The organism is Kitasatospora sp. NPDC058063 (assembly GCF_042885395.1).
Lineage (GTDB): Bacteria > Actinomycetota > Actinomycetes > Streptomycetales > Streptomycetaceae > Kitasatospora > Kitasatospora lactacystinica.
On record NZ_JBHVSD010000023.1, the window covers coordinates 8,659 to 66,329 of the forward strand.

51 protein-coding genes and 4 tRNA genes (1 of these 55 running past the window's edge) are annotated in these 57,671 nt (G+C 71.5%); 45 read left to right on the forward strand and 10 right to left on the reverse strand.

The genetic code is table 11. The annotated features are described in order from the left end of the window. Positions 1-138: 138 nt before the first annotated feature. A complete protein-coding gene (locus ACFVUY_RS32000; protein ID WP_359897554.1) occupies positions 139-1,407 on the reverse strand; it encodes a hydrolase in 1,269 nt (422 codons plus the stop codon). A 278-nt stretch (positions 1,408-1,685) separates the two neighbouring features. Here ACFVUY_RS32000 and ACFVUY_RS32005 point away from each other — a divergent pair. The 8 genes from ACFVUY_RS32005 (at position 1,686) to ACFVUY_RS32040 (ending at position 6,499) form a co-directional block, all read left to right on the forward strand. After that, a tRNA-Thr gene (locus ACFVUY_RS32005) sits at positions 1,686-1,758 on the forward strand. A gap of 42 nt (positions 1,759-1,800) precedes the next feature. Further along, positions 1,801-1,873, forward strand: a tRNA-Met gene (locus ACFVUY_RS32010). Positions 1,874-1,956: 83 nt separating this feature from the next. Next, a complete protein-coding gene (rpmG, locus tag ACFVUY_RS32015; protein WP_006604855.1) occupies positions 1,957-2,121 on the forward strand; it encodes a 50S ribosomal protein L33 in 165 nt (54 codons plus the stop codon). A gap of 116 nt (positions 2,122-2,237) precedes the next feature. Next, positions 2,238-2,696 (forward strand): MaoC family dehydratase N-terminal domain-containing protein, encoded by a 459-nt coding sequence (locus ACFVUY_RS32020; protein ID WP_387686222.1) that lies wholly within the window; start codon positions 2,238-2,240, stop codon positions 2,694-2,696. A 5-nt stretch (positions 2,697-2,701) separates the two neighbouring features. Then, the gene (locus ACFVUY_RS32025) at positions 2,702-3,124 is read left to right on the forward strand and encodes a MaoC family dehydratase (RefSeq protein ID WP_359897552.1); all 423 of its coding nucleotides are present in this window, start codon (positions 2,702-2,704) and stop codon (positions 3,122-3,124) included. 106 nt (positions 3,125-3,230) lie between these two features. Then, complete coding sequence (locus tag ACFVUY_RS32030; protein ID WP_387686225.1) at positions 3,231-3,812, forward strand: TetR/AcrR family transcriptional regulator; 582 nt, start codon at positions 3,231-3,233, stop codon at positions 3,810-3,812. 106 nt (positions 3,813-3,918) lie between these two features. Next, positions 3,919-5,349 carry an MFS transporter gene (locus ACFVUY_RS32035; RefSeq protein ID WP_387735787.1) on the forward strand — a complete coding sequence of 477 codons (1,431 nt, stop codon included), beginning with the start codon at positions 3,919-3,921 and terminating at the stop codon, positions 5,347-5,349. A gap of 106 nt (positions 5,350-5,455) precedes the next feature. Further along, entirely contained in the window at positions 5,456-6,499 is a 1,044-nt protein-coding gene (locus tag ACFVUY_RS32040; protein ID WP_387735789.1) for a UDP-N-acetylmuramate dehydrogenase, read from the forward strand. Between the two features lie 12 nt (positions 6,500-6,511). Here ACFVUY_RS32040 and ACFVUY_RS32045 read toward each other — a convergent pair whose 3' ends face one another. After that, positions 6,512-7,576 (reverse strand): adenosine deaminase, encoded by a 1,065-nt coding sequence (locus ACFVUY_RS32045; protein WP_359897549.1) that lies wholly within the window; start codon positions 7,574-7,576, stop codon positions 6,512-6,514. Between the two features lie 126 nt (positions 7,577-7,702). Beyond that, on the reverse strand, positions 7,703-8,950 hold the full coding sequence (locus tag ACFVUY_RS32050) for a pyridoxal phosphate-dependent aminotransferase (RefSeq protein WP_359897548.1): 1,248 nt from the start codon (positions 8,948-8,950) through the stop codon (positions 7,703-7,705). 284 nt (positions 8,951-9,234) lie between these two features. On the opposite strand from ACFVUY_RS32050, the gene ACFVUY_RS32055 reads away from it, so the two are divergent. The 22 genes from ACFVUY_RS32055 (at position 9,235) to ACFVUY_RS32160 (ending at position 34,335) form a co-directional block, all read left to right on the forward strand. Further along, positions 9,235-9,307, forward strand: a tRNA-Trp gene (locus ACFVUY_RS32055). A gap of 147 nt (positions 9,308-9,454) precedes the next feature. Further along, a complete protein-coding gene (secE, locus tag ACFVUY_RS32060) occupies positions 9,455-9,778 on the forward strand; it encodes a preprotein translocase subunit SecE (RefSeq protein WP_387686230.1) in 324 nt (107 codons plus the stop codon). A 209-nt stretch (positions 9,779-9,987) separates the two neighbouring features. Then, positions 9,988-10,869: a transcription termination/antitermination protein NusG gene (gene nusG, locus ACFVUY_RS32065; protein WP_387686232.1), complete on the forward strand. Its 882-nt coding sequence runs from the start codon at positions 9,988-9,990 to the stop codon at positions 10,867-10,869. Positions 10,870-11,034: 165 nt separating this feature from the next. Next, the gene (gene rplK / locus ACFVUY_RS32070) at positions 11,035-11,469 is read left to right on the forward strand and encodes a 50S ribosomal protein L11 (RefSeq protein ID WP_359897545.1); all 435 of its coding nucleotides are present in this window, start codon (positions 11,035-11,037) and stop codon (positions 11,467-11,469) included. 102 nt (positions 11,470-11,571) lie between these two features. Further along, positions 11,572-12,294, forward strand: coding sequence for a 50S ribosomal protein L1 (gene rplA / locus ACFVUY_RS32075; protein WP_387686236.1), 723 nt, complete (start codon positions 11,572-11,574; stop codon positions 12,292-12,294). Positions 12,295-12,518: 224 nt separating this feature from the next. Then, positions 12,519-13,298 carry a hypothetical protein gene (locus tag ACFVUY_RS32080; protein ID WP_387686238.1) on the forward strand — a complete coding sequence of 260 codons (780 nt, stop codon included), beginning with the start codon at positions 12,519-12,521 and terminating at the stop codon, positions 13,296-13,298. A gap of 123 nt (positions 13,299-13,421) precedes the next feature. Further along, entirely contained in the window at positions 13,422-14,300 is an 879-nt protein-coding gene (locus tag ACFVUY_RS32085) for a hypothetical protein (protein ID WP_387735792.1), read from the forward strand. An 89-nt stretch (positions 14,301-14,389) separates the two neighbouring features. Then, a complete protein-coding gene (locus ACFVUY_RS32090) occupies positions 14,390-15,304 on the forward strand; it encodes a hypothetical protein (RefSeq protein ID WP_387735795.1) in 915 nt (304 codons plus the stop codon). A 185-nt stretch (positions 15,305-15,489) separates the two neighbouring features. Next, entirely contained in the window at positions 15,490-16,368 is an 879-nt protein-coding gene (locus ACFVUY_RS32095) for a hypothetical protein (RefSeq protein WP_387686244.1), read from the forward strand. Positions 16,369-16,739: 371 nt separating this feature from the next. Next, positions 16,740-17,303: a 50S ribosomal protein L10 gene (gene rplJ, locus ACFVUY_RS32100; RefSeq protein ID WP_045693068.1), complete on the forward strand. Its 564-nt coding sequence runs from the start codon at positions 16,740-16,742 to the stop codon at positions 17,301-17,303. 91 nt (positions 17,304-17,394) lie between these two features. Beyond that, positions 17,395-17,778, forward strand: a complete 384-nt coding sequence (gene rplL / locus ACFVUY_RS32105) for a 50S ribosomal protein L7/L12 (RefSeq protein ID WP_350519878.1) — start codon at positions 17,395-17,397, stop codon at positions 17,776-17,778. A 710-nt stretch (positions 17,779-18,488) separates the two neighbouring features. Then, complete coding sequence (gene rpoB, locus ACFVUY_RS32110; RefSeq protein WP_387686247.1) at positions 18,489-21,965, forward strand: DNA-directed RNA polymerase subunit beta; 3,477 nt, start codon at positions 18,489-18,491, stop codon at positions 21,963-21,965. A 98-nt stretch (positions 21,966-22,063) separates the two neighbouring features. Beyond that, complete coding sequence (locus ACFVUY_RS32115) at positions 22,064-25,957, forward strand: DNA-directed RNA polymerase subunit beta' (protein ID WP_380538571.1); 3,894 nt, start codon at positions 22,064-22,066, stop codon at positions 25,955-25,957. A 208-nt stretch (positions 25,958-26,165) separates the two neighbouring features. Next, positions 26,166-26,239 (forward strand) — tRNA-Met (locus ACFVUY_RS32120). 172 nt (positions 26,240-26,411) lie between these two features. Beyond that, positions 26,412-27,086: a DUF4097 family beta strand repeat-containing protein gene (locus ACFVUY_RS32125; protein ID WP_387686250.1), complete on the forward strand. Its 675-nt coding sequence runs from the start codon at positions 26,412-26,414 to the stop codon at positions 27,084-27,086. Positions 27,087-27,168: 82 nt separating this feature from the next. Beyond that, positions 27,169-28,356, forward strand: a complete 1,188-nt coding sequence (locus ACFVUY_RS32130) for a sensor histidine kinase (RefSeq protein WP_387735798.1) — start codon at positions 27,169-27,171, stop codon at positions 28,354-28,356. Then, positions 28,353-29,033, forward strand: a complete 681-nt coding sequence (locus ACFVUY_RS32135; protein WP_380351773.1) for a response regulator — start codon at positions 28,353-28,355, stop codon at positions 29,031-29,033. The genes ACFVUY_RS32130 and ACFVUY_RS32135 overlap by 4 nt, the downstream gene beginning before the upstream one ends. Before the next feature lie 116 nt (positions 29,034-29,149). Next, complete coding sequence (locus ACFVUY_RS32140; protein WP_387735801.1) at positions 29,150-29,803, forward strand: hypothetical protein; 654 nt, start codon at positions 29,150-29,152, stop codon at positions 29,801-29,803. A gap of 91 nt (positions 29,804-29,894) precedes the next feature. After that, entirely contained in the window at positions 29,895-30,635 is a 741-nt protein-coding gene (locus ACFVUY_RS32145) for an NAD-dependent deacetylase (protein ID WP_380538563.1), read from the forward strand. Between the two features lie 91 nt (positions 30,636-30,726). Then, positions 30,727-31,941: a cytochrome P450 gene (locus ACFVUY_RS32150; RefSeq protein ID WP_387735804.1), complete on the forward strand. Its 1,215-nt coding sequence runs from the start codon at positions 30,727-30,729 to the stop codon at positions 31,939-31,941. 20 nt (positions 31,942-31,961) lie between these two features. Continuing rightward, a complete protein-coding gene (locus ACFVUY_RS32155) occupies positions 31,962-32,960 on the forward strand; it encodes an ADP-ribosylglycohydrolase family protein (protein WP_387735807.1) in 999 nt (332 codons plus the stop codon). A 55-nt stretch (positions 32,961-33,015) separates the two neighbouring features. Further along, entirely contained in the window at positions 33,016-34,335 is a 1,320-nt protein-coding gene (locus ACFVUY_RS32160; RefSeq protein WP_387735809.1) for a serpin family protein, read from the forward strand. A gap of 16 nt (positions 34,336-34,351) precedes the next feature. On the opposite strand, the gene ACFVUY_RS32165 is transcribed toward ACFVUY_RS32160, so the two are convergent. From ACFVUY_RS32165 to ACFVUY_RS32180, 4 genes are all read right to left on the reverse strand, one after another. Continuing rightward, positions 34,352-35,464 (reverse strand): ADP-ribosylglycohydrolase family protein, encoded by a 1,113-nt coding sequence (locus tag ACFVUY_RS32165; RefSeq protein ID WP_387735811.1) that lies wholly within the window; start codon positions 35,462-35,464, stop codon positions 34,352-34,354. A gap of 71 nt (positions 35,465-35,535) precedes the next feature. Beyond that, positions 35,536-36,807, reverse strand: a complete 1,272-nt coding sequence (locus ACFVUY_RS32170; protein WP_380538554.1) for a DUF2786 domain-containing protein — start codon at positions 36,805-36,807, stop codon at positions 35,536-35,538. Between the two features lie 97 nt (positions 36,808-36,904). Further along, positions 36,905-38,539: a transporter gene (locus tag ACFVUY_RS32175; RefSeq protein WP_387735813.1), complete on the reverse strand. Its 1,635-nt coding sequence runs from the start codon at positions 38,537-38,539 to the stop codon at positions 36,905-36,907. Further along, on the reverse strand, positions 38,536-39,357 hold the full coding sequence (locus ACFVUY_RS32180; protein WP_359897527.1) for an ABC transporter ATP-binding protein: 822 nt from the start codon (positions 39,355-39,357) through the stop codon (positions 38,536-38,538). Before ACFVUY_RS32180 ends, ACFVUY_RS32175 begins: the two co-directional genes overlap by 4 nt. Before the next feature lie 266 nt (positions 39,358-39,623). Here ACFVUY_RS32180 and ACFVUY_RS32185 point away from each other — a divergent pair, with 266 nt between their 5' ends. The 9 genes from ACFVUY_RS32185 (at position 39,624) to ACFVUY_RS32225 (ending at position 50,042) form a co-directional block, all read left to right on the forward strand. Next, a complete protein-coding gene (locus tag ACFVUY_RS32185; protein WP_387686269.1) occupies positions 39,624-40,178 on the forward strand; it encodes a DUF1707 and DUF4190 domain-containing protein in 555 nt (184 codons plus the stop codon). A 266-nt stretch (positions 40,179-40,444) separates the two neighbouring features. Next, a complete protein-coding gene (locus ACFVUY_RS32190) occupies positions 40,445-42,034 on the forward strand; it encodes a hypothetical protein (RefSeq protein WP_387735814.1) in 1,590 nt (529 codons plus the stop codon). Between the two features lie 47 nt (positions 42,035-42,081). Continuing rightward, positions 42,082-43,683 carry a DUF2142 domain-containing protein gene (locus ACFVUY_RS32195; protein ID WP_387686275.1) on the forward strand — a complete coding sequence of 534 codons (1,602 nt, stop codon included), beginning with the start codon at positions 42,082-42,084 and terminating at the stop codon, positions 43,681-43,683. 376 nt (positions 43,684-44,059) lie between these two features. Next, positions 44,060-44,431 carry a 30S ribosomal protein S12 gene (gene rpsL / locus ACFVUY_RS32200; protein ID WP_014144289.1) on the forward strand — a complete coding sequence of 124 codons (372 nt, stop codon included), beginning with the start codon at positions 44,060-44,062 and terminating at the stop codon, positions 44,429-44,431. A 2-nt stretch (positions 44,432-44,433) separates the two neighbouring features. Then, a complete protein-coding gene (gene rpsG / locus ACFVUY_RS32205) occupies positions 44,434-44,904 on the forward strand; it encodes a 30S ribosomal protein S7 (protein ID WP_030055803.1) in 471 nt (156 codons plus the stop codon). A gap of 39 nt (positions 44,905-44,943) precedes the next feature. Next, positions 44,944-47,049 (forward strand): elongation factor G, encoded by a 2,106-nt coding sequence (fusA, locus tag ACFVUY_RS32210; protein ID WP_359897523.1) that lies wholly within the window; start codon positions 44,944-44,946, stop codon positions 47,047-47,049. Positions 47,050-47,249: 200 nt separating this feature from the next. Next, positions 47,250-48,443: an elongation factor Tu gene (gene tuf / locus ACFVUY_RS32215; RefSeq protein WP_359897522.1), complete on the forward strand. Its 1,194-nt coding sequence runs from the start codon at positions 47,250-47,252 to the stop codon at positions 48,441-48,443. Between the two features lie 220 nt (positions 48,444-48,663). Further along, complete coding sequence (locus ACFVUY_RS32220; RefSeq protein ID WP_387686279.1) at positions 48,664-49,596, forward strand: glycosyltransferase family 2 protein; 933 nt, start codon at positions 48,664-48,666, stop codon at positions 49,594-49,596. Further along, a complete protein-coding gene (locus ACFVUY_RS32225; RefSeq protein ID WP_387735817.1) occupies positions 49,593-50,042 on the forward strand; it encodes a GtrA family protein in 450 nt (149 codons plus the stop codon). Before ACFVUY_RS32220 ends, ACFVUY_RS32225 begins: the two co-directional genes overlap by 4 nt. A gap of 74 nt (positions 50,043-50,116) precedes the next feature. On the opposite strand, the gene rfbC is transcribed toward ACFVUY_RS32225, so the two are convergent. Continuing rightward, the gene (gene rfbC, locus ACFVUY_RS32230; RefSeq protein WP_359897519.1) at positions 50,117-50,716 is read right to left on the reverse strand and encodes a dTDP-4-dehydrorhamnose 3,5-epimerase; all 600 of its coding nucleotides are present in this window, start codon (positions 50,714-50,716) and stop codon (positions 50,117-50,119) included. Further along, positions 50,713-51,588 carry a glucose-1-phosphate thymidylyltransferase RfbA gene (rfbA, locus tag ACFVUY_RS32235; protein ID WP_359897518.1) on the reverse strand — a complete coding sequence of 292 codons (876 nt, stop codon included), beginning with the start codon at positions 51,586-51,588 and terminating at the stop codon, positions 50,713-50,715. The genes rfbC and rfbA overlap by 4 nt, the downstream gene beginning before the upstream one ends. An 81-nt stretch (positions 51,589-51,669) precedes the next feature. Here rfbA and rfbB point away from each other — a divergent pair, with 81 nt between their 5' ends. The 6 genes from rfbB (at position 51,670) to ACFVUY_RS32265 (ending at position 56,976) form a co-directional block, all read left to right on the forward strand. Continuing rightward, positions 51,670-52,647 (forward strand): dTDP-glucose 4,6-dehydratase, encoded by a 978-nt coding sequence (gene rfbB / locus ACFVUY_RS32240; protein WP_359897517.1) that lies wholly within the window; start codon positions 51,670-51,672, stop codon positions 52,645-52,647. Further along, positions 52,644-53,579, forward strand: coding sequence for a dTDP-4-dehydrorhamnose reductase (gene rfbD, locus ACFVUY_RS32245; protein ID WP_380351760.1), 936 nt, complete (start codon positions 52,644-52,646; stop codon positions 53,577-53,579). Before rfbB ends, rfbD begins: the two co-directional genes overlap by 4 nt. A gap of 17 nt (positions 53,580-53,596) precedes the next feature. Beyond that, positions 53,597-54,913 carry a lipopolysaccharide biosynthesis protein gene (locus ACFVUY_RS32250; protein ID WP_387735821.1) on the forward strand — a complete coding sequence of 439 codons (1,317 nt, stop codon included), beginning with the start codon at positions 53,597-53,599 and terminating at the stop codon, positions 54,911-54,913. 68 nt (positions 54,914-54,981) lie between these two features. Next, positions 54,982-55,671, forward strand: a complete 690-nt coding sequence (locus tag ACFVUY_RS32255; protein WP_387686287.1) for a glycosyltransferase family 2 protein — start codon at positions 54,982-54,984, stop codon at positions 55,669-55,671. After that, entirely contained in the window at positions 55,668-56,066 is a 399-nt protein-coding gene (locus tag ACFVUY_RS32260; protein WP_359897514.1) for a DUF2304 domain-containing protein, read from the forward strand. Before ACFVUY_RS32255 ends, ACFVUY_RS32260 begins: the two co-directional genes overlap by 4 nt. 4 nt (positions 56,067-56,070) lie before the next feature. After that, positions 56,071-56,976: a glycosyltransferase family 2 protein gene (locus tag ACFVUY_RS32265; RefSeq protein ID WP_387735822.1), complete on the forward strand. Its 906-nt coding sequence runs from the start codon at positions 56,071-56,073 to the stop codon at positions 56,974-56,976. Between the two features lie 87 nt (positions 56,977-57,063). Here the strand turns inward: ACFVUY_RS32265 and ACFVUY_RS32270 are convergent, their stop codons facing one another. Beyond that, positions 57,064-57,671 carry the 3' portion of a hypothetical protein gene (locus tag ACFVUY_RS32270; protein WP_387735825.1) on the reverse strand. 1,153 nt of this gene lie beyond the right edge of the window, so the window shows 608 of its 1,761 coding nt (coding positions 1,154-1,761); its start codon lies beyond the right edge, outside the window; it ends in the stop codon at positions 57,064-57,066.

The window sequence follows — 57,671 nt, forward strand, 5'->3', positions numbered from 1 at the left end:
GCGCGGCCGGGGGGGGGGGGGGGGGGCCCCGGGGGCGGCCGCCGCCGGCGGCGCGCCCCCCCCCCGGGGGGGGGGGGGGGGCCCGCCACACCCGCCGCCCGCCCCCATCTGTCGTCGGAGCCGGGTCCGTCCCCCGGATCAGCCGTCCGCGGCCCCGGACTGCCGGGGCAGCGCCAGCGCCACCGTGTCCGCGAACTCCCGGACCGCGCTGGTCCGGCTGACCACCCGGCCGCTGTGCACCACCAGCCGGCTGTGCCCGCCCGCGAGCGCCCCGGCCAGGCTGTCCCCGCGCACCGCCAGCAGCTCCGCCGGGAACCCGGCGTCCACCCGGACCGGGGCCAGCCCGAGCGCCGCCCGGGCCTGGTTCGCCACCGCGTCGTACGCCGCCGCCGGGTCCAGCTCCCCACCGGCCGACAGCAGGTACGCCGACTCCAGCGGATCCGCCCGGCCGACCGGGTTGGACGGGTCGCGCAGCGCCCCGCTGCCCGCCGCCAGCGGCACCCGGGCGGCGGCCAACTCCCGTACCAGGCCCGGTCGCAGACCCGTCGTCCGGCCCTCCAGCCCGGTGCAGCCGCCGTTCTGCGGCAGGCAGACGACCCGGATCCCGCTGGTCGCCAGCACCGTCGACCCGCCCCGGGCCAGCGCCCCGCACGGGCCGAGCGTCACCCGCGGCCGTAGCGGCGCCAACGCGCCCGCCATCCGGGCGAGTTGGGCGGCGTCGGCGGCGCCGGTGTGCAGGTCCACCGGACAGTCCGCCTCCCGGGCGGCCTCCAGCAGCAGCTGCACGTACCCGGCCGGGTCCGGATCCAGGTCCGGGCAGCCGCCGGCCGCGGTGGCGCCCAGCTTGAGCGCCTCGCGCAGCTGCGCCCGGCCGTCCGCGCCGGCCCGCCCGGTGAGCAGCCGGGGCATCGCCACCGCCTGGAGCTCGGCCAGTCCGCGCAGCGCCTGCCGGGCGGTGAGCACCGCCTCCAGCCGGCGCAGTCCGTGCACGTCGCCGATCCGGACGTGGGTGCGCTGGGCGGTGGCGCCGTAGCCGAGCGAGGTCAGCGCGGCCTCGGTGACCCGGCGGGTGAGGTCGGCCGGGGTGTCCGGCGGCGGGGCGGCCAGCGCGGCGGAGAACGCGGTGTCGTAGTGGGCGTGCGCCTCGGCGGGGGCCGGGAGCAGCAGGTAGCCGCGCAGGTCGATCCGGGCGCCGGTGGTGACGGTGGGCGCGCCGGGCAGGGCGGGCAGTGGGCCGAGGCTGCCGACGGTGCCGACCGCCTGGATCCGGTCGCCGCTGATCCGGACGTCCACCACCCGCCCGTCGGCCAGCCGGGCGCCGGTGAGGAGCAGGACCGGGCCGTGCCCGAGCGGGTTGGCCGCCGGGCCGGGTCCGGAGTGCGGCCCGTCGGCGGCTGCGCTGTCCATCGCCGGCTCCTTCTCGCGTCGGCCCGTGCGGTCGGCCCCGGACCGCCGGCCCGTACCGCCGGGCGGTCCTCCCGATCAATGAGCGTCGAGCCTATGGGCCCGGGGGGCGGGGTGCCGGGAGGCGGGCAATAGTCGTATCGGGTCGGGCCGCGGCGCTCGCGGCCCGATCGAACGCCCGGCCTTGGATCGTCCGCCCGTACCCCTCACCCACCTGCGGTCTTCGCCGCGGGATACGGATTTCACCTCCGGGCGCGAAACGTGTAATCTCTTCCTCGTTCGCCCCTATAGCTCAGTCGGTAGAGCGTCTCCATGGTAAGGAGAAGGTCTGCGGTTCGATTCCGCATGGGGGCTCGGTGAGAAGCAGTCAGCCTCGGCTGTGCTGTGGATCACTGTGGCGGTGTAGCTCAGTTGGTAGAGCAAGCGGCTCATAATCGCTGTGTCACCGGTTCAAGTCCGGTCACCGCTACCCCGCGTAGTCGGTCGGGAGATCGCACTCCCGGTCGGCTACTCTTGTTGTGTTCTTATTCGTTGTCCAAGGAAGGCACTCCCGTGGCTGCCACCGACGTCCGCCCGAAGATCACGCTGGCCTGCGTGGAGTGCAAGGAGCGGAACTACATCACCAAGAAGAACCGGCGTAACGACCCGGACCGTCTTGAGATGAAGAAGCACTGCCCCCGCTGCAACTCGCACACCGCGCACCGCGAGACCCGCTGACCCTGAAGTAGGGCGACGGGCCTGTGTGAACTCAGGTCTTCTGCTCCGGGCCGCATCCCTCACAGGGGGTGCGGCCCGGAGTTTTTTCGTATCCACCCGCGTTCCGAGGAGCTGCCATGGCGCTCGACCCCTCCTTCATCGGGCGTAGTTACCCGCCCACCGAGCCGTACGAGGTCGGCCGGGAGAAGATCCGCGAGTTCGCGACCGCGGTCGGCGACGCCAATCCGGCGTACACCGACCCGGAGGCGGCGAAGGCGCTGGGCCACCCCGACGTGATCGCCCCGCCGACCTTCCCGTTCGTGATCACCTACCGCGCGGCCGGCCAGGTGGTCGAGGACCCGGAGCTGGGCCTGGACTTCAGCCGGGTGGTGCACGGCGACCAGAAGTTCGCCTACACCCGCCCGGTGCGGGCCGGTGACCGGCTGTCGGTCGTGGTGACCATCGACAACATCAAGTCGCTGGCGGGCAACGACGTGCTCACCGTGCGCGGCGAGGTGACGGACGCGACCGGCGAGCACGTTGTGACGTCGGTCATGACCCTGGTGGCCCGGGCCGCCGACGAGGCGGGGGAGTGAGCACGATGGCGATCAGCTACGACGAGGTCGAGGTCGGCACCGAGCTGCCGGCGCAGTCCTTTCCGGTGACCCGCGACACATTGGTGCGGTACGCGGGCGCCTCGGGCGATTTCAACCCGATCCACTGGAACGAGAGGTTCGCCCTGGAGGTCGGCCTGCCGGACGTCATCGCGCACGGCATGTTCACCATGGCCGAGGCGATCCGGGTGGTCACCGACTGGGTCGGCGACCCGGCCGCGGTGGTCGAGTACGGCGTGCGCTTCACCCGCCCGGTGCCGGTGCCGAACGACGGGGTCGGCGCGGTGGTCGAGGTCTCGGCCAAGGTCGCCAAGAAGCTGGACGACCGCAGGGTGCAGGTCGACCTGCTGGCCACCGCGGGCGGTCAGAAGGTGCTCGGGATGTCCCGGGCCGTGGTCCGGCTCGGCTGAGCCGCCCCTCGCGACGGCGGCCGCGGCCGGAGCCCCGTACTCACGGGATCTCCGGCCGCGGCCGCGGGCCTTGCCTTGATAGTGATTGGCCACTAACTTGGAAGTCATGGCGAAGTCGAGCATCCGGATGAGCGCGGAGGAGCGTCGCGAGAGCGTCGCCCGGGCCGCCCTGATCGAGTTCGCCCGGGGTGGGTACCACGGCACCTCCACCGAGGCGATCGCCCGCCGGGTGGGCGTCTCGCAGCCGTACCTGTTCCGGTTGTTCCCGGGCAAGCAGGCGATCTTCGCCGCGGCTGCCGAGCGCTGCGTCGAGGAGACCTGGCGGGTGTTCGACGAGGCCTCGGCCGGGCTGTCCGGCGAGGAGGCCGCCGACGCGATGTCCGCCGCGTACATGAGCCTGGTCGAGGACCGTGACCAGCTCATGATGCAGATGCAGCTCTACGTCTCGGTCTTCGCGGCCCGGGCGGCCGGCGAGGAGGAGGTCGGCGAGACCGCCCGACGGCTGTGGGAGGACCTGTTCGACCGGGTCAGGATCCGGATCGGCGGCGACATGAAGGGCGCCACGCAGTTCTTCGCGTACGGGATGCTGATCAACACCATGGTGGCGCTGGGCTATCCGCCGGACCACCGGATGTGGAGCGGCTTCGACGGGGGCGAGGAGCCCGAGGAGCCAGAGGGGCCTGAGTAGCCGGGCCGCGCGGCGGGGTCCGTGCGGCCTTTTTTCGGTCCACGAAAGTTATTGAGCAATAACTACCTAGAGGAAACTGGGGGACGTCATGACGGAGAAACCGACCATGGGCAGAACCGCGGTCTGGACGCTGGTGATCGTCAGCGCGGCCAGTTTCATGGCCGCCCTGGACAACCTGGTGGTCACCACCGCACTGCCGTCGATCCGCGAGGAACTCGGCGGCGGGCTGTCCGACCTCGAATGGACGGTCAGCGCCTACACCCTGAGCTTCGCCGTGCTGCTGATGTTCGGCGCCGCGCTCGGCGACCGCTTCGGCCGCCGACGGATCTTCCTGGTCGGCCTGACGGTCTTCACCGCCGGCTCCGCCGCGGCGGCGATGTCCCCGGGCATCGGCGACCTGATCGCCGCCCGGGCCGTCCAGGGCGTCGGGGCCGCGGTGATGATGCCGCTCACCCTGACCCTGCTCACCACCGCCGTGCCCGCGGCCAGGCGGGGGATGGCCTTCGGCATCTGGTCGGGCGTCAGCGGCCTCGCCGTCGCCGCCGGGCCGCTGATCGGCGGCTCGCTGACCGAGCACTTCTCCTGGCAGTGGATCTTCTGGGTGAACGTCCCGGTCGGCCTCGTCCTGCTGCCGCTGGCCTACCTGCGGCTCGGCGAGAGCCGGGGCGCGGGCCGGGCCCTGGACGTGCCCGGAACCCTGCTGGTCAGCCTGGGGATGTTCGGGGTCGTCCTCGGCCTGATCCGCGGCAACCCGGACGGCTGGACCAGCCCGCTGGTCCTCGGCGCCCTGGTCGCCGGCGTCCTGCTGCTGGCCGCCTTCGTCCGGTACGAGCAGCGGGTGGCCGCCCATCCGATGCTGCCGATGCGGCTGTTCCGCAACCGGGCCTTCTCCGCCGTCAACGCGGCCAGCCTGCTGATGTACCTGGGGATGTTCGGCTCGATCTTCCTGATCAGCCAGTACCTCCAGGGCGTCGGCGGCTTCAGCCCGCAGGAGTCGGGCATCCGGATGCTGCCGTGGACGGCGATGCCGCTGCTGGTCTCCCCGGTCGCGGGCATCGTCTCCGACCGGATCGGCGGCCGCCCGATCGTGGTCGCCGGGCTGGCCCTGCAGGCCGTGGGCCTGGTGCTGTTCGGCCTGGTCGCCGACGGGAGCACCGGGCTCGACTACCCCGCCCAGATCCCGGCCATCGTGATCTGCGGGATCGGCATGTCGCTGTACTTCGGCCCGACCGCCCAGCTGGTGATGGCCAGCGTCCGGCCGCAGGAGCAGGGGATCGCCTCCGGCGCCAACAACGCGCTGCGCGAGGTCGGCGGGGCGCTCGGGGTCGCCGTGCTCGCCGCGGTGTTCTCGGCGCGGGGCGGCTACCAGTCGGCGCAGGCCTTCACGGACGGGCTGGTGCCCGCGCTGTACGTCGGCGGGGCCGCCGTCGGGCTCGGCGCGCTCGCCGCGGTGTTCATCCCCCGGCGGCGCGCGGCGGTGGCCGCGGGGGCGCGGGAGGAGCGGGCCGGGGAGCCGGCCGTGCCCGCGGGGGTCTGAGGCGCCGGCCCGGGCGACCGGTGTGCGGGCGACCGGCGTACGGGCGGCGGGAGCACGGGTGGCGGGCGTGCCGGGGGGCACCCCCGCCACCCGTACGCTGGTGGGCGTGCTGGTAGAAAACGACGCCCCCCTCGCCCCGCTGACCACGCTCCGGCTCGGCGGCCCGGCCCGCCGCCTGGTGACCGCCCACACCGATGACGAGGTGATCGCCGCCGTCCGCGAGGCCGACGCGGCCGGCGAGCCGCTGCTGGTCCTCGGCGGCGGCTCCAACCTGGTGATCGGCGACGCCGGCTTCCCCGGCACCGTGCTGCGGATCGCCACCGAGGGCTTCGCCCTGGACGGCACCGCGCTGGAGGTCGCGGCCGGCGAGACCTGGTCCGAGGTGGTCCGCCGGACCGTCGCGGACCACGGGCTGGCGGGCATCGAGTTCCTGGCCGGCATCCCCGGTTCGGCGGGTGCCACCCCGGTACAGAACGTGGGCGCCTACGGCCAGGAGGTCGCGCAGTCGGTCACCGAGGTGGTCGCGTACGACCGCGCCGCCGACGAGGTGGTCGTGCTCTCGAACGCCGAGTGCGCGTTCTCCTACCGGCACAGCCGCTTCAAGGCCGAGCCGGAGCGCTACGTGGTGCTGCGGGTGCGGTTCCGCCTGAAGGACAACGGCGGCCTCTCCACCCCCGTCCGCTACGCCGAGACCGCCCGGCACCTGGGCGTCGAGCAGGGCGAGCGGGTGGCGGTCGGCACCGCCTGGAACGCGGTGCTGCTGCTGCGCGCCGGCAAGGGCATGGTGCTGGACCCGGCGGACCACGACACCTGGTCGGCCGGCTCCTTCTTCACCAACCCGGTGCTCACGGCCGCGCAGTACGACTCCTTCCGCACCCGCCCGGGTGCGGAGGACGCCCCCGCCTACCCGGCCCCGGAGGGCCGCACCAAGACTTCGGCGGCCTGGCTGATCGACCGGTCCGGCTTCGGCAAGGGCTACGGCAGCGGCCCGGCGACGCTCTCCACCAAGCACACCCTGGCGCTCACCAACCGCGGCTCGGCCACCGCCGAGGACCTGCTGGCGCTGGCCCGGGAGATCCGGGACGGGGTCCGCGAGGCCTTCGGGGTGGAACTGGTGAACGAGCCGGTGATGGTGGGCGTCGAGCTCTGAGGCGGCGCCTCGTCAGGCGGGTACGGCGGCCGGCTCCGCGGGGGCGCGGCCGCCCACCAGCCAGGCGTCGATGTCCGCCAGCAGCTCCTTGCGGACGGCCTCCGGCGCGACCGAACCGCGCACCGACTGCCGTGCCAGCTCGGCGAGTTCGGCGTCCGAGAAGCCCAGCACGTCCCGGACCAGCTCGTACTGGGCGGCCAGCCGGCTGCCGAACAGCAGCGGGTCGTCGGCGCCCAGCGCGAGCGGCACCCCGGCGTCGAAGAGCCGGCGCAGCGGGACCTCCTCGGGGTGCTCGTAGACGCCGAGCGAGACGTTGGAGGACGGGCAGACCTCGCAGGTGACCTGCCGGTCCGCCAGCCGCTCCATCAGCCTCGGGTCCTCGGCGGCGCGCACGCCGTGGCCGATCCGGCCGGCGCCCAGGTCGTCCAGGCAGTCCCGGACGGACTCCGGGCCGGAGAGCTCGCCGCCGTGCGGGGCCGCCAGCAGCCCGCCGTTGCGGGCGATCGCGAAGGCCCGGTCGAAGTCCCGGGCCAGGCCCCGGCGCTCGTCGTTGGAGAGGCCGAAGCCGACCACCCCGTGGTCGGCGTAGCGGACGGCCAGCCGGGCCAGCGTCCGGGCGTCCATCGGGGACTTCATCCGGTTGGCCGCGACCAGGACCCGGATGCCCACGCCGGTCGCCGCGGCGGCGTGCTCCACCGCGTCCAGGATCAGCTCCAGCGCGGGGATCAGACCGCCCAGCCGGGGCGCGTACGAGGTCGGGTCGACCTGGATCTCCAGCCAGCGGGAGCCGTCCCGCCGCTCGTCCTCGGCGGTCTCCAGGACCAGCCGGCGGATGTCCTCCTCGTCCCGCAGCACCGAGCGGGCGGTGTCGTACAGCCGCTGGAAGCGGAACCAGCCCCGCTCGTCGGTGGCCCGCAGCCGGGGCGGCTCGCCGGAGCTGAGCGCCTCCGGCAGCCGGACGCCGTGCTTGTCGGCCAGCTCCAGGAGGGTGGCGGGCCGCATCGAGCCGGTGAAGTGCAGGTGCAGGTGGGCCTTCGGGAGGCCCCTGACGTCTCGCGGGTTCAACAGGCGTTCCATTCACCGATACTGCCGTATGCGGCCCCCGAACGGGAACCGCCTCCTTTCCATCCCCCGAAGGGGTGAAAGGAGGCGGCGTGCCGGGTGAATCCCGTATGTCGGATTGACGTCAGTTCTCGAACCGGGTCAGTCGCGGGCCTCGCCGAGCAGCTTCTGCACCCGGCTGACGCCCTCGACCAGGTCGGCGTCGCCGAGCGCGTAGGAGAGCCGCAGGTAGCCGGGGGTGCCGAAGGCCTCGCCCGGGACGACCGCGACCTCGGCCTCGTCCAGGATCAGGGTGGCCAGCTCGCCGGAGGTCTGCGGGCGCTTGCCGCGGATCTCCTTGCCCAGCAGGCCCTTCACCGACGGGTAGGCGTAGAAGGCGCCCTCGGGCTCGGGGCAGAACACGCCGTCGATCTCGTTGAGCATCCGCACGATGGTCTTGCGGCGGCGGTCGAAGGCCTCGCGCATCTCGGAGACCGCGTCCAGGTCGCCGGCCACGGCGGCCAGGGCGGCGCGCTGGGCGACGTTGGAGACGTTCGAGGTGGCGTGCGACTGGAGGTTGGTCGCGGCCTTGATGACGTCCTTGGGGCCGATCACCCAGCCCACCCGCCAGCCGGTCATCGCGTAGGTCTTGGCGACACCGTTGACCACGACGCACTTGTCGGCCAGCTCGGGCAGCAGGGCCGGCAGCGAGGTGAAGGTGGCGTCGCCGTACACCAGGTGCTCGTAGATCTCGTCGGTGAGCACCCACAGGCCGTGCTCCAGCGCCCAGCGGCCGATCGCCTCGGCCTCGGCCTCGGTGTACACCGCGCCGGTCGGGTTGGACGGCGAGACGAACAGCACGACCTTGGTGTTCTCGGTGCGCGCGGCCTCCAGCTGCTCGACCGAGACCTTGTAGCCGGTGGTCTCGTCGGAGACGACCTCCACCGGGACACCGCCGGCCAGCTGCACCGACTCCGGGTAGGTGGTCCAGTACGGGGCCGGGATGATGACCTCGTCGCCCGGGTCCAGGATCGCCGCGAAGGCCTCGTAGATCGCCTGCTTGCCACCGTTGGTGACCAGCACCTGGGAGGCGTCCACCTGGTAGCCGGAGTCGCGCAGCGTCTTGGCGGCGATCGCGGTCTTCAGCTCGGGCAGGCCACCCGCCGGGGTGTACCGGTGGTTCTTCGGGTCGCGGCAGGCCTCGACGGCCGCCTCGACGATGTAGTCCGGGGTGGGGAAGTCGGGCTCACCGGCGCCGAAGCCGATGACCGGGCGGCCGGCGGCCTTGAGGGCCTTGGCCTTGGCGTCCACGGCGAGGGTCGCGGACTCGGCGATCGCACCGATCCGGGCGGAGACCCGGCGGTCGGCGGGGCGGATGGACTGGTCGGGCTGAGGGGTGGAAGCGCTCATGCCTGCATCGTCGCAGAACCCGGACCTACCGGGCATCGGGGTATCGGCATCCGTACGTTCCCGTCCGAATCGCGGCCCCGGCGATCCGTCGGCGGGCGCCCCGCCGGACCGGACATCCGCCGGGTGGCCGGCCGGTCCGGAAGAAGAGGTTCGACCAAACACCCCTCGACCACGTACACTCGCTGCTCGACGGCCCGCCGAGAAAAACCGGAGCTTTCACCGCCTGTACAGACAGCGGGGGGAGATGCGGTAGGTTGGTCGCCACCGGAGCCGCGAGGCACCGTAGGGCAATAGCTCAATTGGTAGAGCACCGGTCTCCAAAACCGGCGGTTGGGGGTTCGAGTCCCTCTTGCCCTGCTGCTAGATCCGTTTTCAGCCCGTTCGCTCCACAGGAGTGAGCGGGCTTGATGCGGAGATGGCACCGATCAGCACCGCTGGCCGACTGGCCGTGCCCCACCGGGAGCGCGGCGAAGCTCGGCAGGACCCGGATTCAGGTGAGGACGAGTGACGGAGACCACGGGCTCCACCGCAACGCCTGAGAGCGGCAACCCCGAGGGTGCCGATGGCGTTGCCGAGAACACGGCCGAGGGCGAGAGCAAGTCCGGCAAGCAGAAGAAGTCCGGCAAGCGGGGCAAGAAGGGCCTGTTCGCCAGGATGGGTCTGTTCTACCGCCAGATCATCGCCGAGCTGCGCAAGGTCGTCTGGCCCACCCGCGGCGAGCTCACCAGCTACACCGCCGTCGTGGTCACCTTCGTCGTGGTCGTGATGGCCTTCGTGGCCGGCCTGGACTACGGCTTCTCCAAGCTGAGCCTCCTGGTCTTCGGCTGACCGGCCGCCTCACCTTTCGAACAGCTTCCCGACCCGGGCCGAATCCTCGGCCCGGGTCGAGCTGTCGGTGCCGGACGTACGCGCGGTTACCGTGGACTCGGTACTGTTGAAGTCTCCGAGACCTCGCCTGGCGCCCGCGCGAGCGGCCGTACGCCGGACCGGTCGAGGAGCGCGCCACCTTCACCATCTCCAGGAAAGAAGCCGCCACCGTGTCTGAGTCCCCCCTGTACGACGCCGACGAGACCGTCCGCGAGGCGGATGCGGATGTCGCCGCCGCGCCGGACGCGACCGAGCTGGCTGACGACGTCGAGTCCGCCGAGCAGATCGTGGACGCCGCGGACAGCGACGAGGACGAGGTCGAGGCGTACGACGAGGCCGAGGCCGGCGAGCCCGCCGAGGAGGCCGCGCTGCACGTGGAGGGCGAGGCCGAACTCGACGCCGAGCTCGCCGACGGGGAGACCGTCGAGGAGGAGCCGGCCGAGGAGGTCGACCCGGTCGCCAAGTTCCGCGAGGACCTGCGCTTCATGCCGGGCGAGTGGTATGTGATCCACACCTACGCCGGCTACGAGAACCGGGTGAAGCAGAACCTGGAGCAGCGCGCCGTCTCGCTGAACGTCGAGGAGTACATCTTCCAGGCCGAGGTGCCGCAGGAGGAGGTCGTCCAGATCAAGAACGGCGACCGCAAGACCATCCGCCAGAACAAGCTCCCCGGCTACGTCCTGGTGCGCATGGACCTCACCCCGGAGTCCTGGGGCGTCGTGCGCAACACCCCGGGTGTCACCGGCTTCGTCGGCAACGCCTACGACCCGTACCCGCTGACCCTGGACGAGGTCGTCAAGATGCTCGCCCCCGACGTCGAGCGCCAGGCCGCCAAGGAGGCGGGCAAGCCGTCGCCGATCAAGCCGAGCGAGATCCAGGTGCTGGACTTCGAGGTCGGCGACTCGGTCACCGTCACCGACGGTCCGTTCGCGACCCTCCAGGCGACCATCAACGAGATCAACCCGGACTCGAAGAAGGTCAAGGGCCTGGTCGAGATCTTCGGCCGGGAGACCCCGGTCGAGCTCTCCTTCGACCAGATCCAGAAGAACTAGTCCCACGGTCTTCGGATCCGGGGCGGGGCCGAGGGCCCTGCCCCGGATCCGTTTTGGTCCAGCGGCGCCGACGCGTTAGCCTGGTCCGATGTGTGTGCTGGCGGCCGGGTGTCGCCCCGGTTCCGCACGCACCAGCAATCACCTCTCGGAAGGACCCGGAGAGACATGCCTCCCAAGAAGAAGAAGATCACGGGGCTTATCAAGCTCCAGATCAACGCCGGTGCGGCCAACCCGGCGCCGCCGGTCGGCCCCGCGCTGGGTCAGCACGGCGTCAACATCATGGAGTTCTGCAAGGCCTACAACGCCGCGACCGAGTCGCAGCGCGGCATGATCGTGCCGGTGGAGATCACGGTCTACGAGGACCGTTCCTTCACCTTCATCACGAAGACGCCGCCGGCCGCGCGCCTCATCCTGAAGGCCGCCGGTGTGGACAAGGGCTCCAGCGAGCCGCACAAGACCAAGGTCGCCAAGCTCACCAGCGCCCAGGTCCGCGAGATCGCCACCACCAAGATGCCCGACCTGAACGCCAACGACCTGGACGCCGCGGAGAAGATCATCGCCGGCACCGCCCGGTCGATGGGCATCACCGTCGAGGGCTGAGAATCTCCCTTCCCGCCAGGGAAAAGTTGATTCAGCCGTTCTTGTGGTAGGGCCCGCGCAGGCCCGTGACACCACACCTCCATTCACCATTCAGGAGCAGCCATGAAGCGCAGCAAGGCCCTGAAGGCCGCGGACGCCCAGGTCGACCGCGAGCGCCTTTACGCCCCCCTCGAGGCCGTCCGCCTCGCCAAGGCGACCAGCACCACCAAGTTCGACGGCACCGTCGAGATCGCCATGCGTCTGGGTGTCGACCCGCGCAAGGCCGACCAGATGGTCCGCAGCACCGTGATCCTCCCGCACGGCACCGGTAAGACCGCTCGGGTCCTGGTCTTCGCGACCGGCGAGCGTGCCGAGGCCGCGCGTGCTGCGGGTGCCGACATCGTCGGCTCCGACGAGCTCATCGACGAGGTCGCCAAGGGCCGCCTCGACTTCGACGCCGTCGTCGCCACCCCGGACCTCATGGGCAAGGTCGGCCGCCTCGGCCGCGTGCTCGGCCCCCGTGGCCTGATGCCGAACCCGAAGACCGGCACCGTGACTCCGGACGTCGCCAAGGCGGTCAACGAGATCAAGGGCGGCAAGATCGAGTTCCGCGTCGACAAGCACTCGAACCTGCACTTCATCATCGGTAAGGCCTCCTTCACCGACGAGCAGCTGGTCGAGAACTACGCCGCCGCGCTGGACGAGGTGCTCCGCGCCAAGCCGTCCGCCGCCAAGGGCCGCTACATCAAGAAGACCGCGATCTCGACCACCATGGGCCCCGGCATCCAGGTGGACCCGAACCGCACCCGTAACCTCCTCGTCGAGGAGGACCCGGCCGCGGTCTGAGCCTCAGCGCTCTAGAGCAGTCCGTACGGCGGGCCCGCACCCCCTTCACCGGGGGTGCGGGCCCGCCGTCGTTCCCGGGTGCGGGGCCGGTGCGGGGCCGGTGCGGGCCGGAAGGCCGGGCGGGCTGCCGGACCGGGACACCCGCGGATGGGAACGGCGGGCCGAACCGTCGTACGCTCTGCCGGTCAGACCACATGGAGCACCTGTGACCGCCGGAGTGTGCCGTGCCGCCCGCCCCTCGCCCCACCGTTCTCGCAGCGGCCCTGCTGCTCGCCACCACCACCGGGTGCAGCCTGCTGGCCGCTCCGACCACCGGCACCCCCGGGGGTCCCGCGCCGGTGCCGCCCAAGCAGGTGGTGCTCACCGCCGCGCAGGCGCTGGACGACGCCGGCAGCGCCCGGATCGACGTGGTGCGGGAGGGCCCGGGCGGCCGGCGCACCGCGAGCGGCTCCCTGGTCTGGGGCGCCTCGGACGAGGCCCGACTGACCGTCACCGACGAACGCGGCAGCGGCCGGCTGACCGTGAAGGACGGCGCCCTCGACCTCGTCTACCAGGACGGCGCGGCCAGGCACGCGGAGCGGAGCACCGCCGAGTCGGTCGACCCCGGGGCGGGCCCCGACCCGGAGGGCTTCGCGGGCGGCTGGACGACGGCGCTGATCTCCAGCCCGGGCGGCCGGGCGTACGAGGTCGCCCAGGGCGTCAAGCTCACCTCGCTCGGCGGCGAGCAGCTGGCCGGGGTGACCGTGGCGCACTACCAGGGCTCCGCGCCGGTGGCCGAACTGTTCGGCAAGGACGAAGAGTTGAGCCCGCAACGGCGCGCCGCCACGCTGGACTGGTACCGGCAGCACGGGGTGACGGCGATCGGCTACGACATCTGGGTCGGGCCCGGCATGCAGCTGCTGAGGCTGCGCGAGACGGTCCGGGGGGACGCGGGAACCACGGTGACGACGACCGATGTCTCTGCTCCCGGGGCGGCGGACGCGACGCCTGCCGCGGACGGGTGACGGGGAGGCGGATATCCGGTGCGTGGGGACATCGACGATCCGTTAGAGTCCGCATGAAAAGAACATGAGAAGAGCTGACGATCGGTTCTTCCATGGGGATCTGGATCTCACGGGGGTATCTCCATGCGCGCTCTGCGCCTCGCCTCGGCCGTCGCGACGGCGGCCGTCCTGCTCGGTGCCGCGACCGCCTGCGGCAGTGACGCCAAGACCGGCGACGCCAAGGGCGGCACCAAGACCGGTGAGGCCAAGCCCGGTGACACCAAGAGCGCCGACGCCAAGGGCGCCGACCCGCTCGCGGCGGCCCTGGCCGCGGACCCGAAGGCCGCGCTGGCCGCGTCCGCCGTGGTGATGCAGAAGGCCGGCAACGGCAAGGTCACCATGATCCCGGCCGATCCCGCCGACCCCGCCGGCACCGGCGACGCGGACTGGAAGGACCCGGCCAAGGCGGCCGTGGACCTGGCCAGCGACATCGAGGGCAAGAAGCTCCGGATCCGGGTGCTCGGAACGGACGCCTACCTCGGCGGCGGCGACGACGTCGCGCCGGCCCTGGGCGGCAAGCACTGGGTCAAGATGCCCGCCGACGCGACGGGCGACAGCTTCCGGGCGGTCGGCCAGATGACGAACCCGGTCGTCCTGCTCACCGTCGCGGCCCAGAGCGGCAAGCTCTCCAAGGTCGGCCAGGAGGCCGTGGACGGCGTCCAGACCACCCACCTGCGGGCGGAGCAGGACACCGCCGCGCTGGTGGCCGGGATGACGGCGCTCTCGGCGGGCCAGCGCACGGCCGTCCAGAAGACGCTGGAGGAGGACGGCAAGACCCTCACCATCGACTTCTGGCTGAACGGCAACCAGGAGCTCGTCCAGTACAAGGAGTACGGCGACACCAACGGCGAGAAGCAGGCCGTCACGATCAAGTACTCCGACCTCGGCAAGGCCGCCGCGATCGCGGCGCCGGCCGCCGCCGACCTCGGCAACGAGGCCGACGTGCTCAAGCTGCTCGGCTGATCCGGCCGGACCGGGCACCGGGCCCACCCGCAACAACCGGCTACCACCCCGGGCGCACGACGCGCCCGGGGGTCCTCAAGGGGGGAATCATGGCTGGAACCCGCAAGACCGCCGTCGCCGTCGTCCTCGCCGCCCTGGCGCTGACCGCGACCGCGTGCAACAACAACGACGACAAGAGCGCCGCCCCGGCCGCGCCGACCACGGCCGCCACCTCGGCCACCCCGTCGGCGGCCGCCCCGACCACCGCCGCGAAGCCGGAGAAGGTCAGCCCGGCGGTCTTCCTGGAGCAGGTCACCCAGAAGACCGGCGCCGCCAAGTCGGCGAAGGTCGACGAGGTGATCCAGGTCGGCCAGGTCGTCATGAAGGGCCAGGGGGCGGTGTCCTGGGCCGACGGTCTGGAGGCCGACCTCACGATGGACCTGTCGGGCTCCCCGATGGCCAAGCTCCTGGAGCCGCTGACCGGCGGGCCGAAGGTGCACTACCTGTACGCCAAGGACGCCATGTACATGGGCCTGGGCGGGCAGCTGCTGGAGAGCGGCAGCCCGAAGTGGGTGCGCTACAGCAAGGCCGACATGGCCAAGGCGTCCGGTGGCACGACCGACCAGCTGCAGAGCGCGGACCCGGTGCAGGGCGTCCGGACGCTGATCGCCAGCGGCAAGGTCACCGAGGTCGGCCAGGAGACGGTGAACGGCAAGGCCACCACCCACTACTCCGGTGTGCTCAGCGCGGCCGACGTGCTCAAGGCCACCAGCCAGGGCATGACCCAGGCGCAGGTCGACAAGATCAAGCAGAACCTGGACACGGCCGGCATCACCACCGACCAGATCGACGTCTGGGTCGACGCCGACAAGCTCGTGGTCAAGCGGAGCGAGGTGGCCGACACCAAGGCCGGCGCGCTGAACGTCACCGTCAGCTACTCGGACTACGGCACCCCGGTGATCGCCTCCACCCCGGCGGACTTCATCGACCTCGCCGACCTGCAGAAGGCCGCGGCCGGCAGCTGATCCGCGCGGCCGGGGAGGCGGGGCGCCGGAAGCCGGTCCCCGCCTCCCCGGCCCCGGGCCCGGCTGGGCCGACCCGGTGGATCCGCCCTGCGGAGGGGGCCGCCACCGGGCGGACCGGGGACGGGTGGCAAGGTGGCCGGGACGGGGCCGCCGCAGGACGGGGCCGGGCGAGAGGGGAACGGGCGATGGCGGCACGGCAGCGGTTGGCGGCAGTGGCCGCCGTCGCCCTGCTGGCGAGCGGGCTGAGCGGGTGCGGCGGGGACGGCGGCGCGCCCGCCGCGACGCCCGGCAGCCCGAGCCCGGTCGGCGCCCCGCTCTCCACCGCCTCCCCGAGCGCGCAGGCCAAGCCCACCGACCGCTCGCCGCACGGGGTGCTGCTCTCGGCCCAGCTGGCCATGCAGACCGCCCGCCGGGCCAAGGTCAGCTACCGGCTCGGTTCGGACGCCGGGTCCGGCCCGCTGTTCTGGCAGCCCAAGACCGCGCTCCAGATCAAGCGCTCCACCCCGGCCGAGGCCGAGCAGCTGATCGTCGTGGACACCGTCGCCTACCAGGGCGGGGACGCCGCCACCGCGGCCCGGCAGGGCGGCCGCCACTGGGAGCGCTTCACCGTCCCGCCGGACGCGGACGGCCACAAGGAGATCCCGTACGCCGGGCTGATCGACCTGCTGAACCCGGTCGAGGCGCTGACCGCGGCCAACGCCGAGGGGACGGACCCGGTCTTCGTCGGCGAGGAGAAGTTCGAGGACTCCACCGTCGAGCACTACCGGGTCACCACCACCGCCGAGAAGTACGCCGCCGCCCAGACCCAGCTGACCCAGTCCCGCCGGGACGGCCTGCGGGCCGCGCTCGCGCCCGGCGGCTCGATCTCCCTCACCCTGGACCTCTGGCTCAACGACAAGGACCAGCTGGTCCGGCTCCAGCGCACCGGCAGCGGGGACAGCGGGCGGGCGGACGACTCGGTCCTCTACACCGACCTCGCCGGCGCGCTGCTCTCGGCGCAGGCGCCGGCCGAGACGGACACCGCGGACACCGGTGTCCGGACGGTCTCCCCGCTGGCCCGCTGAGCGGGCACCCGGGATGCTCCGGGACGGCCCGGGCCCACCCCGTCCGGGGGCGATTTGCACCTCGCGGAGGGCTCCGGCTACGCTGGCCGAAGCCAAAGACCGCTGGTTGTCGCCGCGCCCGTCAGGGAGCAGGTGACCGAAGGATCTGCGCTTCGTCGCAGGCAGCCCGCGCAGGTGCGTCTGGAGCTTCGACTTCCGGGTCCCGCGTTCGCGTGGAGGTCCGTCGAGGTCGTTCCGAGCCCCGTGCCCCTGCGCACCGGGGCTCATTGCATTTCTGCAAGGGCTTTCCTTCCGTCCGGTCGGTCCACGGCGACCTAGGTCGACTTTCGCGGTCGGCCCGAATTCGACATCACGGAAGGAGGCGTAAGCCTATGGCCAGGCCCGACAAGGCTGCCGCCGTCGCCGAGATCACGGACAAGTTCCGTGGCTCCTCCGCGGCGCTGCTGACCGAGTACCGCGGTCTCTCGGTGAAGCAGGTCAAGACCCTGCGTCGCTCGCTCGGCGACAACGCCGAGTACGCCGTGGTGAAGAACACGCTGACCAAGATCGCGGCCAATGAGGTCGGGATCACGGAGCTCGACGACCTGTTCAACGGTCCGACGGCTGTCGCCTTCGTCACCGGTGACCCGGTGGAGTCGGCGAAGGCTCTGCGTGACTTCGCCAAGGAGAACCCCGCTCTCATCATCAAGGGCGGTGTCCTTGACGGTAAGGCGCTGTCCGCCGATGAGATCAAGAAGCTCGCGGACCTCGAGTCCCGCGAGGTGCTGCTCGCCAAGCTGGCGGGTGCCCTGAAGGCCAAGCAGTCCCAGGCTGCCGCGCTCTTCCAGGCCCTGCCGTCGAAGCTCGTCCGCACTGTGGACGCGCTGCGCGACAAGGTCGAGCAGGGCGGTGCCGGTACGCCGGCTCCCGCCGCCGAGGACGCCGCCGCCGAGTAATTCGGCAGGCTCACGCCTCGCTGCGGGCCCGTACGCCCGCCCCACCCGTACATCCGGCACCAACCTGCCGATTTAGTGGAAGGACGCCATCATGGCGAAGCTGTCCCAGGACGAGCTGCTCGCGCAGTTCGAGGAGCTCACCCTCATCGAGCTGGCCGCCTTCGTGAAGGCCTTCGAGGAGAAGTTCGACGTCACCGCCGCCGCCCCGGTCGCCGTTGCCGCCGCCGGCGTTGCCGGCCCGGCCGCCGAGGCCGCTGAGGAGCAGGACGAGTTCGACGTCATCCTCGATGGCGCCGGCGACAAGAAGATCCAGGTCATCAAGGAGGTGCGCACCCTGACCTCCCTCGGCCTGAAGGAGGCCAAGGACCTCGTTGACACCGCTGGTGCCAAGGTCCTGGAGAAGGTTGCCAAGGACGTTGCCGAGAAGGCCAAGGCTGCCCTCGAGGGCGCCGGCGCCAAGGTCACCGTCAAGTGATCTCGCGCCCCCTCTGAGGGGGCGTAGGGCCGGGCCGATCACCCTTGCGGGTGGTCGGCCCGGCTTTTTCGCGTTTCCGGGCCGGGTCCGGGCCCCGCCGGGGCCGCCCCCGGTCCCGTTCCCCCGACCGGCCGGTACGGCCCGCCGGCGTGGCCGACGGCCCACTCGGCACCGTCGGTGCCGGGGGGTATGGTGATCACCGTCGTCGAGGGCGGCGCCACCACGGCTTCTGTAACGCCGGGGGGCTCCGGATCGATAGACAGGTCGAGGCCCGCGCCGCCGGCGGGCCCTTGACGAACCTGGCGCGGCGCGCGATTCTCAAGGCGCGAGTCCGCCCGGTTGGTTCGCCACTGGATGCATAACCAGTGGCTCCGGCGGGAAATGACTCCACGTGAGTTAGAGCAGTACCCGGTGGGCGCCCGCGCCCGCCGGCTACCGGGAGGAGTCTCCGATTCGGTCTCCGAATCAGAGCTGGACAGCAGTGTCGCCATTGGCTACACTGTCCCTTTGCGCTGCCTGTTAGCTTCTCCGTGACTCGTCGCCCGGAGTTTGCGTTGCCCTGATGGGGTCTGGCACCGCCTCCGCAAAGCGGCTCTGACCTGGGGTTTCGACCCCGGCGGAGGCCAGTGGCGAGGGAGGCGGCACCAAGCCCAAGCAGGCCCGGCTGGTACGCGCGTAGTGAGCTCCGAGCCCTCGGAAGGACCCCCCTCTTGGCCGCGCCGCGCAACGCCTCGAACAATTCCGCCGCATCCACCGCCCCGCTCCGCGTCTCGTTCGCGAAGATCAAGGAGCCCCTCGAGGTCCCGAACCTCCTGGCCCTGCAGACCGAGAGCTTTGACTGGCTGCTCGGCAACGCGGCCTGGAAGTCCCGGGTCGAGGCGGCCCTGGAGAGTGGTCAGGACGTCCCCACGAAGTCCGGTCTGGAGGAGATCTTCGAGGAGATCTCCCCGATCGAGGACTTCAGCGGGTCGATGTCGCTGACCTTCCGCGACCACCGTTTCGAGCCGCCGAAGAACTCCATTGACGAGTGCAAGGACCGCGACTTCACGTTCGCGGCCCCGCTCTTCGTCACGGCCGAGTTCACCAACAACGAGACCGGTGAGATCAAGTCTCAGACGGTCTTCATGGGCGATTTCCCGCTCATGACCCACAAGGGCACGTTCGTGATCAACGGCACCGAGCGTGTCGTCGTGTCGCAGCTCGTCCGCTCCCCGGGTGTGTACTTCGACTCCACCCTGGACAAGGTGTCCGACAAGGACATCTACTCCTGCAAGGTCATCCCCTCGCGTGGTGCCTGGCTGGAGATGGAGATCGACAAGCGCGACATGGTCGGCGTCCGCATCGACCGCAAGCGCAAGCAGTCCGTCACCGTGCTGCTCAAGGCGCTCGGCTGGACCAACGAGATGATTCTCGAGGAGTTCGGCGAGTACGAGTCGATGCGCGCCACCCTGGAGAAGGACCACACCCAGGGCCAGGACGACGCGCTGCTGGACATCTACCGCAAGCTGCGTCCGGGCGAGCCGCCCACGCGCGAGGCCGCGCAGACGCTTCTGGAGAACCTGTACTTCAACCCGAAGCGCTACGACCTCGCGAAGGTCGGCCGTTACAAGGTCAACCGCAAGCTGGGCAACGCCGAGTCGCTGGACTCCGGCGTGCTCACCGAGCCCGACATCATCGGTGCGATCAAGTACCTGGTGAAGCTGCACGCGGGCGAGACCGAGTGGCGTGACGACGAAGGCCGCGACATCGTGGTCGAGGTCGACGACATCGACCACTTCGGCAACCGTCGCCTGCGCAACGTCGGCGAGCTCATCCAGAACCAGGTCCGTACGGGTCTCGCCCGTATGGAGCGCGTCGTGCGCGAGCGCATGACCACCCAGGACGTCGAGGCGATCACGCCGCAGACCCTGATCAACATCCGGCCGGTCGTCGCCTCCATCAAGGAGTTCTTCGGCACCAGCCAGCTGTCGCAGTTCATGGACCAGACGAACCCGCTGTCGGGCCTGACCCACAAGCGTCGTCTGTCCGCGCTGGGCCCCGGTGGTCTGTCCCGTGAGCGGGCCGGCTTCGAGGTCCGTGACGTGCACCCCTCGCACTACGGCCGCATGTGTCCGATCGAGACCCCCGAAGGCCCGAACATCGGTCTGATCGGCTCGCTCGCCTCCTACGGCCGGGTCAACGCGTTCGGCTTCATCGAGACCCCGTACCGCAAGGTCATCGAGGGTGTCGTCACGGAGAAGGTCGACTACCTGACCGCCGACGAGGAGGACCGCTACGTCATCGCCCAGGCGAACGCCCCGCTGACCGCGGACCTGCACTTCGCCGAGCCGCGTGTCCTGGTCCGCCGCCGTGGTGGCGAGATCGACTACATCCCGGGCACCGAGATCGACTACATGGACGTCTCGCCGCGCCAGATGGTGTCGGTCGCGACCGCCATGATCCCGTTCCTCGAGCACGACGACGCCAACCGCGCGCTCATGGGCTCGAACATGATGCGCCAGGCGGTGCCGCTGCTGAAGAGCGAGGCTCCGCTGGTCGGTACCGGCATGGAGTACCGCTGCGCCGTCGACGCCGCGGACGTCATCACCGCCGAGAAGGCCGGTGTCGTCCAGGAGGTCTCGGCCGACTACGTCACCGTGGCCAACGACGACGGCACGTACACCACGTACCGCGCCGCCAAGTTCACCCGCTCGAACCAGGGCACCGCCTTCAACCAGAAGGTGCTCGTGGACGAGGGCGCCCGGGTCGAGGTCAACCAGGTGCTGGCCGACGGCCCGTGCACCGACGAGGGCGAGATGGCCCTCGGCAAGAACCTGCTCGTGGCGTTCATGTCGTGGGAGGGTCACAACTACGAGGACGCGATCATCCTGTCGCAGCGCCTCGTGCAGGACGACGTCCTCTCCTCGATCCACATCGAGGAGCACGAGGTCGACGCCCGTGACACCAAGCTCGGCCCCGAGGAGATCACCCGGGACATCCCGAACGTCTCCGAGGAGGTCCTCGCGGACCTCGACGAGCGCGGCATCATCCGCATCGGCGCCGACGTCGTCACCGGCGACATCCTGGTCGGCAAGGTCACGCCCAAGGGCGAGACCGAGCTGACCCCGGAGGAGCGCCTGCTCCGCGCGATCTTCGGTGAGAAGGCCCGTGAGGTCCGCGACACCTCGCTGAAGGTTCCGCACGGTGAGTCCGGCAAGGTCATCGGCGTCCGCGTCTTCGACCGCGAAGAGGGCGACGAGCTGCCCCCGGGCGTCAACCAGCTGGTCCGCGTCTACGTGGCCCAGAAGCGCAAGATCACCAACGGTGACAAGCTCGCCGGCCGTCACGGCAACAAGGGCGTCATCTCGAAGATCCTGCCGGTCGAGGACATGCCGTTCCTGGAGGACGGCACCCCGGTCGACATCATCCTCAACCCGCTGGGTGTCCCGTCCCGAATGAACCCGGGACAGGTCCTGGAGATCCACCTCGGGTGGCTCGCCAAGCAGGGCTGGGACGTCTCCGGGCTGGCCGACGAGTGGGCCCAGCGCCTGCAGGCGATCGGCGCCGACACGGTCGAGGGCGGCACCAACCTCGCCACCCCGGTCTTCGACGGCGCCCGCGAGGACGAGATCACCGGCCTGCTGGACAACACCACCCTCACCCGTGACGGTGAGCGCCTGGTGAACTCCACCGGCAAGGCCCGACTGTTCGACGGCCGCTCCGGCGAGCCGTTCCCGATGCCGGTCTCGGTCGGCTACATGTACATCCTCAAGCTGCACCACCTGGTCGACGACAAGCTGCACGCCCGTTCGACCGGTCCGTACTCGATGATCACCCAGCAGCCGCTCGGTGGTAAGGCGCAGTTCGGTGGTCAGCGCTTCGGTGAGATGGAGGTGTGGGCCCTCGAGGCGTACGGCGCGGCCTACGCGCTCCAGGAGCTCCTCACCATCAAGTCCGACGACGTCCTCGGCCGAGTCAAGGTCTACGAGGCCATCGTCAAGGGCGAGAACATCCCCGAGCCCGGCATTCCCGAGTCCTTCAAGGTTCTCATCAAGGAAATGCAGTCGCTCTGCCTCAACGTGGAGGTGCTGTCCTCGGACGGCCAGTCCATCGAGATGCGGGACTCCGACGAGGACGTGTTCCGCGCCGCCGAGGAGCTCGGCATCGACCTGTCCCGGCGCGAGCCGAGCAGCGTCGAAGAGGTCTGACGGAGGCCGGGCCGGCCGCAGCAGCGGCCGGCCCGCCCCCAGGCCCCCCTCAGACCACATGAACGACTCTCGACTTACGAAAGAGGGCTTGACGACCAGTGCTTGACGTCAACTTCTTCGACGAGCTCCGCATCGGCCTGGCCACCGCCGACGACATCCGCCAGTGGTCGCACGGCGAGGTCAAGAAGCCGGAGACCATCAACTACCGCACCCTGAAGCCGGAAAAGGACGGGCTCTTCTGCGAGAAGATCTTCGGCCCCACCCGGGACTGGGAGTGCTACTGCGGTAAGTACAAGCGCGTCCGCTTCAAGGGCATCATCTGCGAGCGCTGCGGCGTCGAGGTGACCCGCGCCAAGGTGCGCCGCGAGCGGATGGGCCACATCGAGCTGGCCGCCCCGGTCACCCACATCTGGTACTTCAAGGGCGTGCCGTCCCGCCTGGGCTACCTGCTGGACCTGGCGCCGAAGGACCTCGAGAAGGTCATCTACTTCGCCGCCTACATGATCACCTGGGTCGACGACGAGCGCCGCCAGCGCGACCTGCCGTCCCTGGAGGCGCACGTCTCGGTCGAGCGTCAGCAGATCGAGAACCGCCGCGACTCGGACCTCGAGGCCCGCGCCAAGAAGGCCGAGACCGACCTGGCCGAGCTGGAGGCCGAGGGCGCCAAGGCCGACGTGCGCCGCAAGGTGCGCGAGGGCGCCGAGCGCGAGATGAAGCAGCTGCGCGACCGCGCGCAGCGCGAGCTCGACCGCCTCGACGAGGTGTGGGCCCGCTTCAAGAACCTCAAGGTCCAGGACCTCGAGGGCGACGAGCTGCTCTACCGCGAGCTGCGCGACCGCTTCGGCACCTACTTCTCCGGCTCGATGGGCGCGGCGGCCCTCAAGGACCGCCTGGAGACCTTCGACCTGGCGGAGGAGTCCGAGCGCCTGCGCGAGATCATCCGCACCGGCAAGGGCCAGAAGAAGACCCGCGCGCTCAAGCGCCTCAAGGTCGTCTCCGCGTTCCTGCAGACCACCAACAAGCCCAACGGCATGGTGCTGGACTGCGTCCCGGTCATCCCGCCGGACCTGCGTCCGATGGTGCAGCTGGACGGTGGCCGCTTCGCGACCTCCGACCTGAACGACCTGTACCGCCGCGTGATCAACCGCAACAACCGCCTGAAGCGCCTTCTCGACCTCGGTGCCCCCGAGATCATCGTGAACAACGAGAAGCGCATGCTCCAGGAGGCCGTCGACGCGCTGTTCGACAACGGCCGTCGTGGTCGCCCGGTCACGGGCCCCGGCAACCGCCCGCTGAAGTCCCTCAGCGACATGCTGAAGGGCAAGCAGGGTCGTTTCCGTCAGAACCTGCTCGGCAAGCGAGTCGACTACTCGGCCCGTTCGGTCATCGTCGTCGGCCCGCAGCTCAAGCTGCACCAGTGCGGTCTGCCCAAGGCCATGGCGCTGGAGCTCTTCAAGCCGTTCGTGATGAAGCGCCTGGTCGACCTGAACCACGCGCAGAACATCAAGTCGGCCAAGCGCATGGTCGAGCGTGCCCGTCCGGTCGTGTGGGACGTGCTCGAAGAGGTCATCGCCGAGCACCCGGTCCTGCTGAACCGTGCGCCCACCCTGCACCGCCTCGGCATCCAGGCCTTCGAGCCGCAGCTGGTCGAGGGCAAGGCCATCCAGATCCACCCGCTCGTCTGCACCGCGTTCAACGCGGACTTCGACGGTGACCAGATGGCCGTCCACCTGCCGCTCTCCGCGGAGGCGCAGGCCGAGGCCCGCATCCTGATGCTGTCCTCGAACAACATCCTGAAGCCGGCCGACGGTCGCCCCGTCACCATGCCGACCCAGGACATGGTGCTCGGTCTGTTCTTCCTGACCTCGGACCGCGACAACGTGAAGGGCGCCGGCCGCACCTTCTCGTCGACCGCCGAGGCGATCATGGCCTTCGACGCCCGCGACCTGGACGTCCAGGCCCCGATCGAGCTGCGCCTGCCGGCCGGCACCGTCCCGCCGCGCGGCTGGACCGCCCCGGTGGACGAGGACGGCCAGTCGAGCTGGTTCGACGGCGAGCCCTTCCGCCTGACCACCACCCTGGGCCGCGCGCTCTTCAACGAGCTGCTGCCCGAGGACTACCCGTTCGTCGACTACGAGGTGGGCAAGAAGCAGCTCTCCGCGATCGTCAACGACCTGGCGGAGCGCTACCCCAAGGTCGTCGTCGCGGCGACCCTGGACAACCTGAAGGCGTCCGGCTTCCACTGGTCGACCCGCTCGGGTGTCACCGTCTCGATCTCCGACGTCGTCGTCCCGCCGAACAAGCCCCAGATCCTCGAGGGCTACGAGGCGAAGGCGGAGAAGGTCCAGCGTCAGTACGAGCGCGGCCTGATCACCAACGACGAGCGCAAGCAGGAGCTCATCGGCATCTGGACCCAGGCGACCAACGAGGTCGCCGAGGCCATGAACGAGAACTTCCCGAAGACGAACCCCATCTTCATGATGGTCGACTCGGGTGCTCGTGGAAACATGATGCAGATGCGCCAGATCGCCGGTATGCGTGGTCTGGTGTCGAACGCCAAGAACGAGACCATCCCGCGACCCATCAAGGCGTCGTTCCGTGAGGGTCTGTCCGTGCTGGAGTACTTCATCTCCACCCACGGTGCCCGTAAGGGTCTGGCCGACACCGCCCTCCGTACCGCCGACTCCGGTTACCTCACCCGTCGTCTGGTCGACGTCTCCCAGGACGTCATCATTCGCGAGGAGGACTGCGGCACCGAGCGCGGCCTGAAGCTGGCGATCGGCTCCGTGGGTGCGGACGGCGTGCTGCGCAAGGCCGACGACGTCGAGACCAGCGTCTACGCCCGCATGCTCGCCGAGGACATCACGGTGGACGGCAAGCTCCTTGCCACCGCCAACACCGACCTCGGCGACGTCCTGATCGACGAGCTGATCCGCCACGGCATCGGCGAGGTCAAGACCCGCTCGATCCTGACCTGTGAGTCGGCCGTCGGCACCTGTGCCATGTGCTACGGGCGCTCGCTGGCCACCGGCAAGCTGGTCGACATCGGTGAGGCGGTCGGCATCATCGCCGCCCAGTCCATCGGTGAGCCCGGTACCCAGCTGACCATGCGTACCTTCCACACCGGTGGTGTGGCCGGTGACGACATCACCCAGGGTCTGCCGCGTGTCGTCGAGCTCTTCGAGGCCCGTACCCCCAAGGGTGTGGCCCCGATCTCGGAGGCGCAGGGCCGGGTCCGCATCGAGGACACCGAGAAGACCCGCAAGCTGGTCGTCACGCCGGACGACGGCACCGACGAGATCGCCTACCCGGTCTCGAAGCGTGTGAAGCTGCTCGTCAGCGAGGGCGAGGCGGTCGAGGTCGGCCAGAAGCTGACCATGGGTGCCACCAACCCGCACGACGTCCTGCGCATCATGGGCCAGCGTGCCGTCCAGGTCCACCTGGTCGCCGAGGTCCAGAAGGTCTACAACTCGCAGGGTGTGTCGATCCACGACAAGCACATCGAGATCATCATCCGGCAGATGCTCCGCCGCGTGACGATCATCGAGTCGGGCGACGCCGAGCTGCTGCCCGGCGAGCTGGTCGAGCGCGGCCGCTTCGAGCAGGAGAACCGCCGCGTCGTCGCCGAGGGCGGTCACCCCGCCTCCGGCCGTCCGCAGCTGATGGGTATCACCAAGGCCTCGCTGGCCACCGAGTCCTGGCTGTCGGCCGCCTCCTTCCAGGAGACGACCCGGGTCCTCACCGACGCGGCGATCCACGCCAAGTCGGACCCGCTGCTGGGCCTCAAGGAGAACGTCATCCTGGGTAAGCTCATCCCGGCCGGTACGGGCCTGCCCCGTTACCGCAACATCCGGGTCGAGCCGACCGAGGAGGCCAAGGCCGCGATGTACTCGGCCGTCGGCTACGACGACTACGACCTGTCGCCCTTCGGCGCCGGCTCCGGCCAGGCGGTTCCGCTGGACGACTACGACTACGGCCCGTACACCGGCTGAGTCGCGCAGCACCGATCGCAGGGCGGTCACCCCACGGGGTGGCCGCCCTGCGGCGTTCCCGGGGGCCGCCAGGGGGCGCCAGGGGCCGTCAGGGGCCGCCGGGGGCTGCCGGGGGCGTGGGGGAGGCCCGGCCGGCGGGGCCGCCCGGGGCGCGGACGGAAGCCGATTAGGTCATTCGGCCGAAGTCGCGTAGAGTCATGTTTACCGACGCGGGGTGGAGCAGCTCGGTAGCTCGCTGGGCTCATAACCCAGAGGTCGCAGGTTCAAATCCTGTCCCCGCTACAAAGAGAAGGGCCCGGAGGCATCAAGCCTCCGGGCCCTTCGGCGTTCCCGGGGCCGGACGGCTCCGTCGTACGGGGGAGGGGCGGGAACCGCTCCGGCGGGGGAGGCGGTCGGGGCGGCCGCCGAGGGAGGGTTCCCGGTGTCGGTCGACGGGCTTTCGAAGGAGCCGGGGATGAAGCGGGTGCTGGGCGCGGTGGCGATCACGGCGGGGGTACTGGTCGGGATGTCGGCCTGCCTGCCGTTCGGGGACGACGCGGAGCACCGGACGGTGAGCTACGGGGTGGCGGGGCCGGTCCGGGAGCTCGTCGTGGAGGGGGCCGACGGCGGGGTGGTGGTGAACGGGGGCGGTGACGCCGTGCACGTGGTCGAGAACCAGGACTACCGGGGGGACCCGCCGAAGAGCACCCACGAGGTGACGGACGGCGTGCTGAGGCTGACGTACGACTGCGGCTCCTGCGGGATCGGGTACACCGTGCAGGTGCCCGCCGGGACCAGGGTGCGGGTGAAGGAGGGCAACGGCGGCGTCAAGCTGTCCGGGCTGGCCGGCGAGGTGGACGCCGAGGTGACCAACGGCGGGGTCGAGGCCGACGGGCTGCGGGCCCCGCGGGTGCGGCTGACCACGGTGAACGGCGGGGTGCGGGCCGACTTCGCCGCGGCGCCGTCGAAGGTCGAGGCGAGCACCACCAACGGCGGGGTGCGGCTGCGGGTGCCGGCCGGGGAGGCGTACGCGGTGGACGCCAGGGCCTCGGCCGGCGCGGTGGACGTGGGCATTCCCTCGCAGCCGGGCGCGGCGCGCAGCATCAGCGCCCGGGCGGAGACCGGCGGTGTGACGGTCAGCGGTGTCTGACCTGGGCGTTCCGCAGGCGCTGCCGGTAGGGCATGATCTCCTGCGCGGGGGCGGCGTCCCCGGCTACGGGGGAGGGACCGGGGTGGAGCGTGCGGTGCGCCTGCGCGGCCGGCTGGACGGGTTCGGCCCGTACCTGCCGGACTCGCTGCTGGCGGTGGCGGCGGCCGGGGTCGCGCTCTGGGCGGTGTCCCAGGACACCACGGTGCGCCCGTGGTGGATCCACCTGCTCGCGGTGGCGACCGCGCTGCCGCTGCCCTGGCGGCGCCTGAGGCCGCTGACGGTGCTGGTGCTGGCGACGGCGCCGTCGCTGGTGATCTCGGTGGTGGCGCACTCGGCCAACCCCCAGGTGCCGCTGTCCGGGGTGGTCGCCCTCTACACGGTGGCGGAGCGGTCCTCGGAGCGGGTGCGGTGGAGCGTGCTGGCGGTGGTGGTGGTCGGCAACGTGCTGGGCACCCACTCGCCGAACGGCGCGCTGTTCAGCCTGGTCACCTCCGTCGGCACCTTCGTGTTCGGCTCGCTGGTGCGCGCCCAGCGGCAGCTGGCCCGGGTGCAGGCGGAGCGGGCCCGGGAGGCCGGCGAACGGGCGGCGAGCGACGCGGCCCGGGCGGTGGCGGAGGAGCGGGCCCGGATCGCCCGGGAGATGCACGACATCCTGGCCCACGCCGTCTCGCTGATGGTGATCCAGGCCGAGGCCGGGCCGGTGGTGGTGCGCAGCGATCCGGACCGGGCGGTCCGCGCGTTCGACACCATCGCCGACGCGGGCCGGGACGCGATGGTCCAGCTGCGGCGGGTGCTGGGGGTGCTGAAGGATCCGGAGGCGGGCCGGCAGCTGGCGCCGCAGCCCCGGCTGGCCGAGCTCGCCGCGGTGGCCGACCGGGTGCGCGCGGCGGGGCTGCGGGTGGATCTCGAACTTCCGGAGCAGGGGGGCCCGCTGCCGGCCGATGTGGAGACGGCGGCGCACCGGATCGTGCAGGAGGCGCTGACCAACACGGTCAAGCACGCCGGGGCGGACCGGGTCGCGGTCCGGGTGCGGCGGGCCGGGGAGGTGCTGGAGGTGGTGGTCTCGGACAACGGACGCGGGGTGCCGGCCCAGGCCGGCCGTGCGGTGGTCGGCTGGTCCGGCGGCCGCGGGCTGGTCGGCATCCGGGAGCGGGCGGTGGCCTGCGGCGGGCGGGCCGAGGCCGGGCCGGGGCCGGAGGGCAGGGGTTTCCTGGTGAGGGCCCGGCTGCCGCTGGGCACGGGCGGGGTGGTGGAGAGGGTGGACGAATGACGCCGATCCGGGTGGTCGTCGCGGACGACCAGGAGCTGGTGCGGGCCGGGTTCGGGATGATCCTGGACGCGCAGCCGGACATCGAGGTGGTGGCCGAGGCGTGCGACGGGGCCGAGGCGATCGAGGCGGTGCGCGCGCACGGCCCGGACGTGCTGCTGCTGGACGTCCGGATGCCGGTGATGGACGGGCTGGAGGCGGCCCGCCGGGTGTGCGCCGAGTTCCCGTCGACCAAGGTGATCATGCTGACCACCTTCGACATCGACGACTACGTCTTCGACGCGCTGTACGCGGGCGCCAGCGGCTTCCTGCTCAAGGACGTCCGGCGGGACGACCTGGCGCACGGGGTGCGGATGGTCGCCTCGGGGGAGGCGCTGCTCGCGCCGTCGGTGACCAGGCGGCTGATCGGCGAGTTCGCGGCTCGTCGGCCGGGGGCGCCGGAGCGGGCGGTGCGACCGCCGTCGCGGCTGCTGGAGCAGCTGACCCTGCGCGAGCGGGAGACGCTGCGGCTGATCGCGCGCGGGCTGTCCAACGCCGAGATCGCGGCCGAGCTGGTGGTCAGCGAGCACACGGTGAAGACGCACGTCAGCAATGTGCTGAGCAAGCTCGGGCTGCGGGACCGGGTGCACGCGGTGGTGTTCGCGTACGAGGCCGGGGCGGTGGTGGCGGGGGAGTCCTGACGGGCTCCCCCGTGCGGGGGAGGCGACCGGTTCGCCGGTGCGGGTGATCCGGGACGAGGGCCCCGGGCGGGAGGCTCTGCGGTGTCGGAACGGACCACACCGCTGGAGACCATCGGATGAACGCCGCCCTGGATGCCCGGAACACCCGCCCCACCCGCCTCAGCGGCCTCACTCGCCTCGGCGGCCTCACGCCGTACGCCGTCGTCGGCGCCCCGGCCCTGATGGCCCTCTACGGCGGCATCCGCCTGGTGCCGGGCTCCCGGGCGCCCGGCCCCGGCTGGACGGCGGGGCACACCGCGATGCTCGCCGGGCTGCTGCTCTTCGCCCCCGTCCTCCTCGCCCTGCACCGGCGGCTCGCCCCGCGCGGCACGGCCGGGCGGACCGCGGCCGGGGCGGCGCTGGGGACGGCCCTCGCGGGGCTGCTCTGCTCGCTGGCGCAGATCGGCATCGACCTGGTGGTGGGGCTGGCGGCGGCGGACAAGGCCGAGCAGTCGCGGCTGTTCGACCGGGTCCAGGACGTCCCGGGCGTGCTGCCGCTCGTCTACCAGGTCGGCCCGCTGCTCTTCTACGTCGGCCTGCTGGCGCTGCTGACCGCCGCCGCGGCCGGCCGCTCCCGGGCGCTGCGCTGGTGGAGCCCGGTGCTGGCGCTGCTCGGCACCCTGGCCTCGGGCGTCGACCTGGCCCTCGTCCCGCTCGCCGCCGCCTGCTACCTGCTCGCGCTCGCCCCGCTGGCCCGCCCGGCCGCCGCGCCGCGCGCCGCCCTGGCCTGAAACGCGCGTCCTGGCCCGAAGCGGGCCCCGGCCCGGCACCCCCCGGATTTTCGGTGGCCGGTCGTGGGCCGCGAGCCGTACGGTCCGGGGTATGAACGCGAAGCGCCCCCTGATCGCCGTGCTCACCGGCGCGGGCATCTCGACGGACTCCGGCATCCCCGACTACCGCGGCCCGCAGGGGCTGTGGCAGAAGGACCCGTCGGCGCAGGAGCTGGTCACCATCGGGCCGTACCTGGAGGACCCGGAGGTCCGGCGGCGGGCCTGGCGGATGCGGCTGGAGACGGGCGCGCTGGGCGCCGAGCCGAACGCCGGGCACCGGGCGCTGGTCGACCTGGAGCGCTCCGGGCTGCCGCTGCGGGTGCTCACCCAGAACATCGACGGGCTGCACCAGAGGTCCGGGCTGACCGCCCGCAAGGTGCTCGAACTGCACGGCAACGTGCGGGAGACGCAGTGCCTGCGCTGCCGGGTGGTCGGGTCGATGGCGGACGCGCTGGAGCGGGTCGGGGCGGGCGAGCCGGACCCGGCGTGCCGGGAGTGCGGGGGGATCCTCAAGCCGCGCATCGTGATGTTCGGCGAGAACCTGGACCCGGAGGTGCTCGGGCAGGCCGACGCGGTCGCCCGGGCCTGCGACGTCTTCATCGCGGTCGGCACCAGCCTCCAGGTGTTCCCGGTGGCGGGGCTGCCGTACAACGCGGTGCGGACCGGGGCGAAGCTGATCATCGTGAACGGCGAGCCGACGCCCTACGACGAGGCCGCGGCCGAGGTGATCCGGGAGCCGATCTCGCAGGCGCTGCCGAAGCTGGTGCGCCGACTTGTCCTGGAACGGGCCTGAGCGGGCGCCGGAAGGGTCATGTTCCCGGATGCACCGCGTGCGTACGATGATCTTTCCGGCTTCCCCCCTCCTGGCCTGGAGTGATCGACCGATGACGACGACGGCGAAGTTCGACCCCTGGTCGGCGGCCTTCGTGGCCCACCCGTACGACGCGTACGCCGAACTGCGCGAGCACGCGCCGGTGACGTACTTCGAGCCCACGAACCAGTGGCTCGTCTCGCGCCACGAGGACGTCAGCGCCCTGCTGCGCGACCGGCGGCTCGGCCGCACCTACACCCACCGCTTCAGCCACCAGGAGTTCGGCCGCCCCGAGCCCGACCCGGCGCACGAGCCCTTCCACACCCTCAACGACCACGGGCTGCTCGACCTGGAGGCGCCCGACCACACCCGGCTGCGCCGGCTGGTCTCCAAGGCCTTCACCCCGCGCATGGTCGAGGGCCTGCGCCCCACTGTGCAGCGGCTGGCCGGCGAACTGGTCGACGGGCTGCTCGCGGCCGGCGGCGGCGACCTGATCTCCGCCGTCGCCGAGCCGCTGCCGGTCGCCGTGATCGCCGAGATGCTCGGCGTGCCGGAGGTCGACCGCCACCTGCTGCGGCCCTGGTCCGCCGACATCACCGGGATGTTCGAGCTCAACCCCACCGAGGAGACCGCCCGCCGGGCCGTCACCGCGAGCATCGAGTTCTCCGACTACCTGCGCACCCTGATCCGCGAACGCCGGGGCAACCCCGGGACGGACCTGATCAGCGCGCTCATCCAGGCCCAGGAGGGCTCCGACGCGCTCAGCGAGCAGGAGATGATCTCCACCTGCGTGCTGCTGCTCAACGCCGGCCACGAGGCCACCGTCAACACCACCGGCAACGGCTGGTGGGCGCTGTTCCGCAACCCCGGGGAGCTCGCCCGGCTGCGCGGCTCGGTGGACGCACTGCTGCCCACCGCGATCGAGGAGCTGATGCGCTGGGACACCCCGCTGCAGATGTTCGAGCGCTGGGTGCTGGAGGACATCGAGGTCCGCGGCGTCACCATCCCGCGCGGCGCCGAGATCGCCCTGCTCTTCGGCTCCGCCAACCGCGACCCCGAGCGCTTCGCCGACCCGGACCGCCTCGACCTCGGCCGCACCGACAACCCGCACATCACCTTCGGCGCCGGAATCCACTTCTGTCTGGGCGCTCCGCTCGCCAGACTGGAGCTCACCGAGTCCTACGGCACGCTGCTGCGCCGGGCCCCGGGCCTGCGGCTGGTCCGCGAGCCCGAGTGGAACCCGGGCTACGTGATCCGCGGGCTCAAGGAGCTGTTGGTCGAGGTGTGACAGGAAGAGGGGGAGCTGCCGTGGGCAAGGCGACGGGGGCACTGCTGGGGCTGGCGATCGGCGACGCGATGGGCCGGCCGACCGAGTTCCAGGACATCGAGCGGATCGCCGCCGACCACCCTGACTGGCGGCGGCTCCCGCTGCCGAAGAAGGCGCTGGTCACCGACGACACCCAGATGACGCTCGCCCTCGCCCGCGGCCTGCGCACCGCCCTGGCGCGCGGGACCCTGACGCCCCTGCGGCTGGAACGGCCGGTCCGCGAGGAGTTCGTCGACTGGTGGCGCTCCCCGCAGAACAACCGCGCCCCCGGCATGACCTGCCTGCGCGCCTGCCAGCGGCTCAGCCACGACGAGTACCGCTGGCAGCAGGCCAGCGACGTCGGCTCCAAGGGCTGCGGCGCCAACATGCGGGTCGCCCCGGTCGGGCTGATCCGCGACCTGGACGCCCGGCAGCTCTCCGGCGCCGCCCAGCTGCAGTCCGCGCTCACCCACGGCCACCCGACCGCGCTCGCCGCCAGCGACCTCACCGCGTACGCCGTGCGCAGGCTCGCCGAGGGCGTTCCGCCCGCCGCACTGCCCGCGGTGCTGCGGGCGTACGCGCTGGCGAACCGCGAGCGGTACGACGCGTTCTGGCTCGGCGACCTCGCCGACCACTGGCACGGCGCCTCCCCGCAGGCCGTCATCGCCCGCGGCTGGGACGACTGCCTCCAGGTGCTCGACCGGCTGGACGCGGCGCTCGCCGCCCCCGACGTCGAGGCCGACCCGTGCCTGGCCACCGGAGAGGGCTGGGTCGCCGAGGAGGCCTTCGGCACCGGCCTGCTCTGCTTCCTGCTGCTGCCCGACGACCCGGTGGCGGCCGTCCGCCGGGCCGCCTGCTCCAGCGGCGACTCCGACTCGCTGGCCTGCCTGACCGGTGCCTTCGCCGGCGCCCACCACGGCGGGGCGGCCTGGCCGGCCGACTGGGTGGAGCGGATCGAGCACCGGGACGAACTGCTGGAGTTCGGAGCGCTCTGGGACTGATCCGGGGCGCGCCGGCCGGGCGGAACCGGTGGGCGGGGCGGCACGTCGAAGGGCCATGACGAACCGCAGCACCGCAACCCGTCGCACCCTCCGCCGCCCGGCGGCGCTGCTCCTCGCGGCCGCGCTCGCCACGCCGCTGCTCGCCGGCTGCGGCAGCACCGGGGCCGCCGCGCCCGTGGAGCTCCGGGCGTCCGCGGCCGCGAGCCGGCCGGCCGTCGACCCGGCCCAGGTGGCCGCCACCGCGACCGCCACCGACGCCTTCGGCCTGGACCTCCTGCACGCCCTGACCGGCGAGCCGGACGCCGCCGGGAGCAACCTCGTGGTCTCCCCGTCCGGCCTGGCCACCCTGCTCGCCATGCTGCTGCCCGGAGCCCGCGGCGCCACCGCCGGGGAACTGGCCGCGGCCCTGCACACCGGGCTCGACCCGCGGCAGTACGCGCTCGCCACCGGCGCGCTGAACCGGCCGGTCCCGGCCACCGACAGGCTGACCCTGCGCCGCAGCGACGACGTCTGGACCCAGCAGGGCCTGGCCGTCGAGCCGGACTACCTCGCCACCCTCGCCGCCGCCTTCGACGCCGGGGTCCACCAGGCCGACTTCGCCAAGGACCCGGACGGGGCCCGCAAGACCGTCAACGCGGCCGTGGAGAAGGCCACCGACGGCCGGATCAAGGACCTGTTCGGCTCGAACGGGATCACGTCGAGCACCCGGCTGGTGCTCACCGACGCGCTGTACCTCAAGGCGAAGTGGGCCTCCGCCTTCAAGCCCTCGCACACCGCCGACCGCCCGTTCCGCAAGCTCGACGGCTCCGCCCCGGCCGTCCCCACGATGGGGCAGACCGGGGAGTTCAAGTACGCCGACGGCTCCGGCGGGATCGTCGGCGAGCCCTGGCAGGCCGTCGAGCTGCCCTACGCGGAGGGCGGGCTGGTGATGGACGTGATCGTCCCCGCGCAGGGCGGCTTCGCCGCGTTCGCCAAGGGCCTGGACCAGCCCCAGCTCGACCGCATCCTCGGGGCCCTCGCCGAGCGGCCGGTCGACCTCCGGCTGCCGCGCTTCCACTTCGGCACCTCGAAGGAGCTCACCCCCGCGCTGCGCTCGCTCGGCGTGCGGGCGGCCTTCGACGCGGCCGACTTCGGCGGCATCGCCAAGGACCCGCTGGCCGTCGGCACGGTGGTGCAGAAGGCCACGATCGAGGTCGGCGAGGACGGCACGGTCGCGGCGGCCGGCAGCGGTGTCGGGATGGAGGTGATGGCGGTGCCGAACGCCGAACGGCCGGTCCAGCTGTACGTCGACCGGCCGTTCCTGTTCCTGATCCGGGACGCCCGGGGCGGCGCGCCGCTGTTCCTCGGCCAGGTCACCGACCCGCGGGCGGGGTAGTCACCGGGCCGGGTGGTCACCAGGCGGGGTAGCGCCCGCCGAGCCCGGGGTGCAGCGGGTCGCGGCTGCCGAACAGCACCAGCAGGTCGTCGGCGACCTGCCGCAGCTCGGACCGGCCCTCGACCGCCCCGGCCCACTCGGGGGGCAGCGCCGCGGCGCCGTACGCGGCCCCGACCAGGTTGCCGCAGACCGCGCCGGTCGAGTCGCTGTCCCCCGAGTGGTTCACCGACAGCAGCAGCGCGGTGCGCACCGGGTCGGGGTCCAGGGTGGCCGCCAGCAGCGAGTACACCGCGATGGCCAGGCACTCCTCGGCGATCCAGCCGAGCCCGACCCGCTCCACCGTCTCCGCGGCCGGCTCGGCCTCCTGGGCCAGCCGCACCGCCCGGGCCAGCGCCTGGACGGTCTCCTTGGAACTCGGCAGCTCGCGGATCTGCTCCACCGTCTCGCCGACCGCCGCCCACGGCTCGGTGCCGTCCGCGAGCCGCTCGACCAGGGACGCGAAGGCGCCGGCCGCGAGGTAGCCGGTCGGGTGTCCGTGGGTGAGCTGGGCGCACTGCACCGCCAGCCCGAAGGACTGCTCGACACCGAGCCGGGCCAGGCCGAACGGCGCCGAGCGCATCACCGTGCCGCAGCCCTTGGAACCCGGGTTGATCGGCCCCAGCAGCCCGATCGCGGACGGCGCCTCGAACACCGGATGCTCGGTCACCCCGCTCAGGCAGGCGTTGCCGGGCGCCCGCCGCGCGTACAGGAAGGGCCGGCTCAGCAGCCAGCCGTCGTACGGGCGGGGCTGCGGCTCGGTGTCCGGCGCGCCCTGGTACTGGGTCCGCAGCCAGCGCCGGTAGGCGCCGTGGACGGCCTCCGGCACCGAGCCGCCGCCGCCCGTCCAGCCGCGGACGAAGCCGCGGATCAGGCCCTCGGCGGTGAACAGCGTCATCTGGGTGTCGTCGGTGACCTCGACCGGCCCGGGCCCGGCCGGCAGCGTGGTCACGCCCTGCGGCCCGAACCGGTCCTGGATCTGGTGGAGTTGCTGGAACTCCACCGGCCAGCCCAGCGCATCGCCGATCGCTCCGCCGAGCAGCGCTCCGCGCACCCGGTCCCGGTACCCCGACTCCGCCGCCGGATCCGTCACGTCGCGTCCCCCTTCGTTCGTGGCGGACTACGTTCTATCAGGTCCCCGGGGAATGATCGGCGGGACGGGCCCTACCGGCGGATCGCACCGGCGCGCCCGTGCAGCGCGGCCCGGTCGGCGGCGGCGCGTCCGGCCGCCCAGCCCACGCCGTCGCTGACCCGCACCCGCTGCGAGACCAGCTTCGGGAACAGCCGGTCGACCTGCTCGTCCACCGCCTCGGAGCGGGCGGCGAGCGCGGGCAGCAGCCGCTCGTCCGGCAGCAGCTGCTCCTCGGTGCCGTCCTCGCGCAGGTGCCGGCCGGCCGCGGCGGCGCTGGTGGCGCGCTCGGTCGCGGCGGTCAGCCGCTCGCGGATCCGCGCCGCGTACGCGACCAGAAAGGACTGCCGGAACGCCTTGCTGCGCGAGTCCTTGCGGGAGCCGGCCTTGTTGAGCGCGTGGGTGGCCTGCACCAGCAGCGAGGTGTAGAGCAGCTCGACGCCGTCCAGGTCGCCGTCGAAGCCGACCACGGTGCAGAAGCCGAACTCCTTCGCCCACACCACCCGGCACCGGTTGGCCGCCGCGACCGCGTCCAGCAGCATCGTCTTGGGACCCTCGTACGGGTTGTCCACCCCGATCCGCAGCGCCGCCGGGGTGTCGCGGTCGGCGCCGGCCGCGGCCAGCAGCGCGTCGTCGATGCTGTGCTGGGCCATCAGCTGCTGGGCCTTGGCGGTCAGCGCCTCGGCCTCCTCCGGGTACTCGGTCGACTCGGCCTTGGCCAGCAGTGCCCGGATCCGCGCCAGCATCCGCGGCTCGCCGGTCACCGGCGCCGAGTGCCGCCCCCGGACGGCCTGCCCGGGGGCGGGCCCCACCGGGGCGATCGGCGGCAGCCGGCCCCAGGTGCGCAGCAGCTCCAGGACGGCGGTGGCGAGCGCGAAGCGGTCCAGCCGGTGCCGGTGGGCGAAGGCGCCGAGGTACTCCTCGTCCCCGGACCACCACACCTCGGCCTCCAGTTCGCGCAGCTGCTCCCGCCAGCGCCGGTCCAGGCCGGCCGCGGGGTGGCGGCGGTCCTCGGCGGCGATCAGGTCCACGGCGAGGGCCAGGTGGACGGGCTGCAGCTCGCGCCGCACCACCCGGGCCAGGTCGGCCGGCCGCCATCCGGCGGACCAGCAGCGGCCGACGGCGGTGTCCGCGTGGCCGAGCACCGCCCGGCTCACCTCGGGCCACTGCCCGGCCGAGGCGGCCAGCAGCGAGGCCCCGGTGTCCAGGGCGAGGTCCAGTGCGTCCTCCGGTGCCGTCAGCACCGACCGCACCGCCTGCTCCAGCAGCGGCCCGGCGGTCCCGGCCTGCTGTGCGCGCTCGCCCACGGTGTGTCCCTGCTCTCCTCGACGGTCCGGCCTCCTGCCCATGATGCCGGAGCCGCGGCGAAGACCGTCCGGCGCTCGGGCCGGCGGGGCCCGCGGCTCAGCGCTCGATGGCCTTGGCCAGGATCTCCGGCGTGCGCTCCAGCAGCCGGCCCGCGGCCATCCGCACACCGAGCGTCGCGACCAGAGCGCCGTACAGCGGGCCGATCAGCAGCACCGGCCAGCTCGGCCCGTCCGAGACCAGTGCCCAGGCGAGGTAGCCGCCGACCGGCAGTGCCAGCACCGTGACGCCGAGCATCGAGCCGAACTGGTTGAGCAGGATCAGCCCGCCCTGTCCGGGGGCGGCGTTGCGCATCGGGTTGCTGTCGGCCGGCATGGTGTAGGGCGCCAGCACGCTGAACATCGAGCCCAGCGCGATCCCGCAGCCGAGGAGGGTCAGCGCCAGGCCGAGCGCGGACGGCAGCTCGCCCCACCGGCCGGTGACGGCCGCCAGCACCAGCCCCAGCACCACCGTCACCGGGACGGCGTACGACAGCACCGCGTACGCCCGGCCGCGCAGCTCGGACCGGGCGTCGGCCGGGGTGCGCAGGGTGGCGGCGACCATCCAGAACGCCGAGCCGTCCATGCCGAACAGGTTGAGCATCTGCAGTCCGAGGAACACCCCGGTCATCGCCAGCAGGTAGACGCTCGCCCAGCCCTGGACCATCGACAGCACGCAGATCACCAGCGTCATCCCGATGCTGGTGAACAACGCGGCCTTGGCCCGCGGCTCGCGCCAGGCGTACCGCAGGTGGCGCTGCATCACCGCGCCGGTGCGGCCCTGGGGCAGGAAGCGCCAGCCGCGCGAGTTCTGCACTCCCCGGGCCACCTCCAGGGTGGAGGAGTCGGCGGTGACCATCAGCTCCTGCAGGCTCCGCCGCCACCAGCGCAGCAGCAGCGCCAGCAGCGCGGCGGCCGCGGCGAGCTGGAGCAGCGCGAGCCCGTACCGGCCCTCGCCGGCGGTGCGCGGCGCGTCCGCCGCGCTGATCGGCGGGATCCAGCGCAGCACCGAGGCGATCGGCTTCAGCGGGGTCAGGTCGATCGGTCCGCCCCGACGGCCGAGGATGCTCTGCGAGCCGACGTTGGCGACCTGCACCAGCAGCGCGAAGGCCAGCCCGCCGAAGATCGCGAAGTCCTTGCCGCGCCGGCTGGAGAGCATCCGGGCGTTGCCCGCCGCGACCGCCCGGGAGAGCGTGACCAGGCAGAGCACCGCGAGCGGTACGGCGGGCACCGCGACCGCGGCCGAGGCGCCGCCGGCCGCGCCGGCCAGCACCGCGCCGGTCACCAGCACCAGGCTGATCAGCGGCCCCGGTCCGATCAGCGCGGCCAGCAGCGAGCCGCGCAGCAGCGGGCCGGGCCGCAGCGGCAGCATGGTCAGCCGGGTCGGGTCGGCGCTCTCGTCGCTGGAGAAGAGGAACAGCGGCAGGGCGGCCCAGCCCAGGGCCAGCACGCCGAGCAGCATCACCCCGGCGTCCCCGGAGCCCGCGTAGCGCCCGTTCAGCGCGCTCATGGCGACGGCGACGCCGGCCGCGAGGGCCAGGCCCAGGACGCCGCCGATCACGTAGACGGTGGTCCGGCCGGGGCTGCGCCGCAGCCCGTTGCGCAGCAGCCGCAGCTTGAGTGCGACCAGGGCGCGCACCACCGTCCGCCCGTCGGGCACCGAGGCCGTGCGCGTGGCCCCGCTCGGCTCGGTCACAGGGCACCCCCGGGCTGCCCGCCGCCGAGCCAGCCGAGCGCCTGCCCGTCGTCCTCGCGCACGCCTATCAGGTCCAGGAAGGCCTCGTGCAGGCTGCGCCCGCCCCGTACGGTGTCCAGCGGCCCCTGGGCGATCACCTGGCCGGCGTTGACCACGGCGACCCAGTCGCAGAGCTGTTCGACCAGCTCCATCACGTGGCTGGAGAAGACCACCGTGGAGCCGGCCGCCGCGTACCGCTTGAGCACGCCGCGGATGGTCTGGGCGGAGACCGGGTCGACGCCCTCGAAGGGCTCGTCCAGGAACAGCACGTCCGGGTTGTGCAGCAGCGCCGCGGCCAGGCCGATCTTCTTGCGCATGCCGGTGGAGTAGTCGGCGACCAGCTTGTCGGAGTCCCGGCCGAGGTCCAGGACGGCCAGCAGCTCCTCGGCCCGCCGGTCCACCTCGGCGCCGGGCAGGCCGCGCAGCCGCCCGGTGTACTGAAGCAGCTCGCGCCCGCTGAGCCGCTCGAACATCCGCAGGCCCTCGGGCAGGATGCCGATCCGCGCCTTGACCGTGACCGGGTCCGCCCACACGTCGGTGCCGTGCACCAGGACGGTGCCCTGGTCGGGCCGGAGCAGCCCGGTGACCATCGACAGCGTGGTGGTCTTGCCGGCACCGTTCGGCCCGACCAGGCCGATGAACGCCCCGGCCGGCAGCTCCAGGCTCAGCCCGGCCACCGCGGCCTGGGTGCCGAAGTGCTTCCAGAGCCCCTGGATGCTGACGGCGGACGGGGTTCCCGGCCCGGGGAGGTCGGAGGACGGCGGCGCTGACGCCTGCATGGCGGCCTTCTCTGCTCGTGGAGGTGGAGTGGTGGGCATCGTGCTGGTGGAAGCTCTCGCGGCTCAGCCTGTCACTGCTCGAACAGGCTGTCGCCCGAGTTGAGCATCCCCTGAGCACATCCGCCGAACGGGTGAGGCACGCCGACCAATATCCTCTTCTCGGCGGCTACTGGGCCGATTTGGCAACTACTCAGTTCGGCTGTTCGTCCTGCACTATGAGGAAGCAGTGACGTGCGCGGGGGTGCCGCGCTACCGGGAGGTGGCGGATGTCCGTACAACCATGGGGCGAGCCCGGTTCCGGCTATCCGCCCGGCAAGCAGTCGGCGGGCGGCTGGCAGCCGGTGCCCGCGCCCGCGGTGTCGTCGCAGGCGGCGATGCGGGCGGGCCACGCGGACCGGGACCGGACGCTCGACGTGCTCAAGGCCGCGTTCGCCGAGGGACGGCTCTCCGTCCAGGAGTACGAGCAGCGCCACGAGGCCGTGGCCGCGGCGCAGACCTACGGTCAGCTGGCCGTGCTGGTGGCCGACCTGCCCTCCGGGCCGATGACGGCGCCGCCGGCCGCCGCCGGCCCGCCGGTTCCGGCCACCTTCATGGCCGTCCCGCCGCCGGTGCAGGCCCGCCCCACCAACGTGCTCGCCGTGGTCTCCCTGGTGGCCAGTCTGGTCGGCCTCTCCGCGCCCGCCGTGATCACCGGCCACATCGCCCGTTCGGAGATCCGCCGCCGCAACATGGACGGCGACTGGGCGGCCGTCCTCGGCCTGGTCATCGGCTACCTGGGGTGCGCGTTCTGGACCCTGATGATCCTCGTCGGCTTCGCCTGAGGCCCACCCGGTCGGGTGATCCCACGGCGGTCGGCCGTTCTTCCCGATGGGGCCTTCCTCAGGCGGAGGACCTATGATGCCCGGGGCTGCCGCCGCGCACCCGGACACAGTACGTTCTCCGTCACCGGCCGACGCCGAAGGGCCGGGCGGGCCGAGCGAGCGACCACGAGCTGAGGACCGTGCCAGTGACAGTCAGTGCCCAAGAGGCCTCCAGGATCCCGCCGATCGGAGGACGTTCGCTGATCCGGGGATCCGCGGGCCGCTCCGTGGCCCGGCTCCGGACGTCGGCTCCGGCACTGCTCGCGGGCGAGGCCGCGGTCTCCTTCCTGGCCGCCCTGGTGCTCCCGCTGATGGCGCGCGGCTTCCAGATGGACCCGCTGAACCGGATCGCCCAGGTGAGCGGTCTCGCCGCGGTGCAGCTGCGGTTCGCGGTCATCGGCTTCCTCCTGCTCGGCGCGGTCGTGCTCGCGATGCGCTTCCGCTCGGGCCGGCACTTCGGCCTGGCGTCCCGTTTCTCCTCGGCCGCCATCGCCGGTCTCGCCAGCGGCTTCGTGGCGGCCGGCGCGGTCATCGCGCTGCTCGGCACGCCCTGGCCGATGTTCGGCATGAACGGCGACAGCCAGCGCATCGTCGAGTGGGCCCACGCGGTGGTGAACGGTCAGCCCTCGGGCTCGCCGGTCTACCCGCCGGCGCCGCTCTACACCCTGGGCTTCTACGCGGAGCTGTTCCGCGGCGGCAACACCGCGTACGCCTTCAAGGACCTGCAGATCTTCGGCGCCGCCGCGTTCGGCCCGCTGGTCTACCTCTCGTGGCGCATGCTGCTCAGCCCGGTCCGCGCACTGGCCTTCGGCGTGCTGCCGGCCTTCGCCCTGATCGACGCCTACAAGCCGTACAGCCAGACCGTGCTGGTGGTCCTGGTGCCCGTGCTGGTCGCCGTGGTGGTGCACCTGCGCCGGAGCGGGACGGACGGCTGGCGGCTGCTGCTGCTGAAGGCGGGCGCCTTCGGGGCGTTGCTGGGCCTGATGTTCCTCACGTACTCCGGCTGGTTCCTGTGGAGCGCCCTCGGCGTGCTGGTCGCGGCGCTGATGTACTTCCCCTGGCACGAAGACCGGCGCAAGGGCCTGGCGTACCTCGGCACCACCGGGGTCGCCTTCCTGCTGGTCTGCGGCAGCTACCTGGTGACCATGCTGACGGAGGCCCCGGACACCAAGGACTCCAACTTCCGCTTCGACAACTTCACCGACCCGGCGTACTTCCTGATGTGGCGTACGGACATGCCGGGCAAGGTGGGGGACTGGCCGATCCCCGGCGAGTTCGGCGGCATGGACCTGTTCGCGGTGGTGATGTTCGTCGCACTGGGCGCCGCCCTCTGGCTGGGCATCCGCAAGCCGGTGATCGTCACCATCAGCTGCATGTTCGCGAGCGCCTGGGTGATGCGGATGTTCATCGCCTCGCACATGTACGAGACGCAGACGGTCCAGCTCTACACCCGGACCAACAACCAGCTGCTCTACTGCGGCCTGCTGCTCTGCGCCCTGCTCGCCCACCTGGTCTCGCTCCGGCTGGCCGAGCGCCGCCGGGCCGCGGAGGCCGCCGGGACGGCCGGAACCGCCGGAACGGCCCTGCCGGGTCCGCAGGCGGCCGTGATCGGTACGCTGTTCGCTCTTCTCTTCCTGTTCGGTACGGTCTCCTCGTCGATGGCGGACCGCTACATGCCGGCGAAGGAGGACACCTACCGCATCCTGCCGTGGGTGTCGCACACCATGCAGAACCTCGACGGCACCTGCCCGAAGTTCGCGCCGGGTGGGCAGTGCTCCAAGACCGGTGACCAGTCATGGCTCAGCATGATCAAGTAACCAGTTCCCGCCCATGAGCCCGAACTGACCCCGAAGGCCCAATCCTGATGATGATCACCGCCGTCAAGAGCCTCGCCGACCGGCTCGTCTCCTCACCGAGGCGTCTGTGGGTCGTGGCGTTCGCGATCCTGTTCGCACTGAGTGGGGCCTGGGCGTTCGCTTCGCCGACCGGCGCCTCGCCGGACGAGCACGCACACCTGATCCGGGCGGCGGCCGTCGCCCGGGGCCAGGTCGAGGGACGGGAGGTCATGGTCCCGCACCTGGTGGGCGGCATCGAGGGCCAGTTCGCCGAGACAGGGGTCGAGCTCCCGCGCATCTACCAGGACCTCAAGGACGTCAACAGCTGCTACGTCTTCAAGCCCGAGCAGCCGGCCTCCTGCGCGCCCCGGCTCGTGGACCGTCCGGGGGAGACCCTGGTGACCACCGCGGCGGGCCGCTACCACCCGGCGTACTACTTCGCGGTGGGCTGGCCCAGCCTCCTGGTCCACGGGGCCAAGGCCTTCTACCTGATGCGCCTGATGTCGGCGCTGATCTGCTCCGCCCTGGTGGCGAGCGCGGTGGTCTCGGCGGCGGAGTGGCGGCGGCGCTCCTTCACCCTGCTCGGCGTGATCACCGCGGCCACGCCGATGGCGCTGTTCCTGTTCGGCGTGGTCAACCCGAGCGGTCCGGAGATCGCGGCGGGCATCCTGGTCTGGAGCGCCGGGCTGCCGATGCTGATGAGCCCGGACCCGCTCCTGCTGAACCGCCGGCTGGCGCGGCTGGGCATCGGCGCGCTGGTGCTGATCAGCATCCGCCCGCTGGGCCTGATCTGGTTCGCCGGGGCCCTGTTCTTCGCGCTGCTGCTGGGCCAGAAGGGGGCGGTGCGCGAGGTGCTCCGCCGCAAGGTGACCTGGCTCTGGGGCGGCCTGGCGGCGGCGGGGGCCCTCGCGGCCCTGGCCTGGTCGTCGAGCCACCCGGACAACTCGATCATCAACACCCCGAGCGACCTCACCCCGCTCGCCGCGGCCCGGAAGACCTTCGACTTCGGCCTGCTCTACATGAAGCAGATGATCGGCTACTTCGGCTGGCTGGACGCCGAGGCGCCGGCCGCGACGCTGCTGGTCTGGTGCGGTGTGGCGCTCGCCCTGGCGATGTTCGCGCTCTGCTACGCCCGGTTCCGCGACGCCCTGGCGATCGTCGGCGTGATGGCCGGCATCGTGGTGATACCGATAGCGGCACAGGCCATGCAGGCGCGCCAGCTGGGCATGATCTGGCAGGGCCGCTACCTGCTGCCGTTCGCCGTCGGACTGCCGATCCTGTGCGCCGCGATCTGCCACGAGCGGCTGCCCTGGGGCGGCTTCGCCTGGCGCCGGCTGCTGGTGATCGCCGGCTTCTCGCTGTCCCTGGTCAACGCCGCGGCCTTCCTCTGGGCGCTGCGCCGCAACACCGTCGGCAGCACCGGCCCGCTGCTGATCAACCCGGCCCACTGGTCCCCGCCCGGCACCTGGATGCTCTGGCTGGCCGTGTACACGCTGGCCGCGCTCGCGCTGGGGCTGTTCACGGCGGTGTCGGACAACCGGGAGCGCCCACTGCCGCAGTCGGCCGGGGCGGCCGGCGGCAGCGCCAGCCAGGACCCGCCCCGGCTCGCCGGGGCCCACGCGGAGGCGTAGGGTCGCGGTGCGGGGGCTGCCCGGTTGTGGTAGGGAGCCCCGCCCCGGCCCGGTTCCCGGCCCGCTTTCGGTGCAAGCCCCGCGACCTGCGGCGTTGCATTTGTTTTGACCGAGCCCGATGCGCTAGGTACGCTCTGACCTTGTGCCTGGGGTGTCCCCGGGTCCTTGTGCGTGCATGCACACCGGTCGCCGCGCCGAGCCGGAGCGCTTCCCAGCGCGCCGCGCGTAGAGCGCCGTCGCTGTACAGCAGCCATGGGATTCCGTGTCGTAACAAGCCCAACACACCCGACCGCGTGGGTCGACCACGGGGCCGTGTGCGAGGGAGACATCGCAGGTTAGTTCCACCAAGCCTTGGCACACAGAAAACGGAGAAACGGTGCCTACGATCCAGCAGCTGGTCCGAAAGGGCCGGCAGGACAAGGTCGAGAAGAACAAGACTCCCGCGCTGAAGGGTTCCCCGCAGCGCCGTGGGGTCTGCACGCGTGTGTACACGACCACCCCGAAGAAGCCGAACTCGGCTCTCCGCAAGGTCGCCCGTGTGCGCCTCACCAGCGGGATCGAGGTCACCGCTTACATCCCGGGCGAGGGCCACAACCTGCAGGAGCACTCCATCGTGCTGGTGCGCGGTGGTCGTGTGAAGGACCTTCCTGGTGTCCGCTACAAGATCATCCGCGGTTCGCTCGACACCCAGGGTGTCAAGAACCGCAAGCAGGCCCGCAGCCGCTACGGCGCCAAGAAGGAGAAGTAAGAATGCCTCGTAAGGGCCCCGCCCCGAAGCGCCCGGTCATCATCGACCCGGTTTACGGCTCCCCGGTCGTCACCCAGCTGGTCAACAAGATCCTGCTGCACGGCAAGCGCTCCACCGCCGAGCGGATCGTCTACGGCGCCCTCGAGGGCGTCCGTGAGAAGACCGGCTCGGACCCGGTCGTCACGCTGAAGCGTGCGCTGGAGAACGTCAAGCCGGCCCTCGAGGTCAAGTCCCGCCGTGTCGGTGGCGCGACCTACCAGGTTCCGGTCGAGGTCCGTCCGGGCCGCGCCAGCACCCTGGCGCTGCGCTGGATGGTCGGTTACTCCCGCGCCCGTCGCGAGAAGACCATGACCGAGCGCCTGATGAACGAGATCCTCGACGCCAGCAACGGCCTGGGCGCTTCCGTGAAGCGTCGTGAGGACACCCACAAGATGGCCGAGTCCAACAAGGCCTTCGCGCACTACCGCTGGTAGTCCCTACCCCGTCACTAGACAGAGAGAGAACGAGCCACCATGGCTGCAACCTCCCTTGACCTCGCCAGGGTCCGCAACATCGGGATCATGGCGCACATCGACGCGGGCAAGACCACCACCACCGAGCGGATCCTGTTCTACACCGGTGTCTCGTACAAGATCGGTGAGGTCCACGATGGCGCTGCCACCATGGACTGGATGGAGCAGGAGCAGGAGCGCGGCATCACGATCACGTCGGCCGCGACGACCTGTCACTGGACCGTTGACGACGTCGACAACACCATCAACATCATCGACACCCCGGGCCACGTCGACTTCACCGTCGAGGTGGAGCGTTCGCTGCGCGTCCTCGACGGTGCCGTGACGGTGTTCGACGGTGTCGCCGGTGTCGAGCCCCAGTCCGAGACCGTGTGGCGGCAGGCTGACCGCTACGGCGTCCCGCGCATCTGCTTCATCAACAAGCTGGACCGCACGGGCGCGAACTTCTTCTTCTGCGTCAAGACCATCGTGGACCGCCTCGGCGCCACCCCGCTGGTCATGCAGCTGCCGATCGGTGCCGAGTCGGACTTCCAGGGCGTTGTCGACCTGGTCCGCATGAAGGCGCTGGTCTGGTCCGCCGAGGCCGCCAAGGGCGAGATGTACGACGTCGTCGACATCCCGGCCGACCTGCAGGAGCAGGCCGAGGAGTACCGCGAGGCGCTCATCGACACGGTCTCGAACGTCAGCGACGAGATCATGGAGCTCGCCCTGGAGGGCGAGGAGATCCCGGTCGAGCTGCTGCAGGACGCGATCCGCAAGGGCACCCTGAACTCGGACTTCACCCCGATCTTCTGTGGTACCGCCTTCAAGAACAAGGGCGTTCAGCCCCTGCTCGACGCGGTCGTCAAGTACCTGCCGTCGCCGCTGGACATCGAGTCCATCGAGGGCACCAAGCCCGGCGACGACACGGTCAAGATCTCCCGCAAGGCCTCGGACGACGAGCCGCTCGCCGCGCTCGCGTTCAAGATCATGTCGGACCCGCACCTCGGCAAGCTCACCTTCGTCCGGGTCTACTCGGGCCGCCTGGAGTCCGGCACCTCGGTGCTGAACGCCGTCAAGGGCAAGAAGGAGCGCATCGGCAAGATCTACCGCATGCACGCGAACAAGCGTGAGGAGATCGACTCGGTGGGCGCCGGCGACATCATCGCCGTCATGGGCCTGAAGCAGACCACCACCGGTGAGACGCTGTCCGACGAGAAGAACCCGGTCATCCTGGAGTCCATGGACTTCCCGGCCCCGGTCATCCGCGTCGCGATCGAGCCCAAGTCCAAGGGTGACCAGGAGAAGCTGGGTGTTGCCATCCAGCGTCTCGCCGAGGAGGACCCGTCCTTCCAGGTCAACACGGACGAGGAGACCGGCCAGACCATCATCGCGGGTATGGGCGAGCTGCACCTCGAGGTGCTGGTCGACCGTATGCGCCGTGAGTTCAAGGTCGAGGCCAACGTCGGCAAGCCGCAGGTCGCGTACCGCGAGACCATCCGCCAGGCGGTCGAGCGCATCGACTACACCCACAAGAAGCAGACCGGTGGTTCCGGTCAGTTCGCCAAGGTGCAGATCGCGATCGAGCCGCTCGAGCAGGCCGAGGGCTACGAGTTCGTCAACAAGGTCACCGGTGGCCGCGTTCCGCGCGAGTACATCCCGTCGGTCGACGCCGGCTGCCAGGAGGCCATGGAGTTCGGCATCCTCGCGGGCTACCCGCTGCAGGGTGTCCGCGTGAGCCTGCTCGACGGTCAGGCGCACGACGTCGACTCCTCCGAGCTCGCGTTCAAGATCGCCGGTTCGATGGCGTTCAAGGAAGGCGCGCGGAAGGCCAAGCCGGTCCTCCTCGAGCCGATGATGGCCGTCGAGGTCACCACGCCCGAGGACTACATGGGCGACGTGATCGGCGACATCAACTCTCGCCGTGGCCAGATCCGGTCCATGGACGAGCGTCACGGTGCCCGCGTCGTCACGGCGCTGGTGCCCCTCTCCGAGATGTTCGGCTACGTCGGTGACCTGCGCAGCAAGACCTCTGGTCGCGCGAGCTACTCGATGCAGTTCGACTCGTACGCCGAGGTTCCGAAGAACGTGGCGGACGACATCATCGCCAAGGCCAAGGGCGAGTGACGTCCCGATAATCGGGACGATAGCGAAGCCTTAGGCTATTCGGAGGCAACCCGGGAGGATCCGGTCGGATCCTCCCGGGAGCCTCCGGCCCCCCCACCAGCGGGACGGCACGGGATGTCCTCCGGACAACCCGCACCAAAACCGATCAAAGACCAACTGGCGTCAGCACGGCGTACAGGAACTGTCCTCAGGAGGACTCAGTGGCGAAGGCGAAGTTCGAGCGGACGAAGCCCCACGTCAACATCGGCACCATCGGTCACATCGACCACGGTAAGACCACGCTGACCGCGGCCATCACCAAGGTGCTGCACGACGCGTACCCGGAGATCAACCCCTTCACGCCGTTCGACCAGATCGACAAGGCGCCGGAGGAGCGGCAGCGCGGTATCACCATCTCCATCGCGCACGTCGAGTACCAGACCGAGGCGCGCCACTACGCCCACGTCGACTGCCCGGGTCACGCCGACTACATCAAGAACATGATCACCGGTGCTGCCCAGATGGACGGCGCCATCCTCGTGGTCGCCGCCACCGACGGCCCGATGCCGCAGACCAAGGAGCACGTCCTCCTGGCCCGCCAGGTCGGCGTTCCGTACATCGTCGTCGCCCTGAACAAGGCCGACATGGTGGACGACGAGGAGATCCTGGAGCTCGTCGAGCTCGAGGTCCGCGAGCTGCTCTCCGAGTACGAGTTCCCGGGCGACGACCTGCCGGTCGTCCGCGTCTCCGCGCTGAAGGCGCTGGAGGGCGACAAGGAGTGGGGCGAGAAGCTCCTCGGCCTGATGCACGCGGTCGACGAGGCCATCCCGACCCCGGCCCGCGCCGTGGACCAGCCGTTCCTGATGCCGATCGAGGACGTCTTCACGATCACCGGTCGTGGCACCGTCGTCACCGGTCGTATCGAGCGTGGCATCCTCAAGGTCAACGAGACTGTCGACATCATCGGCATCAAGGAGACCAAGACCACCACCACGGTCACCGGCATCGAGATGTTCCGCAAGCTGCTCGACGAGGGCCAGGCCGGTGAGAACGTCGGTCTGCTGCTCCGTGGCATCAAGCGCGAGGACGTCGAGCGCGGCCAGGTCATCATCAAGCCGGGTTCGGTTACCCCGCACACCGACTTCGAGGCCCAGTCCTACATCCTGTCGAAGGACGAGGGTGGCCGCCACACCCCGTTCTTCAACAACTACCGCCCGCAGTTCTACTTCCGTACCACGGACGTGACCGGCGTCGTGACCCTCCCCGAGGGCACCGAGATGGTCATGCCGGGCGACAACACCGCCATGACCGTCGCGCTGATCCAGCCGATCGCCATGGAGGAGGGCCTGAAGTTCGCCATCCGTGAGGGTGGCCGCACCGTCGGCGCCGGCCAGGTCACCAAGATCATCAAGTAGTCTGACGGTCTGACCTGCCTGCCTCGTACAGGCTCAGTCCGAAGGGCCCCGCGCACCGCACGGTGCGCGGGGCCCTTCGGCGTCTCATCGGCGGTTCACCGGAGCGCGCCTCCTTTCAGCGGCCGCTCATCGCAGACTGTTATGGTCGGGCGACATCCAGCCCGGCCGTCGTGGAAAGTGGGACCAACGCATGTCAACGGCACCGCTGTTGTCGGTCGTGATGCCTATCTACAACGAGCAGGAGGCGCTCCCGCTGACCGTCGAACGGCTGCGGCCGATCCTCGACGGGCTCGACGTGAGCTACGAGGTGGTCGGCGTCGACGACGGCAGCACCGATGTCACCCCGGTGCTGATGCAGAAGATCCGCCAGGACTGGCCGGAGTTCCGCATCGTCCGCTTCGCCCGCAACTCCGGGCACCAGGCCGCCCTCACCGCCGGCCTCCACCGCGCCTTCGGCGACTACGTGGTCTCCATCGACGCCGACCTCCAGGACCCGCCGGAGAAGATCCCCGAGATGCTGGCGCTCGCCCGCGAGCAGAACCTGGACATCGTCTACGGGGTGCGCGGCGACCGCGGCACCGACACCTTCTTCAAGCGGCACACCGCCGGCGGGTACTACCGGCTGATGCGCCGACTGGTCGGCAAGCGGATGCCCAGCCAGGCCGGCGACTTCCGGCTGCTGAGCCGGGCGGCCGTGGACGCGCTCAAGGCGATGCCCGAGCACCAGCCGGTCTACCGGCTGCTGGTGCCCTGGCTGGGCTTCCCCAGCGGCGAGGTGGTCTACGTGCGCGAGGAGCGGATCGCGGGGACCAGTCACTACCCGCTGTCCAAGATGGTCCGGCTCGCGTTCGACAGCGTCACCAACTTCTCCGCCGCCCCGCTGCGGCTGGCCACCTGGCTCGGGCTGTTCAGCTTCCTGGTCTGCATCCTGCTGGCGCTCTACACCACGGTCGCGTACGCCGTCGGCTCCACCGTGCCCGGCTGGTCCTCGCTGTTCATAGGGATGCTCTTCATCGGCGCCGTGCAGCTGGTCTGCGTCGGCCTGCTGGGCGAGTACGTCGGCCGGATCTACTCGGCGGTCCAGGCGCGGCCCGCGTACTTCGTCGGCTACGACTCGGCCGAGGAGCCGGACCGGTACGGTGCGGGCGCGTGAACGAGAGCCTCCCCACGGCCCGGGACGAGCGCGAGGAGCCCGCCGAGGCACCCCGGCCGGTCCGCCGGCTGCTGCCGTCCTTCCTGGTGATCGGGGTGCTGAGCACCGTCTTCTGCCTGGCGCTGTTCGTGCTGCTGCGGCTGGTGACCTCGCCGCAGGTGGCCAACCTGATCGCGCTGGCGGTCAGCACGGTGGCCAACACCGCGGCCAACCGCCGCTTCACCTTCGGCATCACCGGCTCGGACGGCGCGGTGCGCCACCAACTGCAGGGCGCGGTCGCGTTCCTGATCGGGCTGGGCCTGTCCAGCGGCGCCCTGGCGCTGCTGGACGTGGCGGTGCCGCACGCCTCCCGGACGGTCGAGGTGGCCGGGCTGGTGGTGGCGAACGGCCTCGCCACGGTGGTCCGGTTCGTGCTGGCCAAGGTGTGGGTCTTCCGGACGCCCTGAGCCGGCGCGGGGGAGACGACGACGGAGGGGGCGCGTGCCGTGGCACGCGCCCCCTCCGTGTGGGCCGGGCTGCGCTACTGCTGCTTCAGCGAGTCCGTGTACGCCTTGCAGGCCTGGTAGTCCGGCAGCAGGCCGTCGGCGAGCGCCTCCGCGAGGGAGGGCGCCACCGCGTCGCGGGCCGAGAGCTGCGGGGCGTCGGTCGGCCACTCGATGCCGAGATCCGGGTCCAGCGGGTGCACGCCGTGCTCGCCGGTCGGGTTGTACGTCGCCGAGCAGAGGTAGGTCAGCGTGGCGTCGTCGGTGAGGGCGCAGAAGCCGTGGCCGAGGCCCTCCGGGATGTAGACGGCCTTGCGCTCGGTGTCGTCCAGCCGGACGAACTCCCACTTGCCGAAGTTCGGCGAGCCGACCCGCAGGTCGACGATGACGTCCAGCACCGCGCCGCGGGTGCAGGCCACGTACTTGGCCTGGCCGGGCGGGACGTCGGCGAAGTGGATGCCGCGGACGACGTCCTTGGCGGAGAGCGACAGGTTGGCCTGGGCCAGGTTCAGCGGGTGGCCGACGACCTCGGCGAGGCGGTCGAAGCGGTACCACTCGGTGAAGTGGCCGCGGGCGTCGCCGTGCACCTGAGGGGTGATCTCGAAGGCGCCCTCGATGGAGAGCTCACGGAACTTCACTTGGCGGCCGCCTCTTCGAGCAGGCCCACCAGGTACTGGCCGTAGCCGCTCTTCAGCAGCGGCTCGGCGAGCTCGCGCAGCTGGGCGTCGTCGATCAGCCCGGCCCGCCAGACGGCCTCCTCGATGCAGCCGATCTTGAAGCCCTGGCGCTCCTCGATGACCCGGACGAACTCCGAGGCCTGGACCATCGACACGAACGTGCCGGTGTCCAGCCAGGCGGTGCCGCGGTCGAGGATCGTCACGTGCAGGTCGCCGGTGCGCAGGTAGGCGTCGTTGACGGCGGTGATCTCCAGCTCGCCGCGGGCGCTCGGCTCCAGCGTGCGGGCGATCTCGACGACCCGGTTGTCGTAGAAGTACAGGCCGGGGACGGCGTAACGGGACTTGGGCTCGGTCGGCTTCTCCTCGATGGAGATGACCTGGCCGGTCCCGTCGAACTCGACCACGCCGTACGCGGTCGGGTCGGCCACGGGGTACGCGAAGACCCGGCCGCCCTTGATGTCGGAGTGCTCGGTGAGCGCGGTGCCCAGGCCGGTGCCGTGGAAGATGTTGTCGCCGAGGATCAGGGCCACCGGCTCGTCGCCGATGAAGTCCGCGCCGAGCACGAAGGCCTGGGCGATGCCCTCGGGCTTCTCCTGGACGGCGTACTGGAGCTTCAGGCCGAACTGGGAACCGTCGCCCAGCAGTCGTTCGAACTGGTCCCGGTCGTTCGGGGTGGTGATGATCAGGATTTCGCTTATCCCGGCCATCACCAGGGTCGAGAGGGGGTAGTAGATCATCGGCTTGTCGAAGACCGGGAGGAGCTGCTTCGACACCGCACGGGTCAGGGGCCACAGCCGCGAGCCGGTGCCGCCGGCCAGGAGGATTCCACGCATGGGTGCACCCTATTCGAGATCGGTGAACGCGGGAGGGGCCGGGTCGGGAGGGCGTTCGGGCGGCGGTAGACTACGCGCATTATGCGCATCCTCGTGACCGGCGGCGCCGGATTCATCGGTTCGGAGTTCGTCCGTCAGCTCCTCGGGGCTGACGAGAATGCCCGGATCACGGTCTTTGACAAGCTCACCTACTCGGGCGTCCTGGAGAACCTCGCTCCGGTGGCCGACCACAAGGGCTACACCTTCGTCCAGGGCGACATCTGCGACGCGGACGCCGTCGACCAGGTCATGCCCGGACACGACGTGGTGGTGCACTTCGCCGCCGAGTCCCACGTGGACCGTTCGATCGCCGGCGCGGGCCCGTTCGTGCTGACCAACGTCGTCGGCACCCAGGTGCTGCTCGACGCGGCCCGCAAGCACGGCGTCGGCCGCTTCGTCCACATCTCCACCGACGAGGTGTACGGCTCGATCAACGAGGGCTCCTGGACCGAGACCTGGCCGCTCGAGCCGAACTCCCCGTACTCGGCCTCCAAGGCCTCCTCCGACCTGCTGGCGCTGGCCTACCACCGCACCCACGGCATGGACGTCGTGGTGACCCGCTGCTCCAACAACTACGGGCACTACCAGTTCCCGGAGAAGGTCATCCCGCTGTTCACCACCAACCTGATCGACGGCAAGAAGGTGCCGCTGTACGGCGACGGTGGCAACGTCCGCGACTGGCTGCACGTCTCGGACCACTGCCGGGGCATCGAGCTGGTCATGCGCGGTGGCCGCGCGGGCGAGGTCTACAACATCGGCGGCGGCACCGAGGCGACCAACAAGGAGCTGACCGGCCTGCTGCTGGAGGCCGCCGGCGCCGGCTGGGACATGGTCGAGCACGTCGCGGACCGCAAGGGCCACGACCTCCGCTACTCGATCGACATCAGCAAGATCCGCGAGGAGCTCGGCTACGAGCCGCAGGTCCGCTTCGAGGACGGCCTCGCCGCGACCATCGCCTGGTACCGCGAGAACCGCGCCTGGTGGGAGCCGCTGAAGCAGAAGGCGGCCCTGGCCAAGTGACCGCGAACGCCGCCGCGCCCGTGCGCTGGCTGGTCACCGGCGCGGCCGGGATGCTCGGGCAGGACCTGCTGTCGGTGCTGGGCGCCGACGGGACCGCCGAGATCACCGCGCTGCGCCGGGCGGACCTCGACATCACCGACGCGGCGGCCGTCCTGGCCGCCGTCGAGGGCCACGACATCGTGGTCAACTGCGCCGCGTGGACGAACGTCGACGGTGCGGAGACCGAGGAGGCAGCTGCCACCGCCGTCAACGGCACCGGCGTGCGCCACCTGGCCGCGGCCTGCGCCAGCACCGGCGCGCGGCTGCTGCACGTCTCCACCGACTACGTCCTGCCGGGCGACGCCACCGAGCCCTGCCCGGAGGATGCCCCGACCGCTCCGGTGAACGCGTACGGCCGCAGCAAGCTGGTGGGGGAGCAGGCGGTCGCCGAACTCCTCCCCGAGCACGGCTACATCGTGCGCACCGCCTGGCTGTACGGCGAGCACGGCCCGAACTTCGTGGCCACCATGCTCAAGCTCGCCGCCCAGCGGGACACCCTGGACGTGGTGGACGACCAGCACGGCCAGCCGACCTGGTCGTACGCGCTGGCCGGCCGCCTGGTCGAGCTCGGCCGGGCCGCGCTCGCCGGGCAGGCCCCGGCCGGGGTCTACCACGGCACCGCGAGCGGCCGCACCACCTGGTGCGGACTGGCCGGCGAGACCTACGCGCTGAGCGGGCTGGACCGGGAGCGGATCCGCCCGACCACGTCGGAGGCCTTCGTCCGCCCGGCCGCCCGCCCCGCCTTCAGCGTGCTGGCCCACGACCGCTGGGCCGCCGCCGGACTGGCGCCGCTGCCCGAGTGGCGGGCCATGCTGGCCGAGGCGCTGTCCCGGCCCGTCTTCGCCGAACTGGCCGCAACGGCCCGGACCACCGAGAGCGACAGACCTCAGTGAAGAACGCGCTGACGAAGGTGGCTGCCGCGCTACCGCCGGGAACCCTGGCGGTGGCCGGCGGCACCGTCGTCCTGGGTGCCGCCAACTACATCCACCTCGGGGTGGCGGGCCACAGCCTGTCCGTCGACGACATGGCGAACGTCTCGCTGCTGTGGACGATCGTGATGTCCGTCGGCATCGGCGTCTTCTTCCCGATCGAGCAGGAGCTCACCCGGATCGTCGCGGCGCGCGCGGCGCTCGGCCACGGTGCCGCGCCGGTCCTGCGCCGGGCGGCCCTGCTCACCGGCGGGATCCTCGGGGCGACCCTGATCGTCCTCGGCGCCGCCTCCGGCCCGATCGCCCGGTCGATGTTCCACGGCGACCGCTCGCTGGTGCTGGCGCTCGGCGGGGCCTTCACCGGCATGGCCGTCTGCTACCTCACCCGTGGCGTGCTGGCCGGCCTCGGCCGCTTCGGCGCGTACGGCACCCAGCTCGGCCTGGACGGCGGCCTGCGGATCGGCCTGGCCTTCGCCTGCGGCGTGGCCGGGGTGCACTCGGCGCTCGCGTTCAGCCTGATCCTGGCCGTCGCGCCGATCCTCGCCACGATCGCCACGCTGCCGCCGCTGCTGCGCGCGGTGAAGCCCGGCGAGCAGGTCGGCTGGTCCGAACTCTGCTCCGGGCTGGGCCTGCTGATCTGCTCGACGCTGCTCTCGCAGGTCGTGGTGAACGCGGCCGTGGTGAGCACCAAGCTGCTCGCGCCCTCGGACTCCGCGCTGATCGCCGCCCTGCTCAACGCGCTGGTGCTGGCCCGGGTGCCGCTGTTCGTCTTCGGTTCGCTCCAGGCCTCGCTGCTGAACGGCCTCTCCGCCGCGATCGCGGTCGGGGACCGGGCGGCCTTCACCGGGATGCTCAAGAAGATCGGCGTCGTGGTGGGCGCGCTGGGCGTGCTCGGCGGGATCCCGGCGGTCGCCCTCGGCCCGTGGCTGATCCAGGTGCTGTTCGGCGCCAAGCCGGTGCTCGGCTGCCTCGACTTCTTCTGGTTGTCCGCCGGAACCGTGGCGTACATGTTCGCGATGGTGCTGGGCCAGGCGCTGATGGTATTCAAGCGGCACAACCTTCAGCTGCTCTGCTGGGCGCTCGGCACCGCGGTCCTCGCCGGGGTGACCTTCCTGCCGGGCGAGGTGTCCACCCGCGTGATCCTTGCGTACACGGCGGGTTCCGTGGCCACCGTCCTCGGTATGCTGGCGGTGCTGAGGCAGAGTTTCGCCCGTTCGGCGACGAATTCCGCCGGCCTCGTCCAGCAGCCGGGGGACCAGAACGCCGCGGTGCTGAGCAGCCGGACGGCCGGTGAATGACCGTGTCCGCCCCTCATCTTCAGATCGCCGCGCAGCAGCGCGGGCCAGACCCCATTCATGGAGCCTCCGTGTCCCAGTACGACGATGTTTGGCTGGTGATCCCGGCCTACAACGAGGGCCAGGTGATCGCCGACGTTGTGGAGGGGGCGCGAAAGACGTTCCCGAACATCGTGGTGGTCGATGACGGCAGCGGCGACGACTCGGCCAAGCACATCATGGCGACGGGCGCGCACCTGGTGCGCCACCCGGTCAACCTCGGTCAGGGCGCCGCCCTCCAGACCGGCCTGGCCTACGCCCTGGCCCAGCCGGGCGCCAAGTACTTCGCCACCTTCGACGCGGACGGTCAGCACCAGACCGCCGACGTCGAGAAGATGGTCGCCCTGCTGCGGGAGGGCGACACGGACGTGGTCCTCGGCTCGCGCTTCATCGAGCAGAACGGGCAGGTGCCGTGGATCAAGCGGGTCGTCCTGCGCACCGCGGCGACCGTCAGCCCGACCGCCCGCAAGCTCAAGCTGACCGACTCCCACAACGGCCTGCGGGTGCTGAACCGCGAGGCCGCCGGCCGGCTGCGGATCACCATGAACGGCATGGCACACGCGTCGGAGATCGTCAGCTTCCTCGCCGGCTCGGACCTCCGGGTCGCCGAGCTCCCGGTGGACATCCTGTACACCGACTACTCACGCGCCAAGGGTCAGTCCCTGATCAACGGCGTCAACATCATCTTCGACATCTCGCTGCGGGAGCGTAGCCGCCGATGAAATTCTTCTGGATCCAGCTGGTTCTCATTCTCGGCTCGGTCACTCTCGCCTACATGTTCATCCGGCGTTGGGACCGTGCCAACACCCGCGCCTGGAAGCGCATCGCGTTCTCGGTCTTCGTGGTCGTGAACATCTACGCGGTGCTGCGTCCCACCGACGTGACCTGGCTGGCCCACCAGCTCGGCGTCGGCCGCGGCACCGACCTGGTGCTGTACGGGATGGTGCTGGCGATGGGCTTCCTGACCCTGAACACCTTCCTGCGCTTCCGCTCGCTGGAGAAGAAGCTCACCGATCTGGCGCGCACCGTGGCGATCAACGAGGGCGCCCGCCTGAACGAGGAGCGCTTCGACCTGGACCTGCCGGTCTCGGCGCCGGTCGACCGCAGCAAGGCCTGATCCCGTGGCGACCTTCGAGTTCATGCTGCCGTACTACGGCGACGTGGCGCTGATGCAGGCCGCCGTGCGGAGCATCCTCGCGCAGACCGACCCGGACTTCCGGCTGACGGTCATAGACGACGGCAAGGAGCCGGACGTCCCGGGCTGGTTCGCCACGCTCGGCGACGACCGGGTGGGCTACCTGCGCAACGAGCAGAACCTCGGCATCACCAAGAACTTCCAGAAGTGCGTGGAGCTGTCCAAGGCCGACCACGTGGTCATCATGGGCTGCGACGACCTGATGCACCCGCACTACCTGGAGACCGTCCGGTCGATCGTCAAGGCCAACCCGGACCTGGGCATGGTGCAGCCGGGCGTCGAGGTCATCGACGGCAACGGCGAGGTCAGCCGTTCCGGCCTGGCGGACAACGTCAAGGAGAAGATCTACGCGCCGACCGTCAAGGGCCGGCGGCTGATGGGCGGCGAGGAGCTGGCCGCGAGCGTGCTGCGCGGCAACTGGCTCTACTTCCCGTCGATCTGCTGGCGGGGCGAGGCGCTGCGCGCGGTCAACTTCCGTGACGAGTACTCGGTGATCCAGGACCTGGCCCTGGTCGTCGACCTGCTGGAGCGCGGCGAGCAGATGATGGTGGACAACACCACCGTCGTCTTCCAGTACCGCCGGCACGCCGTCAGCGAGTCCTCGGTGCAGGCCTTCTCCGGCACCCGGTTCACCGAGGCGGAGCGGTACTTCAACGCGGTGGCCGAGCGGATGGACGCCCGCGGCTGGCCGAAGGCCGCCCGGGCGGCCCGGTTCCGCAGCGCCTCCCGGCTGCACGCGCTGACCATGCTGCCGGGCGCGCTGAAGCGCGGCCAGCGGGGCGGCGCCAAGGTCCTGGTCCGCCACGCGCTGACCGGCGGAGAGCGGCACTGACCGTTCGTAGGTCCTGATACGGCACTGGGCCGGTAGTCCGAACTCGGACTACCGGCCCAGTGCCGTTCGCGGGCGCCTCGCCACGGGTTACCAGGGCGCGCCCTGGGGGCCGAGCGGGTCGGGCTGCCGCGGCGGGTACGGGTTGACCTTCGGGCACGCGAGCTTGCCGGTATCGGGCACCGGCTCCAGCAGGTTGCTGATGTCCGTCGGCTGGTCGCACTGGCCGTTGGGCGCGTAGCGCGAGCAGTGCCCCTTGGTGTCGGCGGTGCTCTGCGCGATCCACGCCAGCGCCCCCGGGCCCCAGTGCGGGTCGGGCATGTACTTGCTGGCGGTGGCGGAGCCGGCCATGCCGAAGAGCAGGCCCAGCGAGCAGATGGCGCCGATGGCCACACCGCGCGGGTTGAGGCGCAGCGGGAGCCGGCGTCCGGTCTCCGCGGCGGTCTCGGCGGCGGGGGCCGCCGGGGCGCCCTGGCGGCGGCGGACGATCAGGTAGCACGCCAGCCCGACGAGGACCAGCAGGCAGTAGAGCAGCTGCGCGCTGGTGCGCGGGTAGAGCATGACGGCCTGGTCGCGCTCCATGTGGGAGGCGTACCAGTAGCGCATCAGCAGGGCGCTCGCCGTGCACGCGGCGGCGGTCAGCACGGTGGCCCGGCCGATCCCGAGGGCCAGCGCCACGCCCAGGCCGACCAGCAGGA

What these genes read in the sequence shown, in the direction of transcription:
- ACFVUY_RS32000 (WP_359897554.1), bottom strand. Translation starts at nt 1,407, where the DNA reads ATGGACAGCGCAGCCGCCGACGGGCCGCACTCCGGACCCGGCCCGGCG.
- ACFVUY_RS32020 (WP_387686222.1), top strand. Translation starts at nt 2,238, where the DNA reads ATGGCGCTCGACCCCTCCTTCATCGGGCGTAGTTACCCGCCCACCGAG.
- ACFVUY_RS32025 (WP_359897552.1), top strand. Translation starts at nt 2,702, where the DNA reads ATGGCGATCAGCTACGACGAGGTCGAGGTCGGCACCGAGCTGCCGGCG.
- ACFVUY_RS32030 (WP_387686225.1), top strand. Translation starts at nt 3,231, where the DNA reads ATGGCGAAGTCGAGCATCCGGATGAGCGCGGAGGAGCGTCGCGAGAGC.
- ACFVUY_RS32035 (WP_387735787.1), top strand. Translation starts at nt 3,919, where the DNA reads ATGGGCAGAACCGCGGTCTGGACGCTGGTGATCGTCAGCGCGGCCAGT.
- ACFVUY_RS32045 (WP_359897549.1), bottom strand. Translation starts at nt 7,576, where the DNA reads ATGGAACGCCTGTTGAACCCGCGAGACGTCAGGGGCCTCCCGAAGGCC.
- ACFVUY_RS32050 (WP_359897548.1), bottom strand. Translation starts at nt 8,950, where the DNA reads ATGAGCGCTTCCACCCCTCAGCCCGACCAGTCCATCCGCCCCGCCGAC.
- rplK (WP_359897545.1), top strand. Translation starts at nt 11,035, where the DNA reads ATGCCTCCCAAGAAGAAGAAGATCACGGGGCTTATCAAGCTCCAGATC.
- rplA (WP_387686236.1), top strand. Translation starts at nt 11,572, where the DNA reads ATGAAGCGCAGCAAGGCCCTGAAGGCCGCGGACGCCCAGGTCGACCGC.
- ACFVUY_RS32085 (WP_387735792.1), top strand. Translation starts at nt 13,422, where the DNA reads ATGCGCGCTCTGCGCCTCGCCTCGGCCGTCGCGACGGCGGCCGTCCTG.
- ACFVUY_RS32090 (WP_387735795.1), top strand. Translation starts at nt 14,390, where the DNA reads ATGGCTGGAACCCGCAAGACCGCCGTCGCCGTCGTCCTCGCCGCCCTG.
- ACFVUY_RS32095 (WP_387686244.1), top strand. Translation starts at nt 15,490, where the DNA reads ATGGCGGCACGGCAGCGGTTGGCGGCAGTGGCCGCCGTCGCCCTGCTG.
- rplJ (WP_045693068.1), top strand. Translation starts at nt 16,740, where the DNA reads ATGGCCAGGCCCGACAAGGCTGCCGCCGTCGCCGAGATCACGGACAAG.
- rplL (WP_350519878.1), top strand. Translation starts at nt 17,395, where the DNA reads ATGGCGAAGCTGTCCCAGGACGAGCTGCTCGCGCAGTTCGAGGAGCTC.
- ACFVUY_RS32125 (WP_387686250.1), top strand. Translation starts at nt 26,412, where the DNA reads ATGAAGCGGGTGCTGGGCGCGGTGGCGATCACGGCGGGGGTACTGGTC.
- ACFVUY_RS32135 (WP_380351773.1), top strand. Translation starts at nt 28,353, where the DNA reads ATGACGCCGATCCGGGTGGTCGTCGCGGACGACCAGGAGCTGGTGCGG.
- ACFVUY_RS32140 (WP_387735801.1), top strand. Translation starts at nt 29,150, where the DNA reads ATGAACGCCGCCCTGGATGCCCGGAACACCCGCCCCACCCGCCTCAGC.
- ACFVUY_RS32145 (WP_380538563.1), top strand. Translation starts at nt 29,895, where the DNA reads ATGAACGCGAAGCGCCCCCTGATCGCCGTGCTCACCGGCGCGGGCATC.
- ACFVUY_RS32150 (WP_387735804.1), top strand. Translation starts at nt 30,727, where the DNA reads ATGACGACGACGGCGAAGTTCGACCCCTGGTCGGCGGCCTTCGTGGCC.
- ACFVUY_RS32160 (WP_387735809.1), top strand. Translation starts at nt 33,016, where the DNA reads ATGACGAACCGCAGCACCGCAACCCGTCGCACCCTCCGCCGCCCGGCG.
- ACFVUY_RS32180 (WP_359897527.1), bottom strand. Translation starts at nt 39,357, where the DNA reads ATGCAGGCGTCAGCGCCGCCGTCCTCCGACCTCCCCGGGCCGGGAACC.
- ACFVUY_RS32185 (WP_387686269.1), top strand. Translation starts at nt 39,624, where the DNA reads ATGTCCGTACAACCATGGGGCGAGCCCGGTTCCGGCTATCCGCCCGGC.
- ACFVUY_RS32195 (WP_387686275.1), top strand. Translation starts at nt 42,082, where the DNA reads ATGATGATCACCGCCGTCAAGAGCCTCGCCGACCGGCTCGTCTCCTCA.
- rpsG (WP_030055803.1), top strand. Translation starts at nt 44,434, where the DNA reads ATGCCTCGTAAGGGCCCCGCCCCGAAGCGCCCGGTCATCATCGACCCG.
- fusA (WP_359897523.1), top strand. Translation starts at nt 44,944, where the DNA reads ATGGCTGCAACCTCCCTTGACCTCGCCAGGGTCCGCAACATCGGGATC.
- ACFVUY_RS32220 (WP_387686279.1), top strand. Translation starts at nt 48,664, where the DNA reads ATGCCTATCTACAACGAGCAGGAGGCGCTCCCGCTGACCGTCGAACGG.
- rfbA (WP_359897518.1), bottom strand. Translation starts at nt 51,588, where the DNA reads ATGCGTGGAATCCTCCTGGCCGGCGGCACCGGCTCGCGGCTGTGGCCC.
- rfbB (WP_359897517.1), top strand. Translation starts at nt 51,670, where the DNA reads ATGCGCATCCTCGTGACCGGCGGCGCCGGATTCATCGGTTCGGAGTTC.
- ACFVUY_RS32260 (WP_359897514.1), top strand. Translation starts at nt 55,668, where the DNA reads ATGAAATTCTTCTGGATCCAGCTGGTTCTCATTCTCGGCTCGGTCACT.